At 52.4% G+C, this 57671-nt stretch carries 41 protein-coding genes (1 of these 41 running past the window's edge); 29 read left to right on the top strand and 12 right to left on the bottom strand.

Annotated features, from left to right (window positions below):
• The 7 genes from KQI79_RS20600 to KQI79_RS20570 all read left to right on the top strand — a co-directional run.
• Positions 1-2285 carry the 3' portion of an S-layer homology domain-containing protein gene (locus KQI79_RS20600; protein ID WP_216540186.1) on the top strand. Its footprint begins 1489 nt before the window's first position, so only the last 2285 of its 3774 coding nucleotides appear in the window; its start codon lies off the left edge, out of view; it ends in the stop codon at positions 2283-2285.
• A gap of 368 nt (positions 2286-2653) precedes the next feature.
• Positions 2654-3580, top strand: a complete 927-nt coding sequence (locus tag KQI79_RS20595; RefSeq protein ID WP_216540185.1) for a macrolide 2'-phosphotransferase — start codon at positions 2654-2656, stop codon at positions 3578-3580.
• 802 nt (positions 3581-4382) lie between these two features.
• On the top strand, positions 4383-5429 hold the full coding sequence (locus KQI79_RS20590; protein ID WP_216540184.1) for a LacI family DNA-binding transcriptional regulator: 1047 nt from the start codon (positions 4383-4385) through the stop codon (positions 5427-5429).
• Between the two features lie 229 nt (positions 5430-5658).
• Complete coding sequence (gene melA, locus KQI79_RS20585; RefSeq protein WP_216540183.1) at positions 5659-6963, top strand: alpha-galactosidase; 1305 nt, start codon at positions 5659-5661, stop codon at positions 6961-6963.
• A gap of 25 nt (positions 6964-6988) precedes the next feature.
• Positions 6989-7927 carry a carbohydrate kinase family protein gene (locus KQI79_RS20580; protein ID WP_216540182.1) on the top strand — a complete coding sequence of 313 codons (939 nt, stop codon included), beginning with the start codon at positions 6989-6991 and terminating at the stop codon, positions 7925-7927.
• Positions 7928-8133: 206 nt separating this feature from the next.
• Positions 8134-10014, top strand: a complete 1881-nt coding sequence (gene htpG, locus KQI79_RS20575; protein WP_216540181.1) for a molecular chaperone HtpG — start codon at positions 8134-8136, stop codon at positions 10012-10014.
• A 269-nt stretch (positions 10015-10283) separates the two neighbouring features.
• Positions 10284-11444 carry an SEC-C metal-binding domain-containing protein gene (locus KQI79_RS20570; protein ID WP_216540180.1) on the top strand — a complete coding sequence of 387 codons (1161 nt, stop codon included), beginning with the start codon at positions 10284-10286 and terminating at the stop codon, positions 11442-11444.
• 30 nt (positions 11445-11474) lie between these two features.
• Here KQI79_RS20570 and KQI79_RS20565 read toward each other — a convergent pair whose 3' ends face one another.
• Together KQI79_RS20565 and KQI79_RS20560 are read right to left on the bottom strand one after the other, a co-directional pair.
• Complete coding sequence (locus KQI79_RS20565; protein ID WP_216540179.1) at positions 11475-12596, bottom strand: serine hydrolase domain-containing protein; 1122 nt, start codon at positions 12594-12596, stop codon at positions 11475-11477.
• Positions 12593-13171 (bottom strand): TetR/AcrR family transcriptional regulator, encoded by a 579-nt coding sequence (locus tag KQI79_RS20560; protein ID WP_216540178.1) that lies wholly within the window; start codon positions 13169-13171, stop codon positions 12593-12595. The genes KQI79_RS20565 and KQI79_RS20560 overlap by 4 nt, the downstream gene beginning before the upstream one ends.
• A 618-nt stretch (positions 13172-13789) precedes the next feature.
• Here KQI79_RS20560 and KQI79_RS20555 point away from each other — a divergent pair.
• The gene (locus tag KQI79_RS20555) at positions 13790-15325 is read left to right on the top strand and encodes an ABC-F family ATP-binding cassette domain-containing protein (RefSeq protein ID WP_216540177.1); all 1536 of its coding nucleotides are present in this window, start codon (positions 13790-13792) and stop codon (positions 15323-15325) included.
• Between the two features lie 9 nt (positions 15326-15334).
• On the opposite strand, the gene KQI79_RS20550 is transcribed toward KQI79_RS20555, so the two are convergent.
• Positions 15335-15895: an SLOG family protein gene (locus KQI79_RS20550; RefSeq protein WP_216540176.1), complete on the bottom strand. Its 561-nt coding sequence runs from the start codon at positions 15893-15895 to the stop codon at positions 15335-15337.
• 152 nt (positions 15896-16047) lie between these two features.
• On the opposite strand from KQI79_RS20550, the gene KQI79_RS20545 reads away from it, so the two are divergent.
• Positions 16048-16536: a DinB family protein gene (locus KQI79_RS20545; RefSeq protein ID WP_483311403.1), complete on the top strand. Its 489-nt coding sequence runs from the start codon at positions 16048-16050 to the stop codon at positions 16534-16536.
• 120 nt (positions 16537-16656) lie between these two features.
• Here KQI79_RS20545 and KQI79_RS20540 read toward each other — a convergent pair whose 3' ends face one another.
• The 4 genes from KQI79_RS20540 to KQI79_RS20525 form a co-directional block, all read right to left on the bottom strand.
• Complete coding sequence (locus KQI79_RS20540; protein WP_216540175.1) at positions 16657-17349, bottom strand: VOC family protein; 693 nt, start codon at positions 17347-17349, stop codon at positions 16657-16659.
• A gap of 190 nt (positions 17350-17539) precedes the next feature.
• Complete coding sequence (locus KQI79_RS20535; RefSeq protein ID WP_216540174.1) at positions 17540-18379, bottom strand: 1,4-dihydroxy-6-naphtoate synthase; 840 nt, start codon at positions 18377-18379, stop codon at positions 17540-17542.
• Complete coding sequence (locus KQI79_RS20530; protein WP_216540173.1) at positions 18376-19092, bottom strand: futalosine hydrolase; 717 nt, start codon at positions 19090-19092, stop codon at positions 18376-18378. Before KQI79_RS20530 ends, KQI79_RS20535 begins: the two co-directional genes overlap by 4 nt.
• Positions 19093-19219: 127 nt before the next feature.
• On the bottom strand, positions 19220-21943 hold the full coding sequence (locus tag KQI79_RS20525; RefSeq protein ID WP_216540172.1) for an S-layer homology domain-containing protein: 2724 nt from the start codon (positions 21941-21943) through the stop codon (positions 19220-19222).
• Positions 21944-23005: 1062 nt separating this feature from the next.
• On the opposite strand from KQI79_RS20525, the gene KQI79_RS20520 reads away from it, so the two are divergent.
• Positions 23006-24001 (top strand): Gfo/Idh/MocA family protein, encoded by a 996-nt coding sequence (locus KQI79_RS20520; RefSeq protein ID WP_216540171.1) that lies wholly within the window; start codon positions 23006-23008, stop codon positions 23999-24001.
• Between the two features lie 268 nt (positions 24002-24269).
• A complete protein-coding gene (locus tag KQI79_RS20515; RefSeq protein WP_367398218.1) occupies positions 24270-29774 on the top strand; it encodes a glycerophosphodiester phosphodiesterase family protein in 5505 nt (1834 codons plus the stop codon).
• Between the two features lie 51 nt (positions 29775-29825).
• Here the strand turns inward: KQI79_RS20515 and KQI79_RS20510 are convergent, their stop codons facing one another.
• Entirely contained in the window at positions 29826-30185 is a 360-nt protein-coding gene (locus tag KQI79_RS20510; protein ID WP_216540170.1) for a GIY-YIG nuclease family protein, read from the bottom strand.
• 11 nt (positions 30186-30196) lie between these two features.
• On the bottom strand, positions 30197-30970 hold the full coding sequence (locus tag KQI79_RS20505; RefSeq protein ID WP_216540169.1) for a DUF2087 domain-containing protein: 774 nt from the start codon (positions 30968-30970) through the stop codon (positions 30197-30199).
• A gap of 214 nt (positions 30971-31184) precedes the next feature.
• Here KQI79_RS20505 and KQI79_RS20500 point away from each other — a divergent pair, with 214 nt between their 5' ends.
• The 16 genes from KQI79_RS20500 (at position 31185) to KQI79_RS20425 (ending at position 51943) form a co-directional block, all read left to right on the top strand.
• Entirely contained in the window at positions 31185-33908 is a 2724-nt protein-coding gene (locus KQI79_RS20500) for a response regulator (RefSeq protein WP_216540168.1), read from the top strand.
• A 13-nt stretch (positions 33909-33921) separates the two neighbouring features.
• The gene (locus tag KQI79_RS20495) at positions 33922-34761 is read left to right on the top strand and encodes a CheR family methyltransferase (protein WP_216540167.1); all 840 of its coding nucleotides are present in this window, start codon (positions 33922-33924) and stop codon (positions 34759-34761) included.
• Positions 34762-34782: 21 nt separating this feature from the next.
• The gene (locus KQI79_RS20490) at positions 34783-36396 is read left to right on the top strand and encodes an ATP-binding protein (protein WP_230191969.1); all 1614 of its coding nucleotides are present in this window, start codon (positions 34783-34785) and stop codon (positions 36394-36396) included.
• Between the two features lie 140 nt (positions 36397-36536).
• Positions 36537-37769: an aminopeptidase gene (locus KQI79_RS20485; protein ID WP_216540165.1), complete on the top strand. Its 1233-nt coding sequence runs from the start codon at positions 36537-36539 to the stop codon at positions 37767-37769.
• A 628-nt stretch (positions 37770-38397) separates the two neighbouring features.
• Positions 38398-39297 (top strand): ribokinase, encoded by a 900-nt coding sequence (gene rbsK, locus KQI79_RS20480; protein ID WP_216540164.1) that lies wholly within the window; start codon positions 38398-38400, stop codon positions 39295-39297.
• A 213-nt stretch (positions 39298-39510) separates the two neighbouring features.
• Entirely contained in the window at positions 39511-40824 is a 1314-nt protein-coding gene (locus tag KQI79_RS20475; RefSeq protein ID WP_216540163.1) for an MFS transporter, read from the top strand.
• Between the two features lie 58 nt (positions 40825-40882).
• A complete protein-coding gene (locus tag KQI79_RS20470) occupies positions 40883-41137 on the top strand; it encodes a hypothetical protein (protein WP_216540162.1) in 255 nt (84 codons plus the stop codon).
• Positions 41138-42387: 1250 nt separating this feature from the next.
• Positions 42388-43386, top strand: coding sequence for a LacI family DNA-binding transcriptional regulator (locus KQI79_RS20465; protein ID WP_216540161.1), 999 nt, complete (start codon positions 42388-42390; stop codon positions 43384-43386).
• A 70-nt stretch (positions 43387-43456) separates the two neighbouring features.
• Complete coding sequence (locus tag KQI79_RS20460; RefSeq protein WP_216540160.1) at positions 43457-44803, top strand: extracellular solute-binding protein; 1347 nt, start codon at positions 43457-43459, stop codon at positions 44801-44803.
• A gap of 80 nt (positions 44804-44883) precedes the next feature.
• A complete protein-coding gene (locus tag KQI79_RS20455; RefSeq protein ID WP_216540159.1) occupies positions 44884-45828 on the top strand; it encodes a carbohydrate ABC transporter permease in 945 nt (314 codons plus the stop codon).
• On the top strand, positions 45803-46630 hold the full coding sequence (locus tag KQI79_RS20450) for a carbohydrate ABC transporter permease (RefSeq protein WP_216540158.1): 828 nt from the start codon (positions 45803-45805) through the stop codon (positions 46628-46630). Before KQI79_RS20455 ends, KQI79_RS20450 begins: the two co-directional genes overlap by 26 nt.
• A gap of 19 nt (positions 46631-46649) precedes the next feature.
• Positions 46650-47939 carry an AGE family epimerase/isomerase gene (locus KQI79_RS20445; protein WP_216540157.1) on the top strand — a complete coding sequence of 430 codons (1290 nt, stop codon included), beginning with the start codon at positions 46650-46652 and terminating at the stop codon, positions 47937-47939.
• 17 nt (positions 47940-47956) lie between these two features.
• Positions 47957-49171, top strand: a complete 1215-nt coding sequence (locus KQI79_RS20440) for a neutral/alkaline non-lysosomal ceramidase N-terminal domain-containing protein (protein WP_216540156.1) — start codon at positions 47957-47959, stop codon at positions 49169-49171.
• Between the two features lie 16 nt (positions 49172-49187).
• Positions 49188-49946, top strand: a complete 759-nt coding sequence (locus KQI79_RS20435; RefSeq protein WP_216540155.1) for a sugar isomerase domain-containing protein — start codon at positions 49188-49190, stop codon at positions 49944-49946.
• Positions 49947-49992: 46 nt separating this feature from the next.
• Positions 49993-50784 (top strand): glucosamine-6-phosphate deaminase, encoded by a 792-nt coding sequence (locus KQI79_RS20430; RefSeq protein WP_216540154.1) that lies wholly within the window; start codon positions 49993-49995, stop codon positions 50782-50784.
• Positions 50771-51943 carry an N-acetylglucosamine-6-phosphate deacetylase gene (locus KQI79_RS20425; RefSeq protein WP_230191974.1) on the top strand — a complete coding sequence of 391 codons (1173 nt, stop codon included), beginning with the start codon at positions 50771-50773 and terminating at the stop codon, positions 51941-51943. The genes KQI79_RS20430 and KQI79_RS20425 overlap by 14 nt, the downstream gene beginning before the upstream one ends.
• Here KQI79_RS20425 and KQI79_RS20420 read toward each other — a convergent pair.
• Positions 51932-52786 carry a DMT family transporter gene (locus KQI79_RS20420; protein WP_216540153.1) on the bottom strand — a complete coding sequence of 285 codons (855 nt, stop codon included), beginning with the start codon at positions 52784-52786 and terminating at the stop codon, positions 51932-51934. The genes KQI79_RS20425 and KQI79_RS20420 overlap by 12 nt on opposite strands.
• A gap of 194 nt (positions 52787-52980) precedes the next feature.
• Here KQI79_RS20420 and KQI79_RS20415 point away from each other — a divergent pair, with 194 nt between their 5' ends.
• Positions 52981-54168 (top strand): MFS transporter, encoded by a 1188-nt coding sequence (locus tag KQI79_RS20415; protein WP_216540152.1) that lies wholly within the window; start codon positions 52981-52983, stop codon positions 54166-54168.
• A gap of 294 nt (positions 54169-54462) precedes the next feature.
• On the opposite strand, the gene KQI79_RS20410 is transcribed toward KQI79_RS20415, so the two are convergent.
• Together KQI79_RS20410 and KQI79_RS20405 are read right to left on the bottom strand one after the other, a co-directional pair.
• Entirely contained in the window at positions 54463-55521 is a 1059-nt protein-coding gene (locus tag KQI79_RS20410) for a DUF5050 domain-containing protein (RefSeq protein WP_216540151.1), read from the bottom strand.
• 201 nt (positions 55522-55722) lie between these two features.
• Entirely contained in the window at positions 55723-56436 is a 714-nt protein-coding gene (locus tag KQI79_RS20405; protein WP_216540150.1) for a DsbA family oxidoreductase, read from the bottom strand.
• A 121-nt stretch (positions 56437-56557) separates the two neighbouring features.
• On the opposite strand from KQI79_RS20405, the gene KQI79_RS20400 reads away from it, so the two are divergent.
• Positions 56558-57535 (top strand): aldo/keto reductase, encoded by a 978-nt coding sequence (locus KQI79_RS20400; RefSeq protein WP_216540149.1) that lies wholly within the window; start codon positions 56558-56560, stop codon positions 57533-57535.
• The last annotated feature ends 136 nt before the right edge of the window (positions 57536-57671 follow it).

Raw genomic sequence — 57671 nt, 5'->3', positions numbered from 1 at the left:
GTGATGAGAGCATTGCAAAGGTCGACGCGGGACTCGTGACTTCGTCCGGCAGCGGAACGACTCGTATCGCTGTGAAATACGGCGATTTCACAGCGAGCATTCCCGTTTCGGTCGAGGCCGGCCGGCAGCCGACGGTTACGGGATATGTGTACGCCCCGGAATCCATCGCTTTTGCCGATCTTGGCTGGCAACGCCAAATTACGTTGACGGAGCAATGGAGTGACGGAACGAGCCGGGATGTTACGGCAGATGCTTCTTGGTCGAGCGGGGACGAGAATGTAGCGACGGTGGAAGCGGGCCGGGTTGCCCCTATCGGTAACGGAGCGACTTATATTACGGTTGAATACGGCGAATTTACAGCGAGCATCCCGGTTTCGGTCGATGTGATCGAGGAGCCAACGGTAACGGGTTATGAATATATCCCGAATTCTATCGCGTTTGCCGCTCTTGGCCTGCAACTCCAGATTACGTTGACGGAGCAATGGAGCGACGGAACGAGCCGGGATGTCACAGCCGAGGCGTTCTGGTCGAGCGGAGATGAGAGTATAGCTATGGTGGGCGCCGGACTCGTAACCTCCGTTGGCGACGGCATGACCGAGATCGCGGTCACCTATGGCGATTTCAACGCAAGGATTCCGGTTACGGTTACGAGTCCGGGAGAGTACATGCTTCAGGTAAGCGTCGATAACGTTTCGCCGCAGGCGGGCGCGGCAAGTACGTTGCGCTTTGCAGTCAGAGATAAGGACGGTCAAATCGTTTCCCATCTCAACGGACGCAAAACTGTGAAGCTGTCGGGAATGTCCGCCGCTCCGGACGGCAGTTTCGGTGCTTGGAACGGCGCGCCGATCGCAAGCGCGTCTCCATCGGTGGACGTTGAATTCACGAACGGCGTTGCGGAGGCCCAACTTGCGCTGCATCATGCGATGCCGCAAATATTGTCATTTACAGTAGAAGGAGTCTCTCTGTCTGCAATGATCGTTATAACTCCAACGGTTTCCGATTTCGCACAGCTGCAAATCGCCACACAACCCAGCGGCGCGGTCCAAGGCAAGGCGTTCGATGTGCAGCCGGTAATCCGCTTAACAGACGCTTACGGCAATCTGACCAAATTCTTCCCTTTTATCGTTCAGGCTCAGGTCTCTGAAGGGAACGCTGCATTGATTGGGATGACGACAGCCATAGCGATGGAAGGTATCGCTGCTTTCGCGGATCTTGGCTTGACGGGCGGCGATGCCTCGGAGGTCGTTCTTACGTTTACTGCTGGCAATGTGAGCGTGCGCAGCAATCCCATCCCAGTCAAATCTTTCGACAGCGGAAGCGGTACGGAAACCGATCCGTATGTCATCAAGACGGCCGCGCAGCTAGATCGTGTCCGCGATCATTTGAACGCAAGTTTTGTTCTTGGAGCGGATATCGACTTTGCGGGCACGGATTATTATACCGGAACGGGATGGTCGGGGATCGGAAGCGCCGATCGTCCGTTTACCGGATCGTTCGACGGCCGTAATCATGCGATTCGCAATCTGTTCATCGATAATCCCGGAGGTATTAGTAACATTGGGCTGTTCGGGGTGACAGCCGGGCAAGCGCGCATTCAAAACCTTAGATTAGTCGGCGTCAACGTGAAGGGGGGCATAAACTCATCTTCCTTGATCAGCGTTATGGGGGGCGGCACGGTAAAGAACGTTCATGTGCAAGGCGTTGTAAAGGGAGATGTCTTTTATACCGGCGGATTGATAGGGATCATAGAATCGGGCGCCGTTGTGCAACAATCGTCGGCCGATATTCGTCTTGATTCAATGAACGTTTTGGCTGCCGGCGGGTTAGCGGGTGTGAATAGCGGAACGATTTCCCAATCGTTTGCGATTGGGAGGGCGGAAGCCAACCATAGAGAATTCGGCGGCCTTGTCGGAAGCAATTATGGCACCATTGAAAACTCTTATTCTACCGTAGAAGTGGTAGGAGGAACGGTTTCCGTTGGAGGTTTGGCGGGTAATAATGAGAGTGGAGGACGCGTCATCAACTCGTATGCCGCCGGATTGATTAGCAGCAGCGCTGTCGACAGAGGCGGGTTGATCGGCACAAATTCGGGGTCCGTGACAGACTCCTATTATGATCAAGAGGTGTCGAAACAATCAGATACGGGCAAAGGGACGCCTAAGACGACCGCAGAGATGAAGAAAGGCGGGACATTTGCCGGTTGGCTTTTCCCCGGCATATGGGGGATGAAGGAGAACCAAACCTATCCTTATTTACAATGGGAATTGACTATGAATCAGCCTTAATCATATCAATGCTTGCGAATAAAATGTCACTCATGTTATAGTACTTGTAATTTACCGAATGGAGGGTCGCGTGTGATAGATCATTCTCGATTAAGCAACTAATGCAAATCATTGCAAATTTGCTATGTCACTCTGCTTGTGCGCGGAGTAATCGAGATTGGTATGCCTATCCACGGGAACTTTTGTTAATTTATATGTGCGGGAGAAGACTTTCTCTGTCTCTGTAAACAATACGGGGAAAGTCGTCTTCTTGGTTTGCGTATGAATGAACCTTCGGTTGAGGATATTCCTTTTTTCGATTACGAACAGCACAGGCGGCGATGCGTCTGTGTTTTTTATTTTTCTGAATAAAAGGAGTGCATGTTCGAATGACAAGATTACATTCCAATCAATCGACGATAAATGAATTGCTGCTCGCCGCAGCGCAACATGGGCTAAGGTTGAAAGCCGAAGGAGTCGAAATCAACGAGTCGGGGATGGATTTCCTCGTCGCGTTCGCGGCGGATGAAGCCGGCAAGCCATGGGTGCTCCGCAAGCCGAGGCGTTCCGATGTATGGGAGCGGGCGGACAATGAGCATAAAGCGCTTAAGCTGGTAGGAGAAAGGCTTCCGGTCGATGTGCCGGATTGGCGCATTGTTACGCCGGAGCTGATTGCGTACCCATTGCTTGAAGGGCAGCCGATCGCGACGGTAGATCCGGCGGGCGGCGGATACGTTTGGCGATATGAGCAGCAGTCGCTCACCGATGTTTTCTTCGATTCGCTCGCCGAAGCTTTGGCCGCGCTGCATCATACCGATCATGATGCGGCAGCCCAGGCGGGCATTCGCGTCAAAGCGCCGCAAGAAGCCCGCAAGGCGTTCGCCGACAATATCGAGGAGATTAAGCGCAGCTTCACGATCCCAGATCAACTGCACGAACGATGGTCGGACTGGCTGGCGACGGATTCTTATTGGCCCGAACATTCCACCTTGAACCATGGCGACTTGCATCCGCCTCACATTCTCGTCGACGAGACGCAGCGCGTGACGGGATTCATTGATTGGACGGAGGCGGAAGTTGCCGATCCGGGTAAAGATTTTGTCATCTACTATGCTCTCTTCGGCGAAGAAGGGCTTCGGGATTTGCTCCGGCGGTACGAGAAGGCGGGCGGCAAGGTACGGCCGCGCATGCATAAACATATTGCCGAACAATGGGCTGCTTACCCGGCGCTGGCAGCCAAATTCGCGCTAGTCACCGGGAAAGAAGCCGATATGGAGATGGCCAGAGGCATGATTGCGAACTGGAATGCGGGTTAGTGCGTTTCATTCAGTGAAGTTCGACTCGGGGCTGCACGCACAAGTTGTAAGAATACAACATACTGAGGGATGAAAAGGCAGCATGGGCCGCTATGTTGCACATTGTGCAGCATAATCTCAAGTGAAGCGGCAAGATGGCCCGTTTTGACCCCAAAAAGTTGTATAAACTACAACATGGCCATCATGGACGTAAGAAGAAGGCGCGAAATGTTGTATTTTGTACAAGGTGGCCCCCCAGCGTTCGCACGCAGGCTTGAAACTTGCATCCGATACGTACAACTGATCTAATCTCCAAGACTGTACCAATTACGCAGATTGGGGAGGTGACATGTAACCTTTCTTTGAGCTTCCGATTCAACCGCTGGAGATGCGTCTTCAGCGGTCTTTTTTAAACTTACGGAGTTTAAGTTCCTGACAACGCCCCCGGTAATGACCTGCTTTCCGTCCGTTCATTGGAATTGATCCAACGACTCATCCTTATACATTGCATCATGCGTCGTTTCATTGGAATCTGTCCAATAAAAACTTCTCAAATCGGCTAAAAAACGAAAAAACGGCTTGAATCTGTCGGATCATTTCCAACGAAGCCCCGTTTTTTACCATGAAATTGCCAATGTCATTGGACATATTCCAATGATCGGTCTCCGAGTCTAGAAAACATTCGATCGAAATGAATAAAACCGCATTACAAACCATCTATCAAATTGACCGCCCGCCCCATTTGACAAGAAAGAAGAAAAATGGATATGATGAACATCAGTAAAACGTTTGGGCAATCGATGTGTCCGAAGGAGCTGGTATTATGGCGACATTAAAGGATATCGCGGAACGGGTAGGCGTATCCATTTCCACCGTGTCCAGAGTCATCAATAACGACAACAGCAAAGTTGTCAGCGCGGCGACCCGGGACAAAATTTGGAAAGCGGTCGAAGAGCTGGGATATAAACCGAACGTTTGGGCCAGGAAGCTCGTCAAAGGCGAGGATTTGCCTCCATCCTCCGGCAAAAAAGCAGGCGCCATCCTTTCCGTGCCGCAGGGGAACTTCTCGAATCCTTATTTTTCGCTTGTCGTCAAGGGCATTCAGCAGGGACTGGCGGAAAGAGGCTATGAATTGTCGTATCTTCATACGATCGACGAGCTGCAGAACCCTGCCGTCAAACAGAAAGTGATGAAAGACATCCGCGTCGACGGCTTGATCATCGTTGAAGGCATTGACAGCAAACTGTATGAATATTTCAAAAAGAACGTGAATGTCATCGTCGGCGTCGATCTGAACGATCCGACGATTCCAACCGTCTCTTACGACCGCATCTCCGCCGCCAAGACCGCGGTCGACCATCTCATATCGCAAGGGCATTGCAAAATCGGCTTTATCGGCGGCCTCGGCCTGTCGAAGAACATTCGTCGGGAAAAAAGATTTCGCGGTTATTATTACGCCTTAATGGAGGCCGGCCTGGAGCTGAACGAAGCATGGATTATCGACGCCCACTGGCAAATCGAGAACAGTTATGAATCGATGAAACGGCTGTTGGAACAGGGAGGGCCGATCCCGACCGCCTTTTTCGTGGCCAGCGACGTGATGGCTATCGCCGCGATGCGCGCCGCATCCGAACACGGGCTTCGCATTCCGCAGGACATGGCTTTCGTCGGCGTAGACAATATCGACTTATCGCAGTATACCTCCCCTCCCTTATCGACGATTCATGTGCCGAAGTACGAAATCGGCCTGACCGCCGCCCGCCTGCTTGCGGATTATTTGGAAGAACGAAGCAACATCCCCGTCAAAGTGCTTCTTCCCTATGAATTGAAAATAAGGCAATCTTCCACAAACTTTGATGGCAACGATTAAATCGAAACTCCGCAAGGAGTTTTTTTCTTTTACCCAAACGTTTTCCTAACAAATCAATAAACCTTGAGTTTCTAAAATGTTGAAAAACACGACCATTACGCAATTTTTCTCATTGACAGAAAAAAGGCGAAGCGATAGAATCTAAGTATAAAGTTTGGGGCAAAAATGACGCAAAACAAATCAAATTTGTGCCCAAAAAAAGAAGGGTTCAAGGATGAGGAGGATGGACATGACGAAAATTAGCATTGTAGGCGCGGGCAGCGCCTTTACGCAGTACATCGTTGTCGATATTGCGAACATTCCGGGGTTGGGGGAAGATGTGACGATCGGTTTGATCGACATCGATGCGAAACGGCTTGAAATTGCCAAGCAACTTGTCGAAAAAGTGATCTCCGTCAAGAACAACGGGTGGAAGGTCGTCGCATCTCTCGATCGCAAGGAAGTGCTGCCGGGTTCGGATTTTGTCATTAACCAAATCGAAGTGGCCGGTCTGCAGACGGTCAAGTATGAATACGAGATTCCTTTGAAATACGGCGTCAAGCAATGCATCGGCGACACGCTCGGGCCGGGCGGCCTGTTCAAAACATTGCGTACGGTTCCGGCATGGCTTGAAATCGTGAGAGATATCGAGCGTTATTGCCCGCAATCGATCATATTGAATTATACGAATCCGATGTCGGCGGTAACGCTGGCGACCGTCAAATCGACTTCCGTGCCTGTCGTCGGATTATGTCACTCGATTCAAAATACTTCTTCGCAGCTTGCGGAATATTTGGGCGTGCCGTATGAGGAGTTGAAGTGGAGAGCGGGAGGCATCAATCATATGTCGTGGTTTGTCGAACTGACTCATCAAGGGAAAGACATGTACCCCGTCTTAAAAGAAAAGATGAAGGATCCGGAATTGTTGAAAAAGGACCCGGTCCGTTTGGACGCGATGGCGCACTTGGGCATGTTCGTCTCGGAATCGAGCGGCCACTTCTCGGAATATATTCCGTATTACCGCAAGCGCCAAGATTTGATCGACCGTCATTGCGGTGTCGGTTATAATGGAGGCACAGGCTTCTATGCGAACAACTGGCCGACCTGGAGAGCGGAGAACGACCGCAACATTATGGAGAAAGTATCGGGAGAGCAGGAACTCGATTTGACGTCATCGAATGAATATGCTGCTGTCATTATCGATGCGGTAGTCAACAACACGCCGCGCGTCATTTACGGCAATGTGCCGAATACGGGGCTGATCGACAATTTGCCAAGCGACGGCATCGTCGAAGTGGCGTGCATGGTCGACCGCAACGGCGTCCATCCGACGCATTTCGGCAGGCTGCCGGAGCATTTGGCGGCATTGTGCAAGAGCAACATGTCTTACTTCGAACTCGCCGTATCCGCCGTCCTCAACAAGGATAAAGAGATGGCGATTCATGCGCTGATGATCGATCCGCTCACGGCGGCCGTATGCTCTTTGGACGAAATCAAGGCGATGTTCGAAGAAATGTACGAAGCGGAGAAAGACTATATTCCGGAATTGAAATAGAATCGTGCAAAAAAGAGGGATAGCGATGGCCAACAATATTTTCGTGCTTGGAGAATTGAACGTGGATTTGATTATGACCGGGGAGGACGTCATGCCGGAATGGAATAAGGAGAAGCTCCTTTCCGGCTTCAGCATGGTTCTCGGCTCCTCCTCCGCCATAACGGCGTGCGGCTTGGCCGGGCTCGGGCAACAGGTTTACTTCGTCAGCGTCGTCGGCGACGATCATTACGGGCGATTTTGTTTGGAAGCGTTGGAAAAGATGAAGGTGGATACGAGGTATGTCGTGGTCGATCCGAATAGGCAAACCGGCGTGACGTTGTCGCTCTCCACCGAGCAAGATCGCGCCTTGCTGACGTATATGGGGGCGATTTCCGAACTGTCGCCCGAACATCTTCCGCAGGAAATGTACGAGCAGGCGGACCACATCCATTTCGGCTCCTATTATTTGCAGCGAACGATGAGGGACCATTGGAGCGACGTCTTCCGGGAAGCCGTACAGCGCGGAATCAGCACCTCGTTCGATACCGGATGGGATATCGACGAACAATGGCACCGGGACCAAATTAACGAGCTGCTTCCGTGGACGACGTTATTCATACCGAGCGAAGTGGAATTGAACCGGATTTACGGTGCGGAGCGGCCGGAGCAAGCCTTGGAACAATTGCCCGAAGGAAACGGAGCGGCAGCGGTCAAACGAGGCGCCGCAGGAGCGCTTTATCGAGCGCCGTCAGGCGAATGTATACAGATGCCTGCCTTTAACGTCGTTCCGATCGATACGACGGGAGCGGGCGATTCGTTCAATGCCGGTTTCATCTATAGTTATCTAAACGGGGACTCGCCCGAGCGATGTCTGCAGTTTGCTTCCGCCTGCGGGGCGCTCGCGACGCAACGAATCGGCGGAGCAAGCAGCGTGCCCAGCGTAGCGGATGTGGAGCAATTCATTCAACGCCAGCAATCATTGTAATATGCGAAGGCCGTACCCAGGAGGAGAAGCCAAGGGTGCGGCTTTTGTTATGGAATACAAGCGGACAAACGGTCCGGAAAAAGGAAAGTGCCAAAGTTAAATTCCCCGCCTCGTCTTGCATTGCCCATCAATATATGTTATATAAAAAGAAGAATTAGCACTCTGGATGTGGGAGTGCTAAATGTATGGAAAGGAGACTTGCACACATGGCCAAAAAGCAATTCAAAGCGGAATCGAAACGATTGCTGGAAATGATGATCAATTCGATTTATACGCAGAAGGAAATCTTTTTAAGAGAGCTCATTTCGAATGCGAGCGACGCGATCGATAAAATCTATTACAAAGCGTTGACCGATGAGAATCTGGAGTTTAATCAGGAGAATTATTATATTAAGGTAGCTGCCGACAAGGCGAGCAGAACGTTGACCATTACCGACACAGGGATCGGGATGACGAAAGAAGAACTGGAGAACAACTTGGGGGTCATCGCAAAGAGCGGCTCCTTGGCGTTCAAGAACGAGAACGAAGCCAAAGACGGCCATAATATTATTGGCCAATTCGGCGTCGGCTTCTACTCCGCGTTCATGGTTGCGGACAAAGTGACGGTAGTCAGCAAAGCTATAGGCAGCGAAGAAGCGTTCAAATGGGAATCCGAGGGCGCAGACGGTTATACGATCGTGCCAAGCGAGAAGGATTCGGTCGGAACGGAAATCGTGCTGCATATTAAAGAAAATACGGAAGACGACCAGTACGACGAATATTTGGAAGAATACCGTTTGAGATCAATCATCAAAAAATATTCGGACTTTATCCGTTATCCGATCAAGATGGATGTGAAAGGGCAGCGCCCGAAAGAAGGCAGCGAGAACGAATTCGAGGAATACGAAGAAGAACAAACGATCAACAGCATGGTGCCGATCTGGCGCAAAAACAAGAACGAGCTGAAGCAAGAGGATTACGAAAACTTTTACCATGAAAAACGCTACGGCTTCGACAATCCGCTTACGCATGTTCACATAAAAGCGGACGGAGCGGTCGTATATAACGCGATTTTGTTTATTCCCGAGCATACGCCTTTCGATTATTACACGAAAGAGTATGAGAAAGGGCTGGAGCTCTATTCCAACGGCGTATTGATCATGAACAAATGCGCGGACTTGCTCCCCGATTATTATAGCTTCGTCAAAGGGATGGTCGATTCCGAAGATTTGTCGCTCAACATTTCTCGGGAAATGTTGCAGCATGACCGCCAATTGACGCTAATCGCCAAAAATATTAAGAGCAAAATCAAAAGCCAATTGCTCAGCTTGTTGAAAGACGACCGTGAGAAATACGAGAAGTTCTACAATGCTTTCGGCAGACAACTGAAATTCGGCGTATACAGCGATTACGGAACGCATAAGGAAGAATTGCAAGATTTGCTGCTGTTCTATTCTTCCAAAGAGAAGAAGCTCGTTACGCTGGACGAATACGTATCGAGAATGCCGGAAGACCAGAAGTTCATCTACTACGCTTCCGGAGAATCGATCGAACGGATCGAGAAGCTTCCGCAAACCGAGCTCGTGTCCGATAAAGGCTATGAAATCTTGTATTTCACGGACGATATCGACGAGTTTGCCGTCAAGATGATTATGACCTACAAAGAGAAAGAGTTTAAGTCGGTTTCGAGCGGCGATCTCGGCATCGAGACGGAGGCGGACGACAAGCAGGCCGGTGCGGAAGAAGAAAGCAATAAGGATCTCTTCGAATCGATGAAGAGCATCCTGTCGGAGCAAGTGAAGAACGTAAAAGCGTCCAAACGTCTCAAATCCCATCCCGTATGCCTTTCTACGGAAGGCGAGTTATCGATCGAGATGGAAAAAGTGCTGAAGGCGATGCCGAACGGGCAAGACGTCAAAGCGGACAAAGTGCTTGAGATCAACATTAATCATGAGGTGTTCCAATCGTTAAAAGACGCCTATGAGAAAGATAAAGAGAAGTTCGCTTTGTACACGAATCTGCTGTACAATCAAGCGCTCTTGATTGAAGGATTGCCGATCAACGATCCGCTTGAATTTACGAACAATATTTGCAAAGTTATGGTGTAACCATGGAGGGATCGATTTTCCGATCCCTTTTTATATTGGAGGCGCCGCGTCGTTGTCGTGGGTTTGGCGGACCGTAGAGCCTTTAGTTTCGGGAAAAAGGGCGAAAAGATGAGTCGAGCGGACCTACGATCCCTTATTTGCCTTCGGAAGAGTGAAAACCCGGCCTTCTCAAGCAAACGTCTCCGTTTCCAAACACAGCACAGCGGGTTATTTTCATGTATAATGTAGACAAGGTAGTGTTAACGGATTTAAAAGTAGAGAGGTGCCAAATGATAGATTACAATAGTTTATATGAACAAAAAAACATTCAACATGCCATTATTGGCGATATAATGACCCGTTTGCCGGAAGCTCTTCGCAGCCTGACGAAGGCGAGACTTGCCGCGCTTGCATCCGAATACGGCGCAGCCGGACGTTCCAAGATGAACAAAGAAGATCTGGTCGATGCGCTCGTGCAATATATTACCGCCCCTGATCTTTTAGAATCTTTTTTATATATTGCGAGTCCCCAAGAGTGGAAGCTGTTTGAATCTCTGGTGAATGGTCCGATCCAAAACAATACCATCCCGTACGGAGATTATTGTCATTTTTTAGACAGGGGCCTGGTGTTCAGCTATTTTACCGATCATAAGTTTTACTTGGTTATGCCTGACGAAGTGAAAGCCGCGTACGCCGCGCTAAATACCGAGACATTCGCGAAATCGCGCGCGAGACGTCAACTCGTGTATCAATATATACTAGCGGCCAGCCATCTATATGGCGCTATTCAACCGAAGAAGTTGGTCGACATTTTCAATGAGCAAAATAGCGAACAACTGACCGAGCAAGAACTGGATCGTTATCTTGACGAGTTTCTCGCCAGAGAGCAGGTCTTCTACTATGAGAACGGGCATATTGTGGAAATGAGCGTCGAAGAGAAAGGGGATCTTGAAACGTTTCTGCACAACAGAGAAGGGAAGCCTTTCTACATTCCGCCCAAGAGCGAGTTTCTTAAATATGCGGACGACCAATATTTCGAAATGACCCCGCAACTAACGGCTTTGAAAAAATATGTTTCCGAACATTTGTGCAAAGATCAACAGATGGTGGAATATTTAATTGACGATGTCCAACTCGCTTGCTCGATGGAAGCCCCGTTGCAGGACATTATTTACGAGTTTGAGAGAAGAGATATTATATTCGATACGATGAAGCAAGCGGAGAAAGTCGTCTCTCTGATCACGGATATCCATAATCATACGAGATTGTGGAGGAACGCCGGACATACTGCGATGGAATTGGGGGAGATATCCGTACCCTCCGGTCAACGGCCAACGAAGGCACCTTTTCAGGTGTTGGTCAATGGGCAGATTGCCTCGAAGAAGATCGGCCGCAACGAGCCTTGTCCTTGCGGCAGCGGATTGAAGTATAAGAAGTGCTGCGGGAAATAAACGATCGGCCAAAAAGCCTGTTCCTTCCGTTCATAGAGGAGCAGGCTTATTTGCTTGCGAATGACGCCCGTTCATTTTCAATAGCGTATCGATCGCTTTGCCCATCAAGCGAATTCCTTTGCGCGTATAGCGAAACTGGTTTAAACTGCCGATGAAATAGCTGTCAAGCGCCGGGTGATAGAAACTGAACGATCCGGAGTAGCCGAAATTTCCCCATACATTATATCTTTGGGGCATAAGAACGGGAACGGTTCGAAACGCCGCCAATCCGTATCCGTAATCGATGCCGAGCATAAACTTCGACCAATCCTTCATTTTCTCGAAGCTGTCTTTCCGGATGATCTCATGCTTCGCCAACGATTTCATAAATTTCAGCAAATCTTCGGATGTAGAAACGATGGCCCCTCCCGCATATTCGATGCTGGCGCTTGGGTAGTGCGCCACATTTACCGTACCCGAATAGACGCCGGCGGTCGGGTATTCGTTTCTCCCGATCGGTTCGGAATGGTGCGACATATAAGAATGGACCATTCCAAGCGGCTGAAAAATATAGTGTCGATATGCTTCATGCAAAGGCATCGCCGTAACTGTCTCAATCATAAATCCTAGCAAATGATATCCGGTATCCGAATAATGGAATCCTTTCCCCGGCGGAAAACGGGTCTGTAAATGCTCTTTGGCCCATAAAACAACTTCTTGCGGAGACCAAAAGCGCGAAGGTTCGTCGACGAGGAGATCGAGCATCGCTCTCCCCGATTTGGGCTTATCCAGGAAAAAATCATGCAGCCCGGAAGTATGATTTAATAAATGTTTGATTTTGATCTCATGCGTATACTCTTTACCCTTATATACATGCAGCCGATGCAATAGTTCCGGCTCTATATAGCGGTCGATCGGATCCTCGTAGGAGACTCTGCCTTCCTCTTCCAACATCGCGACGAGAACGGACGTAAACAATTTGGTGACGCTTGCGATATAGTAAGGCTGCTGCGCGTTCGCCGGCAAGTTGCCGGTAGCGCCTTCCGCCATATTCCAATGAACGCCGTGCTTATCCGAATGGACCAGGAAATAGGCGTTAACAATGTTAGGGTCTTTCCGCACCATGTTTCTAAAATGATTCTCAATCCGCGCCTGAGCCAGATCCAGATTCATTCCCTCGCTCCTTTCTTGCGCAAACGGGCGGCAGTCAGCACATCCGCCGCGGCGCTGTCCAACATGCCGATTTCCCATGCTTCATCCGTATGTTCCGGCAGAAGCCCGTTTGCGGCCATGACCGACAGCCCCAGTTGAAAAATTCTCATTTTCAGCAAAATCGTTCTCAATTCCTCGCCGGTAAATCCGTCCAGTTGAGGATCTCGCTTCATTTGTTCGAGCAAAATGCCCATTTCGTTGTCGTAATCTTGCATATGCGGATTAGGCTTCATGACCAAATCCCGGAACAGCGCCGGATACTCCTTCGCAAAGCGCAGGCTGGCCAAGCCGATATCGCGGAACGGATCTCCCGTAGCATGCCGCATTAACATGTCCCGGCTCATGTCGGCAATTTTATGGATCACTTCCCGGACCAATTCGTCGACATCCTCGAAATTGACATAGATCGGAGCGATGGAACTGCCCAACTTCTCGGCGACTTTGCGGATCGTAATGCTGCCGATGCCTTCGGTTTTGGCGATTTCGAAAGCGGCGTCGACAATTTGTTCTCTAGCGAACTTTTTTTTCGGCGGCATGGACGGACCTCCTTGGATCATTAATATATACCAATTGATATATATCATATGATATTTATTGAAAATTGTATAGGGTGAAGTTTCCAAACAATCCGTGGTTGCATATACTCTATTTCATTCCCTTTTGTCGATATCCCTTTTGTTCAGAAAGTCCGTTTGCTTTCGTCGATAAGCGATCACTCGCTTCCCAAGAAGAGGATTTTTTGACGTGAAAAGGGTAGCTTCCCCATCTTTCCTTAACGAGCGGGATACCGACAAAAAGGGGAGATACGAGGAATTCTTGACACGCCCCCCGAATCTGGGTATACTTCTAGCAAGTATCGCAAAATTTTTCAATGAGGTGGAAAGGGAATGTTCTTTTTAACGACTGTTCTAACACGGGATTTGGCTTAAGACGGGAGAAGTCTGCCCATTTACAGGGATAAGCCAACCGAAGAACAGTAGATAAAGAACGCGATTCCTTCCATGCAATGAACCGTTATATTCAATGGGTAGGGCGTCTGTTCGCACTGCCCATTTTTTGTTGTATATACAATCTTTACGCGAATTGAATATGGATCTCTTTATTCGGCTGTTCTCTCGTTTGGCTTGAATGCAAAGCGAAAAGGAGAGAACGATATGAGTATGTTAACTGTAGACAATGTGACCCATATGTTCGGGGACAAAACGATATTTCGAAATATTAGCTTTCGGCTGCTGCGCGGAGAGCATGCCGGTCTCGTCGGGAGCAACGGCGCCGGCAAATCGACTTTGCTGCGCATTTTGGCCGGAGAAACGTTGCCCGATGCCGGCAACGTCGAATGGCACCCTCATTCGAAGGTCGGCTATTTGCAACAGCATATCGAGCTGCGAGCCGGTACGACGATGAGGCAATATTTACAGAGCGCCTTTGCGCATCTGTATGAGATCGAACAAAGCATGCTGCTGGCGGCGGAGAAGATGGCGGCGGGCGAGCATGCGGAGCGATGGATCGCGCAATTCGGAGAACTGCAGAGCATGCTGGAACAAGCGGATTTTTACCGGTTGGATGCGAAAATGGAAGAGGTTGCGGCCGGACTCGGCATGATCGAGATCGGCTTGGACCGCGATGTGGCTGAATTGAGCGGCGGCCAGAGAACGAAGCTGCTGCTGGGGAAGCTCTTGTTGGAAGAACCGCATGTGTTGCTGCTTGACGAGCCGACGAACTATTTGGACGACAAGCATATCGAATGGCTGACAACGTATTTGAAGAGCTATGAACATGCCTATATGGTCGTGTCGCATGACGAAAGATTTTTGAATGAAATTACAACGGCGATCTATCACTTGGAGCATCAATCCTTGAAGCGTTATACGGGGAATTACAAGTCCTTTCTCCGTAACTACGAGCAGAGTAGACAGCAATTGCAGGAAGCGTATGAACGGCAGCAGAAAGAAATCGTACGCTTGGAAAGTTTTATTCAAAAAAACAAGGTGCGCAAAGCGAAACAAGCGAAAAGCCGGGAGAAAGCGCTGGAAAGAATCGAACGCATCGATCGCCCGACATCTGCGCCGCAGCCGCGGTTTGCGTTCCGCGTTCACGCCGCCCCCGTCAGCCGGATCGTCGAAGCGCGAAATATACGAATCGGCTATACCGAGCCGCTGTTCGGGCCGATTGACGTTCAAGTGAATCGCGGCGACAAAATTGCCGTCGTCGGCTATAACGGGATCGGGAAATCGACAATGCTCAAAACATTGCTTGGATTAATGGAGCCTTTGAGCGGGACGGTACAATTGGGAGAACGGGTAAAGCCGGCTTATTTTGCCCAGGAGGATATGGCATCCTCGGCGACGGCGCTTGAACAGGTCTGGTCCTTGCGGCCCGATTTGACGCAGCGGCAAATCCGGCAAAATCTGGCCATGTCGGGGCTGACCGACAAGCATATTCGGCAACCGCTGCATTCGCTGAGCGGCGGCGAACAGGCGAAGGTTCGCTTATGCGAGCTGATGCTGACGGATAGCAACGTCCTGGTGCTGGATGAGCCGACGAATCATTTGGATGTCCGCGCCAAAGCCGCGCTCCGGCAAGCGCTCATCGATTATGAGGGTACGATACTGCTCGTCTCCCACGAGCCGGAGTTCTATGCGGATTGGGTGACCCAAGTTTGGAAAATAGAAGATTGGCGCAAGGAATAAAGCTTCGAATTATTCGCCGAATTCCCGGCTTTGCTCTTCGTCCGCGATCGTCTGGATTTCTTCCGAACCGATGCTGAGATAAATATAACCGTCCTGCGCCTGTTTCTTCAGCGCGCGTTCCTTGACGAATTTGGGGCTGGCTTCGCCGGCCTCCTCGTCATATACGAGCAGGATGCCGTCCGTCTTGCGAAACAGCAATTCATCGCGGGCGGCAAACTGCCATTTGCCGCTGTATGGCCCGTTGCTTACCGATCCGTAATAATCGACCTGTTGGACGATTTGCTCGAAATAAGACTTTTTCTCTTCGTTCCATCGTTCTTCCGGCTGGTTGTAGGCCGTAATGATCGAGCATTTCAATTGCCGATATTGCTTCTTAAGCGCAATCGCCGCCTCGCATGCCCATAAATCCACCCCATATTGGCCCGGAGTAATGACCCATTCCAATCCTTCTTCCAGAAGCGGGATCAGTCTGGCCGCAATGGCTTGGCGAATATAAGATATCCCTTTATGTTTAAAACCGTAAATGCCGAGCTCATGAGCGCGGTATCCGGTGACGAGTAGATTTTTCAACTTAAAGCTCCTTTATATTCAATGTCGTAGTCGTTATTATATCGAATTTGCGGGTGGAACGTCCATTGACAGACTGTGTCGCCGTCTTACGTTCGCCGGTTTATGGAGCGGATTGACGCTTCACAAAATGCGTGACTTGACGTTATGATGGAATAAAAAACGGAGGGATCGTTATTCTATTATTTTTTCGGTATAATTGGCAAGTTCGGGAAGAATGGTACCGGTGGTGCGAGGACGTCCCGGAGGAAGAACTGCTTCGCGTCCGCACAGGCGGGGTAGGGGGGATTTTGCATACCCTCTTCCATATCGTCGATGTGGAGTGGAGTTGGATTCGCGTTTTGCAAGGGAAAGACGATTTTCAGGAAAATTTCGACGAATATCGGAGCCTGGAACGGGTCCGCCAATTGGAGACGGCATTCCGGCCGGAAGTGGAGCAATTCCTGGCCTCTTGGGACGAGAGCATGGAGCAAAGGCTATTTCACGATCGGAGAGCGGACGGAAGCGAGGCAACCTACCGTTGGGGGGAAGTCATGCGCCATATCATCGCCCATGAAATCCACCATATCGGGCAATTGTCGGTATGGTCGCGGGAAATCGGGAAGAAGCCGGTTTCGGCAAACTTTATTGAGAAAGGGTTGTAGCTGCAATAATGCGGTAAGGTGCTTTCCTATACATATTTTGCATCGTTAAGGCCCCTTTACAGGCGTGTAATTCGCTTGCAGAGGGGCCTTCTGGGATTCTTCGACGGGGCGGTGTACGCTCTACGATTCGTTGATCAGTTCGTAGCGGCCTTCCTGAAGTTGAAGCGAACCGGACTTGCCGCTTTGCACGGCGATTTTGGCGGCTGCAACGACCGGCATCTTTCCTTCCGGAAACCAGGGCCTTTGTTTATCGACGACGATGAATAGTCCTTCGGCATCGCCGATCGCGGCGAATTGTTTCCCGTCGCCCTTCCAAAGCTCGAGGGCGAATGTATCGGTTATCGTACCGAGCGCCTCGGAGACTTGGTCGACGGGCAGGCCGATTTCACTAATTCGAAGCAGATGTTTCGCTTCGAAAGGTTCGTTCGCGGCATTATGAAACGTATGATGAGCAATGAATTCGATGATGTTGCCGTTCGGATCGTCGAAATAAACGGAGGTCGCATTCCAAGAATGGAAATGAAATTCGTCATGGCCTTGATCGTCTTTCAGCAAATCGATTCCCCGCTCTCTGAGCCATTGCTTCGCCTCCGCAAGCTTATTGGTCGGAACGGTAAAAGCAAGATGATAATAAGGGTTCTCCGCACCGGCATCGGCATCCGCATGCTCCTGAAACGTCAGAACCGATTCTCCAATCCGGATCGTAAAGGAAGTTTGGCGATCTGCATTGGCAGGCAGCCCTAGGCGCTCGCAGTAAAAGGTTTTCATCGCATCCAGGCAAAACGTTTGAATCGTAATTTCCTTTAATTTCATGCTCATTCCTCCATTCTTGAATTGGCGAACCGACTTGCGAATTCGTCACTTCGTTATTTTACATACATTATATACATAAATGTTTAAAAACTCAAACGATTAACCAACCGAATGGCGGAATAAACAAAGGCCCGTGGATTACCACGAGCCTAATGCTCTAGTGTTGCATGTGATGCGCCGGTATCGGACGTTATCGCAATAACGCCAAATCGACTTCGGGCACAAGCCCTTCTTGCGCGGCTCTGCCGAGCAAGGCGGCGACCGCGGCATAGCCGTCATCGCCCAAATCGGCCGTAAATTCGTTCACATACAGGCCGATATGAGCTTGCGCCACCTCATGGGACATCTCCTGAGCGTGGCTTAACACGTATTCGCGCGACGCTTCCGGATGCGCCCATGCGTATTCGACCGAAGCGCGGGTCCAGCCGGCGATCGCTTGCAAATCGAGCGAGCGGCGGGCAACGATCGCGCCGAGGGGAATCGGCAATCCGGTGTCGCTTTCCCACCAATTGCCCAAGTCGGTCAGCATGGAAAGCCCGTATGTCGGATAGGTGAAGCGCGCTTCATGGATGACCAGTCCGGCGTCGATCGCGCCGTCGCGAACCGCCGGCATAATTTCGTGGAACGGCATGACGACAATGTTGCCGACTCCGCCGGGCACGTTCTGCGCCGCCCATAGGCGGAACAGCAAGTAAGCGGTCGACCGTTCGCTCGGAACGGCGACGCTGCGGCCGGACAATACGGAGGGGTCCTGGGAGTCTGCGGCGCTGTTCTTGGTCAGCACCAGCGGCCCGCAGCCCCGCCCCAAAGCTCCGCCGCACGGCAGCAGCGCGTACTCGGACAGCACCCACGGCAAAGCCGCATAGGAGATCTTCAGCACTTCCGGCCCGTTGCCGCTTGCGGCCAGGCCGTTCGTAATATCGATATCGGCGTAAGTAACGTCAAGATTGGGCGCGCCGGGGAGGAGCCCGTGCACCCATGCGTGAAATACGAATGTATCGTTCGGACAAGGGGAAAAAGCAATATTCATGATGATAACACCTCCGGTAAAATAGAGCTTGCCGCTTCGAGCGCATTTAGCGCTTCTTTGATGCGCCAGGCCGAACGGTCGCGAGGTCCGACCGCATTGGAGACGGCGCGTAGCTCCAATATGGGGAGACCGAATTCGAGGGCCGCGGCGGCTACGCCATATCCCTCCATCGCTTCGGCTGTCGCGCCGGGGACGCGCGCCGCAAGTTCCGCGGCCGTTGCCGCGGTGCCCGTCGTTGTCGAGACCGTAAGAATCGGTCCGCTTCTTACGGGAAGCCCGGCTTGCTGCAACGAGGCGACGATGCGGCCCGCCAGGCCGTCATCGACGGGAAGGCGCGCCGAGCCGAATCCAAGCTCGTCCACGCTTAAGAATCTTTCCGGCGACTCCGCGCCCAAATCGGCGGCAATGATGAGGCTGGCCAACACGATGTCGCCGATCTTCGCTTGGCCGGCATAGCCGCCCGCGATTCCGGCGTTGACGACCAAGCCGTAACCGGGCTTTCCGTCCGCGCCGGCGGATGCGCCGAGCGCCTTCGCCGTTCTTGCCGCGGCGACGGCCGCCCCTACGCCGGATAATAGGACGTCGAACCTGCCGTCGCCTTGGAGTCCGCGCATTACCGCTGCTCTCTCGGCTTCGACCGAGGTCATTATAAGGATGCGCCCTTCCTTTTCACGCTGCGCGAACGATGTTGATATATTTGGACTAGAACTCATGAGTGAAAACTCCTTTATCGTTTTGAAGCTCGGTGTTCACCCAAAATAATACCATAAATTCAAGGGCCCCCGAAAGAGAAGAAGACTCCCCGGCGGAGGAGCCTTTCGTCAGACGATACACGGATTGCTAGTTCTCATGCTTTCTCAACATCGCTAGAATCAATGATACGGCTTCCGCTCTGGTGGTGTCCGCTTGTGGCGCGAAAAGGCCGTTTTCTCTGCCATGGATCAGACCTGCTTCGTGAGCCGCCGCCGCATACGGACCGGCCCACGCCGGAATCAGATCGGCATCGGCATAGGGCAGCGCTGTTTTCGATTCGGCCTTGAGGCCTAACGAACGCACGATCATGACGGCCGCTTCCATGCGGGCAATCTTGCGGGCCGGACGGAAGGTGTTGTCCTCATACCCGATAATGATGCCCGCTTCTACCGCTTGCCGTACGAAAGGCAACGCCCATGCGGGAATTCGGTCGCGGTCGGCGAACGTTAAGCCGCTGTCTTCTACCTTCCATTGCAGCGCGCGTGCCAACATCGCCGTAAATTCGCTGCGCGTCACCAGACCGTTCGGCCGGAACGTGCCGTCTTCATATCCGTTGACAATTCCGAGGTTTACGGCTTCCCGGATCGACGCTTGCGCCCAATGCCCGGCAATATCCGTCAGTTCTATGTCGGATGAGCCGCTTTGTTGTCCGGCCGTACTGCCATGATCCCGGGGATTGCCGCCTTGATTTGCATGATTGTCCGGATTTTCCCCGTTATCTCCGCCTGACTTGCCGTCATCCGCTTTGCCGCCTCCGGACGAACCTCCGCTAGACGAACCCCCGCCGGATGACCCGCCGCCGGAGTTCCCGATACCTTCTTTGAGGGACGCCAAGACGTTCTCCGCAGCAACGAGCTTCTGAAGATTGGTTACCTGCGCCTTTTGTTCCGCAGTAAGTGCCGAGTAGGCGGCTCGAATGCCGGCCGCTTTGCCTTTATCCTTGATTTGCAGGTTGCCGGTATCCAGATGAGCGATGCGGATGTCGATCGCTTTTGGCTCGAGATTGATAAGATTTGCAAGATAGCTTTCATTCAATAATGCGCGCTGTGCCTCGGTAAGGGAGTTCACTACTTCGCGCAGACGCGCTACATACATGGCATCCGTCAGGGTCGCCCCATTGGCGGCAAAACGTTTGCCCACCATATTGCTGCCCGTGCTTCTCAGGTATCCCACCAAGGTGTTGACCGCGTCGGCGGCTTCTTGGTCCGACTTGAACAATGCCGGGAAGGTCAGCGGATCTTTGACGGTAAAGTCTACCCAAGTAATGCCGGCTTTTTGCCGGGTTGCTTCGGCCAATCGCTCGCTCAGACTTTTGATAACCGGTTTGTCCAGCGGATAGTACCACATAGCGTCCTTACGGTAACCGATCTGGTACAACACATCATTGGGGTAGAAAAAATCGGCAAACACCTTAAATTCGGGAATGAATCCCATCGTATCGTCATACATCCCCGGCACTTCTCCGTCGATGCTGCCGATGCTCTGGCTGTCGTTGACGAACAGAATATCGCTGCGGTATGTCGGCGGCAGCCAGCGTATGTTGTAATGTTTCAAAAACATACGATAGGTAGGATGAATCGACTTCAAATGTTCGTCCCAATCCTTCGCTAACGCGTCGGTAATCGGCAATCCTGCATCCTCGGAGACGCCGTAATACCACTCGACGTCAACGCCAAAACCAATGACGCTCTCGTGATGCCCATATTTGGCGAAAATCAAGTCCATCAACGTTTTCATGTCCGCAAAGCCGGATTCGACTTGCAGGAACACCTTGATGCCGTGTTCGTCGAAGTAATTCAAATACTCTTCGTGAGACAGATGGCCTTCCTTGGCAGGCGGAGCGAAGCTTATATTAAGGGCGGAGTAATCGACGCCGTCATTGGGCTGTTCAAACTCGAGTTTCGTGCCGCCGATCCCCGCATCTTCGTCCAATCTGCCGATAATCCAGATATAAGTCGGCTGCGCGCCGGGGAAGTAACCGGCCATCTGATCGGTAATATGCTGCCAGTCGGCGGTTCCCAGCCACCGGCCGCTCACGCCGTAATCGGAGGAGCGCGTGCCGGCATAGACGATATTGTCCGGCGCTTTATGCGGCAGCGGTTTGCCTTCCCAGGCGGCAATCTTGTTCTCCGCTTCCTTCAACAGGCCGTAATTGGTGACGACCGCTTTCTGGTCGTCGGTCAGCGCGTCGTAGGCCGCTCTGGCTTTGATCGCCGCAGGCTTGTCGGATAGCTTTAATACTTGCATCCGCTCGATAACCGCTTGCGCCTGCTTCGCTTTTTTATAGTTATCTTCTTTGACGACCCTTAACTCATCAAGCTTCGTTTGAAGCTGGTCAAGTTTGTACACGTTGGCAACAACGCTTTTTTGCTTGTCGTTCAATCCGTCGTATGTATCGGTAAGCACGCCTAGCAGGCCCTCGTCGACAGGGGAGGCGATCTCTGCGCTATCGATCCACAATTTCAAAATCTGGGCCTCTGCTTTTTCCAGCAAGTGCAAATTCGTTACTAGCTCTTTTTGCGGCGTGTTCAGTTTATTGTAGTATTGTCTCGCCAATACAACCGATTCGCGATCGGCGAGAGTCGTTACGTTCAGCGCGTCGATCATGTTCATGACTTTCTGATCGGGCCTAAGAGCCTCTTGGGATAATTCTATCTCCGCAGATTGATTCTCGGTGCTTTCCGGTTGATCTTCCGCCTGTAGCGAGGTATTGGCAACAACCGCCTGATCGCCTTGTTCGGCAAAGCCCGTTCCTGCGTAACATGTCGTTAGAAAAACAATCATTGCCATGGCAACAGCAAATCTTCGCATGATAGATCCTCGTATTAATCTGAAATCGTTCATACTGCGTTCAACTCCTTAACAATCGGAAATGTGAAAGCGTTGATCAGCCACAATAACAACATGATGCCGATCAAATAAAGCGGGAAAGAAACGGAACATTCCAGATGGTGAGTATCGTAAAGACGATTAGCGGATTCGAATGGTGAGTACCGTAAAGACGATTAGCAGATTCGAGATGTTGAGGATGAATTCTCGCAGGCTTGACAGGGATGAGGGCAATAAAAATGAGGTCAATATGTATGCAGTGCGGTTCAAATTTTAGCCCATTGACTATAGCCGCAGATCTCCTCCTTTCCGGCGAATTGGATTAAAGTTAAACCGCTTATACTTTTGGATTATACCACATTTGCCTTGCTTCATCAATTGGGGATAGGCAATAGGCGTGAGGACGACCAAGAACGGACAATGCCGTTCCGCCGAAAACCGGGGAACTGACGTTACGAATCGTTGAGATATGTCGAAACGCGTATTATTCCGGCCGGAACGTTCTGGAACGGAACGACCGCTCGCGAAGTCATTATGATGCGCCATTGGAAAATGTACAACGAGAGTGGCAGATTTGGAGCTCATACCGGGGTTCTATTGGAAAACATCCAATAGATTCGCCCATTTTTCGCCGTTTCACGCGTTTTCGCCTGATTCTATTGGATGAAATCCAATGAACGGCCGCATATTCCACCTCCAATAGAAAAAACATTGGATAATATCCAATGGACCTGACCGCCGGAACTGTCCAAAGCGGTCAGACCGCTGCCATGTGATGCCATAGAGCGTGCTGAAGTTACGTATGATGCGAAACGCGAATGAAACGGAGTTACAATATCATCGCCCGCCAACCGACCGCCCCATAACAATAGCTCATCAATCATCCGCCCGCCAACCGATCGCCCGCCAACCGCTTGGCGGCATCGGCGCCAATCCGCCGCCAACAACCTCCCTATCATTCCGCTACTCCCAGTTCTCTTACTTGCGAAACTTGCCATATCAATTAATATAGTAGGTAGGCACATGAACAAAGGGGAGATCACTATGATACGATTTGGCATTATCGGAACGAACTGGATCACGGAAAATTTCATTCAGGCGGCGCGTCAGTCGGAGGACTTTGCTTTGACGGCGGTCTACTCCCGGACGGAAGAGAAAGCGAAGGAATTCGCGGCGAAATTCGACATCCCGCATCGGTTTACCGATTTGGAGAGCATGGCGGCAAGCTCCGAACTGGATGCCGTTTATATCGCCAGCCCGAATTCTTTGCATGCGGAGCAGGCGATTCTTTGCATGAGTCATGGCAAGCATGTTTTATGCGAGAAGCCGGCTGCATCAAATAGACATGAGTTGCAAAAAATGGTAGACGCCGCCAGAAATCATGGTGTATTATTAATGGAAGCTTTGAAATCGACGCTGCTTCCGAATTTTCAAAGCATCCGCGAACACTTGCCCAAGATCGGGCCGGTTCGCCGCTATTTTGCAAGCTATTGCCAATATTCTTCGCGCTACGACGCTTATAAGCAAGGCACGATTCTGAATGCCTTTAATCCCGCCTTCTCGAACGGCTCCTTAATGGATCTCGGCGTGTACTGCATCTATCCGCTGGTCGTGCTGTTCGGGAGTCCGAACCGGATTCAAGCGGAAGGGACGATGCTCGATTCGGGCGTGGACGGGCAAGGTAGCCTTCTCCTGGCATACGAGGGAATGGAAGCGGCCATCATGCATTCGAAAATATCCAACTCCTATCTTCCAACCGAAATTCAAGGGGAAAACGGAACGATGGTCGTCGATCGCATCAACCAATCCCGGAAAGTCGAAATTCGTTACCGCGACGGAAGCGTTGAGGATGTTACGAAACCCCAAACGAAAGAAAGCATGTATTACGAACTGCAAGAGTTTATCGATGTGCTGAAAAGCGGGCGTCTGGAATCGGCAACGAACAGTTACGCCAACTCCTTAGCGACGATGGACATTATGGACGAGGCCAGACGGCAAATCGGTCTTGTCTTCCCTGCGGATCGCGCAATTTACAAATAATTTACGCATGTTTGATGTACCCTTAACATACGATTGATAGAGTAGAATGGCAGGACCTGGCATGGACAGCCGAATATCGACGGGTGTGAGTCAAGGAGAAAGCCCTTTATGCAATGGATGCGGAGCGTGCGAGCGCTGCCCTCATCCGGCGGATGAAGGGTTTTTTATTTTCCCTGAAAATAGCCTGCAGCTTCATCGGGTTAAAGAAAGGAGGCAGTAGCAATCTGCGGTTGTCAAACTCTATGAATAGGGAAGGGATTGAGGACAAGTGAAAAGCCGTTCCAAGTATTTGGCTGTTTGGATCGTCGTATCTTTGTTGTGGGGAACGTTGGAGTCAATCTGGTTGGGTTCGCAAGCGGAGGCTGATGCCGCGGAGACGGACCGAAAAACGATGGAGGTGCGCCAAACGGCAACCCCTCCTGTCATTGACGGAAGCTTGGACGAATCGCTCTGGACGATGGACCAGCCGCTGAACGCGAGATTGGGCGAGGGAAATTTCCAGGACGCCCGATTCGGGCTGCTATGGGATTACAAATACCTTTATATCGGGGTGGAAGTGAAGGACGATACGCTCATCCATAACGGCTCGGGGTACTGGTTCGATCAAGACAACATCAACCTGTTCTTCGATCCGACGCTGCACCAGTCCGCTCCGTTCGCCGAAGACGACATGCAGTTGGGGTTCGTCTATCAACCGGGAACGACCACGCCGGAATTTCATTTCGGCGCGGCGCTGAACAATCATACCGGCAAGGACGAGAAGAAGATTTTGCGTGCGATTCGCACCACCGGCGACGGATGGTCGTTGGAGGCGGCCGTGCCTTGGGATATGCTTCGGTTCGATCCCGCAACGGACAAGCGGTTCGGTATGGAGATCGGCGCGACGGACCGGTACGGAACGGCCTCCGCCGAGCAAAGGTCGAGCTATTGGAGCGCTTATAACGAGACTAGTTTCTGGAACAACACGGCGGGCTATGGAATGATCCATTTAATCGACGGGAATCCGGTATCGGGTCAAGTCGACCCTATCTTGCTGGAAGACAACTTCGACGGGATTCAACCGGGGGAAATCCCTTACGGCTGGTTGTCGGATACCGCTGCCGGCAGCCCTCCCTTCTCCGTCGTGCAGGATACGTACGGCAACGGCATGATGACGTTCGACGGAAATGCGGCGGGCAAGCAGAGCAGAATATTCGCGCCCGTGCAATGGGACGATTATACGATTGAAGCGGATGTGAGGTTCGAGAAGGTGCTCAACGGCGCAAGATGGGCATCGCTTATCTTCAGAGCCGCTTCGAACGGCAAGCCTCCTTACAATCAGATGGCCGTACGCCAGAACGGGGCCTACGAGATCGCGTACCGCAAACCGGACGGCGCTTGGTCGGTGCCTGTCAGCGGAACGTGGTCGCAGCCGCTTGCCTTGGGCTCGGACTACACGATGAAAGTAAGGGTCGTCGGCAACAATGTGAAGGAATATATTAAAAAACGGGACGATGAAGAATTTACGCTGTTGGTGGATCGAAGCTTAAACGCCGATTTGCTGGAAAGAGGGAAAATCGGATTTCAGGCGGATCAAAGCACCGTATCGTTCGACAATTTGAAAGTGACGAGAATTACAGCCGAGCGGCTCGATCTCGCGATGCCTGATTCGGTCGAGGCTTTGACCGGTCCGATCAGCGTCACGGGAAGCGTCTATTATTCGGACGGGCTTACCGAACCGGCGGATGCCGGCCGGATCAAGCTGTATTCTTCGGACGAGAGCGTCTTCAAAATCGTCGATGGCCGCATCTATCCGCTGAAACCGGGAACGGCGACCGTAACGGCCGTCTATTCCAATGCGTCGTCGTCGCGCCAAATCGCCGTCACTCCTTCCGCGTCCGGAGCGAAAGTGATCGCGATCAAGCATGAAGAAGGGTATGTATTGGCCCAATCCGGGGAAGCGATCGATCTGAATGCCGTCTCGTTCGAGGTGGAGAAGAGCGATTTTACGTCCGGCGTCATGCTGGGAGGCGATTTCGAATGGGCTTCGGACAGTGCCGACGTGCGGGTGGAGAACGGCGAACTCCTCGTTATGCGCAAAGGCGTGTATCCGGTTCAAGCGCGTAAGGACGATGCTTCCGTCCATCTGCTGATCGTTGCGAAAGATCCGGAAGATGCCGAGTATGTGCTCTACGAAGAGAACTTCGATCAAGTGCAGGAAGGCACGCTGCCGGAAGGCTGGACCAGAATTCAGGGCAGTACGGCCGGAGCCGCCGGCGTGAAATCCGGCGCATTCGAGATGAACGCGGCCGCCGCTCCCGACAACCCGTCAAGAGTACTGCTGCCGGCTTATTTAGGGCAATTCGGCAATTATCAAATCGAAGCGGATGTAACGCATCTGGCGGCGAACGACGCGTCCAGATGGCATTCGATCATGTATAGGGTCCAGAACGATAATTATCCCTATTACCAAATGGCCGTCCGCCAAAACGCCACCGCGGCCAACGGCGTGGAATTTGCGGAACGCACCCCTTCCAACCAATGGAACGTAATGGATCGAGGCTCGCACACCGAGCGGATCGATGCCGGCAAAATGTACCGCTATACGGTCATTGCCTACGAAAACCGGGTGCAGGAGTTTATCGACGGCCGCTTGATTGTCGATACGGATATGGCGAGCGCCTACGCGAAGGGAAGAATCGGTTTGCAGGCCGACGGCAGCAAAATGAAGGTGGATAACATTCGCGTCTCGCTGCGGCAAGATCCTTTGCCGCCGATGAAAGCCGACCGGTTCGTGCAAGTGACGGAGCCGGAAACGAAAATTTCGATGGCGCCCACGGTTGTGAAGGAGATAGGCAGCTTGAAGGAATTGTCGGACTTGAACGGCACGGTTCTGCCGGCAACCGTCGTTCTGCATGTGAACGAAGCTTTGAACGTGACCGATCCGGCCGGACGGAAGGAAATCGGCAGCCTCGAAGAGGCGCTGGACATTATTGCCGCGCGGATGATTCCGGCTTTCTACGTGAAAGACGAGCAAACCGTCGACCGGTTGACGGCCTTTCTCGACGATAACGGCTTGGAAGATGCGTTTGTGATGTCTGCGGACGTCGATCTCGTCCATCGGGCGAGAACCGCTTACCCGATCATTCGCGGCATCGTAGATTTCACCGGTTCCATCCGGGGCGAACTGAGCCGGAACGACTTGCTTGATATTCGCAGAAAGACGAATGCCAGCCTGTCGAAAATCGCGCTCTTGCCGCAAAGCGCCGCCTCCGCCGATCAGGTTGCCCATCTTCAGCAGCGCCTGATTGCCGTATGGGTGAAAGAAGACGCGAGTCAGGCGAACAGCGAGCTGTCCAAACACCGCCTCATTACGGCCGGCGCGAACGGCATCGTCACCGGCTCCCCCGACACGGCCTTCGCGGCATTGCGGGTATACGCGAATCAGACGACGCTCGTTCGCAAGCCATACATTATCGGCCATCGGGGAATGCCGTCCGTAGCGCCCGAGAATACGATCGTCAGCAACAGGCTCGGGTTGGAAGCGGGGGCCGATTTTATCGAGAACGATATGTTTCTCTCCAAAGACGGCCATTTGGTCATCGTCCACGATGCGACGTTGGACGGCACGACCAACGGTACGGGGAGAGTGGAGGATTATACGCTCGCGGAACTGAAGAAGCTGAACGCCAATAAGCCGTTTCCGGAAGGATACCCGTTCGAGCCGATTCCGACCTTGGACGAACAGATCGATCTCGCTTTGGAAAAAGGAAAAATGGTGTTCGCGGAAATTAAAACGAACACGCCCGAGGCGGTCGACGCTTTTGTGAAAGTCATTCGCGAGAAAGGCGCGGAGGATGCGATCAATGCGATGTCCTTTGACGCAAACCAACTGAGACGGCTGGCCGAATTGATGCCGGAAATGCCGTCAGGCATATTGGCCGGCGGATACGCCAACGAATCCAATGTGAACAAATCGTTGCGGGAAACGTTGAAGCTGATTCAGCCGCTCAATGCGACGTTTAATACAAGCTACGGCGGGCTGGGCAAAAACTTCATGGAAGCGGCAAAACATCGCGGAATTTTGATCTCGCCTTGGACGTTCAATAATAAAGCCGATTTCATCCGTTTCTTCGAGTTGGGCGCTTGGGGCATTACGACCGATTATGCGTATTGGGCGTCGGACTGGGCGATTGCGATCAGGCCGGAGCAAGAGAAAGTGGAACTGAAAGTCAACGATAAGGTCGCCTTGTCTGCTGTCGTCGAATCCTATAAAGGAGATCGAACGACGGTCGTACCGGAAATCGTTGTCGTGGACGGCCACAATGCGATTGACACGAAGGGCGGCGAAGTGATCGCCAAGAAACCGGGAACGGCATACGCGCTGCTAAGATATACGGCTTATATCGATGGCGACCATCCGTACGACATTTATACCCAGCCGATTGCGATTCAAGTGAAAGGCCAAGGAAGCGACGGAGGCAATAACGGGGGAGGAAACGGCGGTAATAACGGCGGAAACAACGGCAATTCGGGCGGAACGGGCTCCCATCCCCAATCCGGGAACGATAAAGCTCCCGATTCCGGCACGAACGGCGGTTCCGGCGATACCGGAGCTCAACCGGCGGGAGCGATCGCAGCCAAAGACGGCAAGGTGGATGCTTCAGAGCTAAAAGAATCGCTGCAAGCCTCCCCCAACGTCGAAGTGACGTTCTCCGGAGAACGGCTGGAACTGCCTGCGGCGGGATTGCTGGAAGGAAGCCGCAAGGACGGACGCACGCTCGTCATGAAAGGCGACAACGGTTCGTATGTATTGCCGCTCTCCGTTCTGAAATGGGAAGACTTGGAGCGCCGCTTGAATGAAGAGGCGGAGCAACTAACAATCCGCCTTACGTTCGGCGTGTTGACGGGAAGCGAAGACGCCGCCGCCCGGGCCGCGGCGGAGAAAGCGGGCGGAACGCGCATCGGGGATGCGTACAAGCTGCAAGTAGAAGCGGTCAACCAAGCCGGGAAGGCGGTGCCGGTCGCTTTCGGTTCCACTTACGTATCCCGCACGATCGTCATCGACGGCATCGTAGATCCGGGCAAGGCGACGGGAGTGCTCTACGATCCGGCAACGCAGCAAATCCGATTCGTGCCGACCGTATTCGCCGTGAGCAACGGCCAAACAATAGCAACGCTGAAACATCAAGGAAACGGCATTTATATGATCGTGGAACATGACAAGAGCTTCGCGGACATGGCGCGGCATTGGGCGCGCCAAGATGTGGAAATGCTGGCCAATAAGCTTGTCGCGGAAGGCAGGGGCGGCAGCCGCTTCGACGCGGACCGCAGCATTACCCGTGCCGAATTTGCGGCGCTGCTGGTTCGCGCGCTAAGCCTGGAGCCGGACGGCTCCGCCGCAACGGACTTCCGGGACGTGGCCGCGGCCGCCTGGTACGCCGAAGTCGTGAGCGCGGCCGCCGCCGCGGGCCTCGTCAACGGCTATGCGGACGGAACTTTCCGGCCCGATCAAACGATTACGCGCGAAGAATTGGCCGCAATGACGGTCCGCGCGCTATCCTACATCGGCGTCGCTGCGGAAATACCCGCGGCGCAGCAGGCCGATCTATTGGGCCGGTATAAGGACGCTGGCCGAATCGGATGGGCGAAAGCCGAGATCGCCGGAGCGATCGAAGCCGGGCTCATCCAAGGCATGGCGAATTCGGAGCTCGGCCCGGACAAGAGCGCCACGCGCGCGCAATCGGCCGTTATGCTGAAGCGTCTCTTGAGCAAAGCCGGTTTTATCAACTAAACGCGTGAACGCGAAACGCCCCCCTTGCTCTCACGACAAGGGGGGCGAATTCTACCGTTCGGCTTTCGGCTTGTTATACCCCCGTTCACCGTACGGCTGCAATTGATCCAACCATTTCTGCTCCAATTTCTCCAACTCGTATTTCAAATCGAAATAGCCGTCTTCCTTCTTCTTCAACGTTTCCAATATTTCTATGACAAAAGACTCCTCTCCGAATTGTTTCCAGTCTTCCTGCAACGCTTTGTTCGGAAATCCGCCTGTTTTCAGCATAAATAATTTTCCGTTCAGCGTTCTCAAGTTCGGCGTGCTTTCGACCCATATTTTTTGGTTTGCCGTATTTCGAATTTGGTATACGCCGGCTTCCGTTTTCATTTCCTTATACTGCCTCTGCAGTTCTTTTTTGCGATCCATTGTTCATGCTCCTATCTTGCAGATTCCGCTTTCAGCCAGTACTCGCTGCCGTCCGGCTTGCGGTCCATAAATCCGTATTCAATCAAATATCTGCGCAAAATCGCGTAATCGTCGTAAATTTCCTGCAATATGCCGTTCACTTCCTTCTCGGTATAGATGTGTCCGCCGGGAAAACGCGCGGCGATGTGCCGGACGACCGCCAATCTCTGTTTTTCCTTGAGCGGGAATTTCTTCAAAGGGCCGTCTTTGCCGTCCGGAAAATATTGATTCAATATTTTCTCGTTCTCGGCCCGGGTCAAATTATAACGGTCGTCGACCCATTTGGCGGTAACGTGAACGTTGACGAAAGACGGCGCATGGCTGTCCTTCTCCTTCAACAGCTCCATGACGGTGAGCAGCACTTTGGCCTGGCGTTCCTTCTCCTTTAACGCGAAGCGGTGGTTGCGGATCGTCGAAGCGCTGCCGATGCCGAGCTCGCGCTGGATCTCTGCGTCGTTCTTTCCTTGGTAGAATAGTTGAAGCAGACGGTTTTGATGCTCCGTCAGCCCGGTCATTTTTTTATCCAGTCCGATCAAGTGTTCGAATACCGAACCGTGCACCCGTTCTATGTGAACGCGCGCGAATTTTTCCGCTTCGTATAAAATGCCGCTCTCTCCATCCGGATATATGATTCCCTTCTCGAACGATTGGCCGCATAGCAGGCAAATATAGTACTCCCCTTCTTGAACGTAGCCTCGTTTCAATTGTTCGACAGAGGCGTTCCAAAAACGTTCAGAATTATCCAAGACAAACACATCCTTGAAACGTTTATTATATCATAGATATTATTTAATATTGTCTATTGATTGTCAAGTTCCATTTGCGACGAGAGCGTTTTGTTGCCTCAAATTGCAGGGAAATGCTGGGCGTTTGTCGAAAACTAATTTGGAAACCAGCCCACAGGCACGCCTTCGATCCGGTGACCGGCAGATAATCATGTGAAGTTTGGAGGGTAATCGTATGAAATTCAAAACGAAGCTCTATGTAGGATACGGAGCCGTGCTGGCGCTTATTCTCGTCATGTCTTACATAGGACTTCAAGGGTTGGAGCGGCTTCAATCCGGCATACAGCAAATTGTCACCGAGAATTATGCGGGCGTGAAACGAGCGACTTCGATCCGCGGTGAAATCAACAACATCGGTCGCGTCATGAACGCTTTATTATTGGAGCAGGACGAAGAAAGATATAAAGAACATTTGCAAGCGATCGCGAGCAGCCGGGAGAAAATCTCGGAAGATTGGAGCGCGCTGCAGACTTTGAAACCTTCGCAAGAACGAACCGATTTCCAAGCCCGATTCGATACGCTTTATACCGACTATCTTAAAAGTTTGGACAAGCTTGTTGATTTGATGGAAAAAGGGAAACGCGAGGCCGCGTTGGACTTATTCTATATGGAAACGGAAACGAAAAGAGCGGAGCTGTTCGATGTCATTCGAGGATTTAACGGAATGTACGAAAGGGATATGGGAGACGTGCTCGCTTCCTCGCACAAGGAATATGAACTGTTGCGGAACGCATTCATCGGGTTGATCGTCTTTATTTTCCTCGTTGCCGTATTGATTGCGGGCTGGGTGCTGCGGAGCGTAACGAAGAGCTTAAGGAAGATCAGTACCGGAATGAATCTGGTATCGTTCAACGATACAAGCCGTTTGCCGCGGATTGAAGTGACCTCCGACGATGAAATCGGCAGCATCGCCGCCGCATTTAATCAAATGGCCAGCTCTTTGGAACTGCATACGGCGAATGTGAGGCAATATCAGAAGACGCTGGAAGAGCAGCATTGGCATCAATCCATGGTAGGGGAATTCTCCGCTCTGTTTCAAGGCGTGCAGGATGTGCAGAGACTGGCGGAACTGTTCGTCAACAAGGTTGCCGCGATGATGGATGCCGGATACGGCGTAGTATATGTGCACGAAGGCCCGCTGGACGGACCGAAGAAGCTGTGGAAGGCGGCGTCCTATGCGGTGGACGGGGATCCTCCGGGAGAGAAGCAATTCGCCCCGGGGCAAAGTCTTGTCGGCCAATGCGCCAAGGAGAACAAACCGATTGTATTGAACGAGGTGCCGCAGCACTTCATTCCGATCCGCTCCGGTCTCGGAACGGCCGCGCCTTCCCATGTGATTCTCCTCCCGATTCCGTTCGAGGACAAGGCGGTCGGCGTTTTGGAGATGGCTTCGTTCCGACCGTTTGACGAGGCGAAATTGAGAGCGCTCGAAGAAGTGATGATGGTTTTGGGCATGGCAATGAACGGCGCTTTCTCCTATATGCAAATTCAAAAATTGCTGGGCGAATCGCAAACGTTTACGGAAGAGCTGCAGGCGCAATCGGAAGAGTTGCAGCTGCAGCAGGAAGAGTTGAGGACGTTGAACGAGCAGTTGGAGGAACAGTATAAGGATACCGACCGCAAGAACAAAGAATTGGAAGGGATCAAGCATGAATTGGAGGAGAAGAATCGGCAAGTTCTGCTCGGGTCCCGCTATAAGTCCGAATTTCTGGCGAATGTCTCCCATGAACTGAGGACGCCGTTAAACAGTTTGCTGCTGCTGACGCAATTGTTGAAGGACAATAAGGAAGGGAATCTGTTTCCGAAGCAGTTGGAATATTTGCGGACCATTCACGCTTCGGGTACCGATTTGCTGAATTTAATCAGCGAAATTCTAGACCTGTCGAAGATCGAATCGGGCAAAATGGAGCTCGTTCCGGAAATTGTCTCGTTGCAGGAAATCGGCGATATCGCGCGCAGCCAGTTTATGCCTGCCGCGATGCAAAAAGGGCTGGAGTTTCGAGTCGAACTGCATGACAATACCGGTTCTCTGTCCATATACACGGACAGGCAAAAGCTGCAGCAAATCGTTACGAATTTGCTCGCCAACGCCTTCAAATTTACGGAAGCGGGGAGCGTCGTTCTCTCCTTCCGGCTTGCCCCACCGGAAAGCGCGCCGCAGGACGCCGAACCGGAGAGATCCGGAAGCCATTTGGCGGTTTCGGTGTCCGATACGGGCATCGGCATAGCCAAAGAGCAGCAGGAAATGGTATTCGAAGCGTTCCGCCAGGCGGACGGTACGACGAGCCGCAAATACGGGGGCACCGGATTAGGGCTGTCCATTTGCAAGGAGATTGCCAATCTGCTGGGGGGAAGAATCGATTTGGACAGCGAGGAAGGACAAGGAAGCACGTTCACCCTGATTATGCCGATCAAGACGATCGGCGGCGCGCAATTTCCGGAACAAGCGTATGCGGAAAGCGCGGTGTCGACAGACTGGTTTCCGCGGATGGAAGAAGATGCTTACGAGTATGCGGAAGAGCTTCAAGGACGAACCGTTCTCGTGGTGGATGACGATATGCGGAACATATTCGCATTAACCGGCGCCTTGGAAAATTTGGGCGTGCGGGTTCTCTTCGCGGAGAACGGGCAAGAAGGGCTGGAGCAGTTGGAACGTTATCCCGAGATCGACCTGGTCCTGATGGATATTATGATGCCGAAGATGGACGGGTACGAGGCCATGAAGGCGATTCGCGGATCCGACGCCCCGTACCGCGATTTGCCGATTATCGCCTTGACGGCCAAAGCGATGAAGAACGATCGGGAAAAATGCATAGAAGCGGGGGCCAACGATTATATCAGCAAGCCGGTTCAATACGAGCAGCTGCTATCCTTGCTAAGAGTCTGGCTTCATCGTTAGGAGTTGACATCAGATGCTGCATCAATACGAAGAAGAGAAAGGTTTATTGGAGGAAATCGAAATCTGTTTGCTGCTTGAAGGAATTTATCGCCATTACGGACATGATTTTCGCAATTATTCGTATTCCTCGATTCGCCGCCGAATTTGGCATAGAATTAGGGCGGAGAGGCTGCGAAGCATCTCCGCCTTGCAAGAGGCGGTTTTGCATGATCCGGGGACGATGGAGCGATTGTTTTCCGATTTTTCCATCAATGTAACGGAGATGTTCCGCGATCCTTCCTTCTTCTTGGCGATACGCCGGAAGGTGGTCCCGTTGCTGCAAAACTTGCCGGCGATACGCATATGGCATGCCGGCTGCTCAACAGGGGAAGAAGTGTACTCGATGGCGATTTTGCTGTACGAGGAAGGGCTTTACGACCGGTGCACCATTTATGGAACGGATATGAATCATAGAGTGCTGGAACAGGCGGAAAGCGGCTCGTTTCCGCTGCAGAAGATGCAGTTGTACACGAAAAACTATTTGCAATCCGGGGGAGAGGAGGCGTTTTCCGAATATTATAAGGTGAAGGGAAATCAGGTGGCGTTTCACCCTTTTTTATCCGAAAATATCGTATTCTCGCAACATAATTTGGCGACAGACCATTCGTTTAACGAATTTCACATCATTATATGCCGGAATGTGTTGATCTATTTTAATGAAATTATGCATCAAAGAGTTATTCAGCTGTTTAAAGACAGTCTTGTCGCTTCCGGCTTCCTCGGACTGGGACGCAAGGAAGGCATTCATCGCAACTTGCAGCGCGAAGCCTTCGAAGTGATCGACCCGCAGGAGAAAATTTATCGAAAAATGTAACGCCGGATGGAGGGATTGAACATGAATCGTAAAGTGAAAATTTTGGCGGTTGACGACCGTGCGGAAAATTTATTGGCGCTGGAGGGCATACTAGCGTCTCCGGAGCGCGAAGTGATTACGAAGCGCTCCGGGGAGGACGCGCTCCGGTATTTGCTCTCGGAAGACATCTCCGATCTCGCCGTCATTTTGATGGACGTTCAAATGCCTGGATTAAACGGATTCGAAACGGTGGAACTCATTAAGCAGAGGGAGCGCAGCCGGGAAGTTCCCGTTATTTTCTTGACGGCGATCAGCACTTCGCTGGATCACGTCTTGAAAGGATATTACGTGGGCTCGATCGACTATCTGTTCAAGCCGATCGATTCGGAATTGCTGAAATATAAGGTTGAGGCGTTCGTTAAGCTTCACCGATACCATAACAAAATCAACAGCCAACGGAAAATGCTGCAGAAACGCGCTTTAGAATTGGAGGAGACAAATCATAAGCTGGCCGCGGCGGAAGCGATGCTGAAAAATCAAAACGAAAGACTGGAGTGGATGGTTAACGAACGGACGCGCGAGCTGCTTGAGGCGAACGATAAATTGCAAAAATCGCAGCAGCGTTTTCAAAAGATGTTCCTTTCCAGCCCTTGCTTGACGTCGATTTGCAAAATGTCGGATTTTACATATATCGACGCGAATGATAGTTGGAAGAAATATACGGGTTATGGGGACGAAGCGATGAAAGGCTCGGTGCATCAATTGCAGTTCGCCCCGGAGCCGCTGGAAGCAACCCTGCGTTGGGAGCGGCCGTTGCGGAATGTTAGGGTCAAATATGTCACGAAATCGCAGGAAACGCGCAACGGGCTTTTATCGACGGAAATTATCGAGATCGACGACGAAATATGCTTGCTGTTGGTCATGATCGATATTACGGAAAATGTGCTATACGAGAACGAGATGACGAGATTGGCGGAACTGAACCTGATCGGCGAAATGGCGGCGGGAATCGCGCATGAGATTCGGAATCCGATGACGACGATCCGCGGGTTTCTGCAATTGTCCCAAGCTGTGGAAGGCAGAATGGATAAACAGTACTTGGGCATTATGCTGGGGGAACTGGATCGGGCGAACGGGATTATTACCGAGTTTTTATCATTGGCCAAAAACAAGAAGACGGATCCCGCGCCGCGGCAGCTGCATCGCATTGTCGAATCGCTGTATCCGCTCATTCAGGCGGAAGCGATGATGTCGGGCAAGCATGTGTTCCTTCGCTGCGATTCGTGCGGAGACTTGCTGCTGGATGAGAATGAAATACGCCAATTGATATTGAACTTGTCGATCAACGGTTTGGAAGCGATGTCACCCGGGGGGACGCTGACGATCGCCACTTATGTCGAGAACGGGGAGGCGGTGTTGAAGGTCGCCGATCAAGGCTGCGGCATGAGCGAAGAAGTGCTGGAGAAACTGGGAAGGCCGTTTTTCACGACGAAGGAAGGAGGGACCGGTTTAGGGTTGGCCGTGTGCTACAGCATCGTGGCAAGGCACCAAGCCAAGCTGGAGGTGCAGAGCAGCGACAAGGGAACGACGTTTACGATACGTTTCGGCATCGCGGATATCGGGAGCGAAGCGGTAAGCCAAAGCGTTTGTTTGTAGCGGGCATTTTCTATGCAGGGCGAAATAGGTTACAATAGAAAAAACATCAAATAAGAAGGCGAAGCGCTTGATTCCGCCGCGGTTGTTACGGGCCGCATGACCGGAAGCCGCGCTTCGTTACATGTTCAGGAGGAACGATAGTGGAAGCATTGGAACAACAGTTGGAGAAATATGCCGAACTCATCGTTAAGGTCGGCGTGAACGTGCAGCAAGGACAGCAAGTGTTGATTACCGGGATGATCGAATCGGCCCCGCTTATCCGGCTCGTGGCAAGCAAGGCGTACGACGCGGGCGCGAGCGAAGTGTTCGTGGATTGGGTCGACGAGGCGCTCTCGCGATTGAAATATGAGAAAGCGCCGGATGACGCATTCACCCGGTATCCGGAGTGGGAAGCCGCGAAGAAGATTACGCTGGCGGAGCAAGGAGCGGCTTTCATCTCGATCAAGTCGCCGAATCCCGATCTGCTCAAAGGGATCGATCCGAAGCGCATCGGCAATGCGATGCAAGCGTCCGGCAAAGCGCTCGATCCGTTCCGGCGCTATGTGCAAGCGAATAAAATGAGTTGGACGGTCGTCGCGGCCGCAACGCAGGATTGGGCGGCGAAAGTATTTCCGCAAGCGAGCCCGGAGGAAGCGGTCGACCGGTTGTGGGCGGCGATATTCGAAGCGGTGCGGCTGAACGTTCCCGATCCGGTTCAAGCGTGGCAGGAACATGACGAGACGCTGCGCCGCAAAGTGGATATCTTGAACGCCAAGCATTTCCATAAGCTGCGCTATACGGCGCCGGGCACCGATCTGACGATCGAGCTGCCGGAGAAGCATGTATGGGTGGGCGCAGGCAGCAAGGACGAGCGGGGCGTTCCCTTCATGGCCAATATGCCGACCGAGGAAGTGTTTACCGTACCTCTGAAGCAAGGCGTCAATGGCTATGTGTCGAGCACGAAGCCGTTGAACTACGGCGGCAATGTCATCAACAACTTCAAGTTGACGTTCGAGAACGGCCGGATCGTGAAGGTGGAGGCGGAAGAAGGCGGGGAAATATTGCAGCAGCTCGTAGATACGGACGAGGGATCGCACTATTTGGGCGAAGTGGCGCTTGTGCCGCATGAATCGCCGATCTCCCAGTCGGACATTCTGTTCTACAATACGTTGTTTGACGAGAATGCGTCCAACCATTTGGCGATCGGCAGCGGTTACGCCTTCAACGTGGAAGGCGGCGAGACGATGTCGCCCGAGGCATTGGAACAAAGCGGCGTCAACAGCAGCATCGCGCATGTCGATTTTATGATCGGCTCCGCGGTGATGGACATCGACGGCATCCATCGCGACGGCTCCGTCGAGCCCGTATTCCGCCAAGGCGGCTGGGCGATTTAACGCAAGGAGGCGTTATCTGCGGCCCGGCGCTCTCATGCTGCGTCAGATGGCCGGGCGGCTGTCGTGCAGCGCCTGTCATGCAGCATCAGTCATGCAGCGCCTGGCGATGCGCGCGCGGGTCGAGGCCTATGTTGTACGTTGTACAACATAGAAGGCCCCGTTATCGCCGTCTGCTTGCTTATGTTGTACTTTGTGCAACATTTTCGGGGACAATCCGGCGATTTCGGCTCATTTCTAGCGAATATGTTGTATTCTGTACAACAATTCGCTAGGGTGGCGGCATTTCTTGCCCGCTATGTTGTATTTTCTGCAACATAAGGTGGGCCCAGGTCCCATTACATTCCGTAAAGAAGCGGCGGCAATGCCGCTTTTTTGTAACCACATTAGGGGGCAAGCGACTTTCACTATAAAATATCGAACGAATGTGCCTTATGAGTGCTCCGAATTTCGCAAAGAGTGGCGGGGAATCGCTCTCCTCCGATATCCGCTGTTGCGTCCGGGCTCGGCAAGACGGGAAAGCAATCGCGGGCAATGCCCGTTCCGCAACCGTTAATTGACAGCCCTGAAGCAGGTGCAGTATACTTTGATTTTGAACTTTTAGCGATATGAAAATATGGGTGAGGAATCTATGAACGTCATTGTTATCGGAAGCGCGAATATGGATATGGTGACGCGGACCGGCCGCATTCCCGAAATCGGGGAAACGATTCAAGGGGAAGGATTTTTCCTGTCGCCCGGAGGGAAAGGCGCCAATCAGGCGGTCGCTTGCGCCAAAATGGGGGCGCAGACTTGGCTGATGGGCAAAGTCGGGGACGATATATTCGGGCAATCCCTGCTCGACCGGCTCGCAGGCTATGGCGTCCGCACCGATTATATCGCGCGGGAGCCAAACGTAACGACCGGCGTGGCCGCCATTACCGTGTATCGAGGGAATAATTCCATTATTCTCGACGGCGGCGCCAATAGCCGTGTAACGCCCGATTATGTGCTGAGCTTCAAACGGGAGCTGCTTGCCGCGGACGCGGTCATGCTGCAATTGGAAATTCCTATGGAAACGGTATACGAAACGGTGCGGCTGCTCAAAGGGAAAGTGCCCGTCTTCCTGAATCCGGCGCCGGCCGCTCCGATCGACGACGATATTTTGCGGGGAGTGGATTATTTCACGCCGAACGAAATCGAGTGCCGCCTGTATGCCGATATGGACATTCGCGGCGCGGATGACGCGTTTGCCGCCTTGGACAGGTTGCGCGTCAAAGGGATACGCTATCCGCTTATTACGCTCGGCGAGAAGGGCGTCGCGTATTACAACGGAACCGAGAATGTGTACAAACCGGCTCGCAAGGTGAAGCCCGTCGACACGACGGCGGCCGGCGACACATTCTCCGGCACCCTCGCGGCCATGATTGTCGCGGGCAAAAGCATGGACGAAGCCGTGACGACCGCGCAGCTTGCCTCTTCCATCGCTGTAACCCGCATGGGAGCGCAGGAAGCGATTCCCGCGTTGGCGGAATTAACGGACGCGCAATAGCACAGACGTAAGGCGTTGACAAGGAAAAACCGTACCCCACGCAGACCGAGGTTTGCCGGGGACGGTTTTTTTACGGGGAACGAAATAAAACCTTTTACAACGAACCGTTCCAAGCATACAATAAGTGTATTACGCATTGTGTTTTATAGAAGCGCTTACATCACGAGAAGCATCGGCATAAAGCGAAAAATCGGAACGGAAGAAGGGAAAAGAATGAAAAGGCTTACGAATTCCCCTTTTACTTTTGCGCTGGGCATGCTCGCGATGATGATTCCGGTACAGGCGTTCAGTGCGTTTTACAGTTACTATTATGTCGAAAAGCTTGGCCTCGGCGTCGGATTGGCGACGCTTGCCCGCACGATCTATTTAATCTGGGATGCGGTGGACCAGCCGCTGTTCGGTTATTTCTCCGACCGTACGAGAACGCGGTGGGGCAGACGCAAGCCGTGGATCGTCGGCGCGATGCCGTTTTTTGTTTTAACGTTTGTGATGGTGTTTGCCGCGCCGGAAGGATGGCAAGGCTTCGACCTGTTCCTCTGGTTTCTCGTTGCGCTCATCCTGTTCGAGACTGCGTCCACGATCCTTTGGGTCAACTATGGCGCCCTATTTCCCGAGTTGTTCCGGGGAGACCGGCTGCGCGCCAAAGCTTCGGCCATTCAACAAGGATTTCAAATTGTGGCTTTATTGATCGGATCGGCCGTCACGCCGATCATCTTCCACGCGTACGGTTTTACGAATATGGCGCTGCTGTTTGCGCTTGCTTTCGCGGTTTTCATGGCGCTATGCGTCATGACCGTCAAGGAAGACGAGCGGGCGCGCAAGGAGACGCCGCTTAAGCTCAAAGAAGCGTTCCGCGAAACGCTGAAAAACAAAGAATTTTGGATTTTCAATATCGCCAATTCTTTCGCACAAACCGTTAACGGCCTTCTTAGTTCCATCATACCTTTTTACGCCAAATATGTGTTGAAAGTTCCCGAGCCTCAAGTATCGATTCTGCTTGCATCCGTGTTCGTCTCGGTTATCCCGCTGGTGGCGGTATGGTATGTCGTCGTCAAGAAGATGGGCGGGGTGAGAAGCTGGAGATTGTCCATGGCGGTATACGCCCTGTCGGTCATTCCTTTATGGTTCGCCCAAGGTCTCGGCGGAGGAATTATCGCCGGCGTCATCGCCGGTTTCGGCTTGGCGGGATTCCTCGTCACGCCGCCGGTGCTGAGCGGGCAAATTATCGACCGCGACGCCGAAGCGACCGGGCGGAGGAGGGAAGGGATCTATACGGCCGTGTCCGGGTTCATTACCCGATCCAGCGGACTAATCTCCGCATTGGCATTCTGGATTGTCGGCATGATCTTCGGCTATGTGAGCGGGGAGAATCCCGGCCCCAATCCGGAAGCGACGTTTAAATATTTAATTAGCGTCATCCCGTTCTGCTTGCTTGTTCTCTCCTTTGGCATCACGTTCTTCGTCAAAAACCGGCCGGCCCCGGCTTCCGCCAATTCGCCGCACTCCGGCGACGGGAAGCCGATATAAGCCGCCGATGCGCGATTCGACCGCCGGAACTCTGTTTCCGGCGGCATGGATGCTAGGGATGATGCGCATAAAGAACACTTCGCCTAACCATTACCATAACCATATTTCCTCCCCTTTTGTCGAAATCCCCTTCGTTCAGAAAGCCGGTTTCTTTTCCAATGCCGGGGAAGAAGCGGCTTTTTTGCATGACCCGGCCGCGCGTACCGCATCTAATGAAGGGGATTGGCAGATGGTAAGCCGAGATCGTCGATCAACGAATGCGGGCGGTTCGAAATTCGCCGTCAACGTGGCCTTATCGCGTCAACCCGATTGATGTGCCCCTGAATGTACTCCTGAATGTGCTCCTAAATCTGCTTTTGAATGCGCCCTTCCGAACGCTGTGCCATCTGGCCCCGTGATGTAACTGCAATTTTCCATTTACATCTCCCGATTTGGCGAAATTTTGCCCTATTAACTGCATTTTTCCAGTTGCTCCCGTCCGAATGGCCGCAAAAGGAGAAAACCGAGCTTCAATAGATGGATATTTGCAGTTAATTCGCTCCAAAAGGCGGTTTTGCCACGAAATAGATGGATTTCTGCAGTTAGTCAACCAATAAAGGTGCATTTTCACACTAGTGTTGCATCGAGAAGTTGATAGCTTCGAAAACCCGCAATGGAGTCTGCTTCATCATTCGCCACCGTTAATGTAACTGGCTTTATTGCGCATATAGAAGGGGGGATCTCCCTACATTTCGAAGGCGTTCGCGCGGACCTACGCTCCTTGTTTGGCGCTAACGAAACTGGCAATTCTTATTAGGCTCAAAATGAAGACGTCCCCATTCTAGCGAAAGTACGCATCGTTATTCATTGGAAATCGGCGATTGTACCGCCTTTTTCCCCTCATTAGCGTGTTTGAGTTTCGTTAGACATTGCAAAATGATGATTTACAGGCTTTTAGCGTGTATCAGTTTCGTTAGCCCGCTCGGGCGGATCGTCAGCCGCCAAGGTATGATGAAGTGAACTCTGATCGCAGGCTTTACCTTTTTACCCCACGGGAATCGCTTGCCAGCACGCTATACAGCTTCGATAACCTCTGCGGCAAATGATCGTTCAGGACTGCATGCAGCAATCCAATCCCGCCCCGTATGTAATAAACCCTGGCTTTCTAGCATCTGAACGAGGGGGATTTTCACAGAAGAGGGCCGACAAAACGCTTCCTCGGGCTTGAAGAGCAGCGATACGCTCGATGCAACGCCAGTGCAATAAAGGTGCATCTTCACCCTCGCAAGCTGCCCATCGCAAGCCGCCGACCGCAATCCGCTCCTCGCAATCCGCCGACCTCAAGCTGCCCACCACAAGCCGCCTACCGGATTCCAAGCCCCGCTTTTCGATCCCACCGCAATATTCCGTTAGGCTGCGATAAAAAAAGATTGACAACAGAAATGAAAACGCTTTATAATCGAAAAAAAGTTATTTGAAACGGTTCAAATTGAAAATATCAATTAAAAATATCACTCTATTCTGCTTAAATAATGAAATATATACCAAATTTGAACCGGTACAAAACATGAAGGGGCGGTGGTTATGAATATTACAATTGCCGATTTGGCCAGAATTACAGGCTTAGCCAAAAGTACCGTGTCGGGCGTTCTCAACAATAAAGCCGGATTTTCCGAGAAGACGAGAGCGAAGGTGCTGGAAGCGGCGGAAAAGCACGGATACGTTCCCAATGAAATTGCAAGGGGTCTAACTTCCAAATTTACAAAGACAATCGGCCTTGTCATTAAAGACATTACCAATCCTTTTTACAACCGAATTACGAAAGGGGTGCAGGATGTAGCCAACGAACATGGATATACCGTCTTCTTGTGCAGCAGCGGCGAGAACCATATGGTCGAAGTCGCGCAAATGAATGCGATGGTCGGCAAGCGGGTGGACGGCCTGATCATCGCCCCGTTGCTGGAAGGGGTTACTTTCGATCATATTTACGAATTGAAAAGAAAGGAAATCCCGTTCGCGACGTTAGGGGAAATTCCGGGGTTGACCTGCGATTACGTCGAGTTTGACGATTATCAGGGCAGCGTTCAGGTGACGAACCACCTGATCGAATACGGGCATGCAAAAATCGGATTCGTGACGGGTCAACGCACGTCGAGAGCGTCCAAACAGCGGTTTCAAGGATTTAAAGATACTTTGTTCGAGCGGGGCTTGACCTTGTCCGAAAGACATGTATTTCATGAAGCCAAGCATTTGGCGGACGGAGTGGATGTTGGGAACCGGCTGATCGCCATGGAGGATCGCCCCACCGCCTTGATCTGTTTCGACGACGTGATCGCGATGGGCGTCATCAAAGCGTTTGAAGCGGCAGGCTTGAGCATTCCCGGCGATTTGTCCTTAATCGGCTTCGACGATATCGAGCTAATGACCTTCCCGCTTACTTCCGTATCCATTCCGACCTACGAGGCCGGGAAACTGCTGGCGAAAATATTATTCGAACGCATTTTTGAAGAAAACGTTTCCGAATACAAACAGATTACGCTGTCCGAGCAATTGGTCGTCCGTTCTTCCGTCAAGCGGATGTAACGGCGCTCCGTTGCCCCAAGCACAAATTGAAAGCGCTTCATTAACAAAATCCGTTTAGGGAGGAACGAAAGTGAAAAGTAAAAAGAGCGTACTTACGGTAATTTCACTAGTTGTAATGTTGTCGCTGGCCTTGGCCGGTTGCTCGGGCGGGAGCAACGTGAAGGACTCGTCCGATTCTCCGAACTCGAATAATCAGCAATCCCCCACGGATAGCAAGCCGGTAGAGCTGACGATTTGGGGCGGTTATCCGGAATTGGACCCGTGGTATAAAAAAATGGCGGAAGAGTATAAGAAAGAGCATCCGAACGTCACGATCAACATTGCGTCTTTTCCGCTCCGGGATTTCGAGAAGAAAGCAGCCGCAGGCCTTCCGTCCGGCAGCGCGGCCGATATCGTGTCGCTTAATCCGGTGATCGCTCTGCGCTATGTGCAAGGCAATATGCTGAAGCAGGCTCCGGACGATTTGGCGCAGATGGTGACGAGCGGCATTTATCCGGATATTGTGAGCGACCGGGCTCAAGTGAACAATACCGTTTACGGCATTCCGCATCAGCTTGGCAAAGGAGTCATTTATTACAATACGAAAATGTTCGCGGAAGCGGGTTTGACCGAACCGCCGACCAGTATCGACCAATTTCTCGAATACGCGCAAAAGCTGGCCAAGAAGGACGGATCGGGCAATCTGGAGCGGGCGGGAATGAGCTTGCGCCTTACGGGGGGCGGCAGCGGTTTGGGCGAGAAGTTCTGGACGTTGTTGGCCCAGCATGGCGGCAGCATCGTGAAGGAAGTATCACCCGGCAAATATAAAGCGAACTACGATAACGAAGCCGGCCTCAAAACGCTGCAAATGTACATCGACATGGTTCATAAGTATAAAACCGACGATCCGACGATTAAGCATGACGCGGAAGCGTTCGAGATGGAATTGGCCGCCTTCTTCGTCCGCGAATCATGGGTCATAGGCGATATTAAAGAGAAAGCGCCGAATCTCGAATATGCCACCGCGCCGCTGCCGAAAGCGAACGTGATCGGGATGTCCGATTTCTATGTAACGAATGCGGCGAAAGAGAAAGAAGAGACGGCTTGGGATTTCATCCGCTTCTTGATGAAACCGGAAAACCACAAGCAAATGGTCGCGATGACCGGATGGCTCCCTGCGCGCGAAGATTTGGATATGGAAGACTTCTTCCAGGAAAATCCGCAGTTCAAAGCCTTCTTTACCAAGCAAGAATTGCACGCGTACCCGACGATTCCGGAATTCGACGAAATATTGACGAAGTTCGCGGACCGTTTGTCCGAGAAAGGTTTTACCGACGCTTCGTTCGTGGATAATCCGGCCAAGATGGAAGCGTTCCTGGCGGATTTGGCCAAAGAAACCAACGCGATTCTGAAAAAGGCGGGGCATTTGGCGGAGTAAGCTGCGTAAGGAACCCGGCCCAAGCGCGGGAAGGGTTCCTTACGTTACTGCGGCGGATAACGCGGAAAGGGGAATGAACCATGGCAACTTTGGCTAGAAGAAAGTTCCGGCTCAAACCGCACCACTGGTTTGTACTCATTGGGCTGGCTCCGATTATGGCGATTTACGCGTATCTTCGATTCATTCCTATTGTGAAAACCTTCTATATCAGTTTATTTCAATGGGATATGGTGTCTGTCGAGAAACCTTTCGTCGGCATGGAAAATTTCGTGACATTGTTCCAAAGCGAAGCATTTATGACATCGCTCAAAAATACGACCGTCATCGCTTTTGGCATCTTGATCTTCAGCGTACCGAGCGCGCTCGTTATCGCCTACCTGTTGTCGAAGGCGATCCGTTTCAAGTCGTGGTTCGAGGCTTTTTATTTCCTGCCTTACATTACGCCGATGGTGCCCGTGGCCGTCACGTGGAAATGGATTCTCGATTCTCAATACGGGTTGTTTAATTATTTCCTGTCTTTTTTCGGCGTGAGCCCGAAGCCGTGGCTGCTGGATCCCGCGCTGGCGATCGTCTCGGTCATTATTCTTACCGTCTGGAAAACGATCGGCTACAATATGATCATTTTCACGGTAGGCTTGACGGGCATCTCCAAAGAATATTACGAAGCGGCCTCGATTGACGGAGCGACCGGAATCAAAGCTTTTCGATATATTACGATTCCTTTGTTAAAGCCGATTACCGTGTTCGTCTCGGTCATTACCCTGATTCACGGGTATAACGTTTTCAGCCAAATTTACATTTTGGCTTCGGATATTCAGGGCTCTCCGGGTTATGTCGTGCGCGTGCTCGTATACGACATGATCGAGAACGCGTTCCGCTTTTTCAATATGGGGTATGCGTCCGCTTCGGCCGTCGTCTTGTTCCTGATCGTCTTGATTTTGACGGGCATTCAAATGGGATTGGCCAGAGAGAAGAATACTTCGAAGAGGGGGTTAAAGCGTGATCGCGCAAAAACGGATTCATAGCGTTATTCGTACGATTGTTTTAGCCATCGGAGCCATCGTCATGGTGATCCCTTTTCTCTGGATGGTGTCCACCGCCTTCAAAACGCCGGTCGAGCTGAATGTGTGGCCGCCCTCGTTTATCCCGGAATCGTTCAAGCTGACCAATTTCCAGGCCGTATTCGAGGCTGCGCCGTTCCATCTGTATTTCTGGAACAGTTTGCGGATGGCCGTCACTTCCTCTCTGGCGATCGTTTTTACGTCGCTCCTGGCAGGATATATTTTCGCAAAATTTCGTTTCGTCGGGGCGACGGCGCTGTTTACGATTTTGCTCGCGACAGCCATCGTGCCTTTTGAAATCTATATGATCCCTTTATATTTGCAGATGCAAAAGCTCGATATGCTGAACAGCTTTCGCGGTCTCGTCGCGCCGTATTTGGTGATGAGCTTCGGCATTTTCTTTATGCGGCAAAATATCATCCAGCAAATTCCCGACGAAATGCTGGAAGCGGCCAGAGTGGAAGGGGCGTCGGAATGGCGCATCTTCCTCCGCATCGTGGCGCCGCTATGCAAAGCGCCGATCAGCGCGCTCGGCATATTCGCTTTTATTGAAGCGTGGAACGCATTTATATGGCCGCTCCTCGTTGTCGGGGATACGAAGCTGTATACGATGGAGCTCGGTTTGGCGATGTTCCAATCGGCGTTCTCCATCGATATGACGGTCATGTCGGCCGGTTCGGTCATGTCGGTCCTGCCGATTCTCATCGTGTTTGTGTTATTGAGGCGCCACATTATTGAAAGCATTAGTATGACGGGAAGCAAATAAGGACAAGCGGGGTGAAACGATGAATAACTTGCTTTCGTTTTATCGGGATCAGTTGCAGCGCAATTTATTGCCCTTCTGGCTGCGGGCGCTCGACCGGACCCGCGGCGGGGTGTACACCTGTTATAACAATGAAGGAACGGAATTGCTGAGCACGGACAAATTTACATGGTCGCAAGGGAGATTCGTTTGGATTTTGTCGCGGCTGGCCGATTTATGCGAACGAGGCGTACTGGACGAGCGGTCGCCAGGCGGACAGGCGGCGATGTATTTGGAGCATGCCGGGAAAACGGTGCGTTTCTTGATGGAGCATGTTTTCCTGAAGAACGGAAATTGCGCGTATGTGTTGACGGAAACGGGAGAGAAGAAGGAGCTCATTCCCGGGCAAGGGTATGACCTTAGCTTTTATGCGGATTGCTTCGTCGTATTGGGATTGACAGAATTTGCCCGGGTTGCGGGGGACCGGGACGTGCTGGAACGGGCGCTGCAATTATACGGGAGCATCGAGCGCAGGCTGCAAGCGGGCAAGATTCGGAGCGAGCCTTATCCGGTGCCTGACGGTTATGTTTCGCAATCGTTCGCGATGATTATGCTCAACGTATCGCAAGAATTGGCGGAGGCTCTCGAACGCGCGGGACATCCGAATGGCGCTGGCATCCGCAGCAGAAGTCTCTATTATATGAACGAGATTATGGACAAATTCGTAGACGGCGACGACCTGCTCGCCGAGCTGCTCCCTCTTGACGGCAGGGACGGCGATACGCTATTGGCAAGGCAGATTGCGCCCGGCCATTCGATCGAATGCATGTGGTTCGTCATGAAGGAAGCTCGGAAGCTCGGTCTTTCCGAAACGGCCGGGAAGGCCGCCCGGGTGGCGAAGAAGGCGTTCGATATCGGCTGGGACCCGATCTATGGAGGGTTATACCGCTATGTCGACCGCGGCGGCGGCGAACCGCAAGGCCGGATGATCGGCGACAGGTATGAGGCGTTAATCTGCGATACATGGGATATGAAAATATGGTGGCCGCATTCGGAAGCGTTGTATACGTTTTTGCTGTCTTACGACTTGACGCAAGATTCGCAGTTCCTGGACTTGTACAGCCGGATGCATGACTATGCGTTCCGTACCTTCCCGCACCCGGATCCGGCGATCGGCGAATGGATCCAAATCCGCGACCGGCAGGGCGTTCCGATACAGAAAACGGTCGCTTTGCCTGTGAAAGATCCTTATCACATTATGCGCAACGTGCTGCTGACGATCGAACTGCTTGATGAGAAAGCGTCGGCAACGTCGACGAACGCATCGGATTAGGGGAGGGGAATGAGGACATGTCGTTTACGCTGAAGCTAGGCACCGCCGTAAGAAATATTACTCCGCCATATCCCGTTCCATTAGCTGGGTTCGGCCACCGGCAGGGCGTTTCGGAAGGAGTGTCGCATCCGCTCTGCGTCAAGGCGATGGTTTTGCAATCGCAGCCGGTTTCGGGCCCGGCCCCGCTCGCGCTCATCGTCTCGGCCGATATCATCTGGTGGGGGCCTGAGCGGATGGAGCGTTTATACGAAGCGTTCCAGGAACGTTGGGGCATTAAACGTTCGGCGGTGATCTTGAATGCGACGCATACGCACTCGGGGCCGCAGACGAGCGACCGGTTTGCAAGCGAGATCGGGGAAGCGGACCGGGCGTACGTGGACGGGTTGGAAGCTGCGCTGCTTGACGGCATTGAGGAGGCGCTGCGCAATCTTGAGCCGGTCGCGATCGAGCGGGGGAGCGGCGAATGCCGGATCGGCGTCAACCGCCGCAAACTCGAAAACGGCCATATCGTCATGGCTCCTAACGAAGACGGCCCCGCCGATTCCGAGGTGAGCGTCATACGGTTTCGAACGGAAGACGGCCTGGAGAAGGCGATCATCGTTCATCTGGCTTGCCATCCGACAACGACCGACCTCAACATGATTTCTTCGGAGTTTCCGGGCGTAGCGATGGAGTTGTTGGAGGCGAAGCTTGGGAGCGGCTGTACGGCGTTTTTCATGCAAGGATGCTGCGGGGATGTCAGGCCGCGCTTGGTACGGGAAGGAAGGTTTTACCGCGGAGACGGGGCCGATGTCGTCCGGTTCGGGAGCGAATTGGCGGAAGCGGCGTTCCGCGTGCTGGAACGTCCGATGCGTGCGTTGCGCCCAAGACCGGTTTCCGGCAGAAGCGCGGCACTCGATCTGCCGCTGGAAGCCGGGACCGAATCCGGCACCGAGCCTCACACGGTCCCGTTTCAGATGAATTTGGTTCGCATTGCCGAAGGCTTGTCTTTGTTGGCGATGAACGGGGAAGTTGTGACGGAGTACGGATTTTACGCGAAACGGCTATGCACAGACGTGCTGCCGGTCGCGTACAGCAACGGGATGATCGGGTATGTTCCCACGGCCGCGCAAATTGCGGAAGGCGGGTATGAGGCGGACGAGTCGCATCGTTACTTTCGTTTGCCTTCCAGGTTTTCTCCATCGGTGGAGGAGACCGTAAAAAACGGGATTCGCGCATTGATTCAAGGATAGACGGGAGGAAGAAGCAATGACCGGAAAACTTATGACGCAATATTTGGAGAAAGTGACCGAACATATCCGGCTGCTCCACGACGAAGAGCAGGAAGCGATCGGCAAGGCTGCCCGGATGGTGGCGGACCGGATCAAACAGGATAAAATTGTGTATGCGTTCGGCCCCGGCGGACATTCCAACCTCGCTTCGCAGGAGATTTTCTTCCGCGCGGGAGGGCTGATGCATATTAGCGCCATTCTCGACGAGGGCACCTTGCTTAGCAACGGGGCATTGCGTTCGATGGCGACAGAGCGCCTGCCGGGACACGGCAGCATCGTGATCGAGGATTACGGGCTTCGGGAAGGAGACTTGCTGATCATTATTAACGCTTACGGCATCAATTCCGCTACGATCGACGCGGCGCTCGAAGCGAAGAAAAGAGGCGTCCGCACGATCGGCGTCACCTCGGTGCGCCACGCGACGGAAACGCCGGAGGATCATGTCGCCCGCCATCCGTCCAAGCATAATTTGCATGACCTCGTGGATGTCGTGCTGGACAGTAAAGTGCCTGTGGGAGACGCTATTCTCCAAGTCGGGGATTTGGAGCAGCGGGTTGCGGCGATATCGACCTTTGCCAACGCTTATCTGCTTAATTCCCTCGTAGCGGAAACGATCGGCTTGCTGGCCGCCGAAGGCATGCATCCGCCGATCTGGATGAGCGGCAATGCGACGGGCGGAGACGAATCGAACGCAAGGTTTATAAGCAAATTCAAAGATCGGATCAAAAAATTATAACCCGATTGATAGGACTGAATAGCAACGAACTCGGAGGGAGAACGAAATGACAAAAGAGACGATGCCGCTGTATGAGGAAAAGGCGGGCCAACTGGAGATTCAGGTGTACCGGACGAGACAAGAGATGGGAGCGTCGGCGGCGGAGAAAGTCGCGCAAACGATGAAGGAATTGATTGCGCGGCAGGGCCGGGTACGGATCATTTTCGCCTCCGCGCCGTCGCAAAACGAGTTTATCGATGAGCTCGCGCAGGCCGAAGGCATCGATTGGTCGCTTGTGACCGTCTTTCATATGGATGAATATATCGGGCTGCCTGCCGATGCGCCGCAAAAGTTCAGCACGTATCTATACGACCGGCTATTCCGACGCGTGAAGCCGGGCGGCATGCATCTCATCGACGGATCCGGCCCGAGCGAAGAAGAATGCCGGCGTTATGCCGCCCTGCTCCGGGAAGAGCCGATCGATATCGTTTGTTTGGGGATCGGGGAGAACGGTCATCTCGCCTTCAACGATCCTCCGATCGCCGATTTTAACGACCCGGTCTGGATGAAGCCGGTGGAACTCGATGAAGTGTGCCGCCAGCAGCAGGTGAATGACGGATGCTTTGCCCATCTCGCCGAGGTTCCGGCGCGCGCGCTTACGTTGACGATTCCGGCGTTATTTGCAGGCAAGCGTTTATTTTGCATCGTGCCGGGGCGAACCAAACGCCAGGCGGTGGAACGAGCTTTGCGCGGACCGATCAGCACGGATTGCCCCGCGTCGATATTGAGGACGCATCCCGAATGCACTTTGTTCGTCGATAGGGAAGCGTATGGAGCGGAATCGAATGATGGAACATAGTCGTATTAGAGCGATCCACTATCGAACCGGCAGGCCGGTCAGCATCCTGATTCAGAGCGGGAAGATCGGGAGAATGGAGTATGTGGACGAATCGGACGATCGGTTGCCGTGGATTGCGCCGGGACTCGTCGATTTGCAAGTGAACGGATATCGCGGGATGGATTTCAACACGCTGCCGATTGAGGACGGGATGCCCCGGCGTATTACGCACGCGTTATGGGAAGAGGGAGTCACTTCGTATCTGCCTACCGTCATAACGAATCGGGGCGAGGCGATCGAAGAAGCGGTGAGCGCGATTGCCCGGGCTTGCCGCGCGGACGATGATACGAATCGCGCCGTTGCCGGCATTCATCTGGAGGGCCCGTTCATCTCGCCCGAAGACGGTCCGCGCGGCGCGCATAACAGGGAATTCGTGCGCCCGCCCGACTGGAATCTGTTCCAGCGCTGGCAGGAGGCGGCCGACGGCAAAATCAAGATCGTCACAATGTCGCCGGAGTGGCCGAATGCGACCGAGTTTATCCGGAAATGCGCGGATAGCGGAGTCATCGTCTCGATCGGACATACCGCCGCATCGGACGAGCAAATCCGGGCAGCCGTCGGCGCCGGCGCGCGGATGTCGACCCATCTGGGCAACGGCGCGCATCTGACGCTTCCCCGGCATCCGAATTATATATGGGAGCAGTTGGCCCAAGACCGTCTATGGGCCTGCATGATCGGGGACGGCTTTCACCTTCCCGATTCGGTCATGAAAGTTATCATGAGAGTGAAGGGCGATCAAGCGATTCTGGTGAGCGATGCCGTTCAATTGGCCGGCATGCCTGCCGGACCCTATCGTTTGCATATCGGCGGGGATGTCGTGCTGACGCCCGCGGGCAGGCTGCATTTGGCAGACCGTCCCGAACTGCTGGCGGGATCGGCGCAGATGCTGCTCAAGGGCGTCGAGCATGTGGCCGGGATGGAGGTCATCCCTTTCCCGGATGTATGGGATATGGCGTCCGTTCGCCCCAAGACGTTGCTGCATGCCGCCGACAGCGAGGGTCTTGTCCAAGGGGCGGAGGCGGACTTCGTTCTGTTTGAGCGGGAAGGCGGTTCGATTCGACTCCGGGAAACGTTCGTTAGAGGGATTAAGGTATATCAAGCTGCGGAATCAAGCGAATAGCCGCAGCAACATGATGCCGATGAAAGCGCAGGCAATGCCGGCGATTTCCATCGGCTTGAATTTTTCCTTCAGGAAAATCCGCGCGTAAAAAATAATAATGAGCACATTCGTCGCGCTGGCCGCCGATACTAACCCGGTGACTCCCGAGGCGAAGGCGTACAGCAGCAGCACCATCCCTGAAATATTGGTGATCCCGACGAGCATGCCCCAGCCGACCGTTTTTCGGATCGACCACCGCTCCCCAAGGAATATGCCGGCCCGGCGTTCCCGCAGCCATGTAAGCAGAAACAACAGGGAGCCTACAATGAACATGTAAAATAAAGTCGGGAACACTTCTCCCTGCAAATAAACGGCTAATTTGCTGAATAGATCGTTGAAGCCGAACATGACGGTGGCCATAAGCGCCCACTGCACGCCCTGCAAATTTTTCAAAGACAAGTCGTTCGAGTAGCGGATCATGACGATCCCGGCCAATATGACGAAAAACGCGGCGCTTTGCGGAAGCGACAATTTCTCCGCAAACATAAAATAAGCGCCGGACACGACGATCAAAGGCGATAAAGCGGTAAGAATGGCAACAAGCGACGCCTTGCCCTCGGCATAGCCTTTGTACATCGACGCGTTGGCGATATAAGAAAGAACGCCCATCGCGATGCCGATGAGGTTAGCGTAAGACCATTCCGGACGGACGATCATAATCGCGGCGACGGAAACGACGACTCCCGTTACATATACGCCGAATAACATTAAATTGCGATCCAAAGGTTTCTTCGAGGTCCTTTGATACATAATGCCTCGCAGCCCGAAAGCGACCGCGGATAAAAAAGCCAGCAACAACCACAATTCTGTCTGATGTCTCCTTTTCCCGATGTTAGCCCTATTATAGATGGGAAACCCGATTCCGGCAATGAAATTCGGGATTTGAGCGGAAGATAAGCAAGTTTAATAGACGGGATTGCCGTTTGCGCAAGAGATGGTAAAATAATACACATGACGTTCCTCGCAAGGTACTTCCATCCGGGAAAGGAGCCTCGATCATGCGCATATGGCAAGATTTGAAGGCGTTTTTACAAATTAAAGGGGCTTGGGTTCTCGTCCTGATCCTGCTATGTTACGGGGTGGGAACCGGAATTCTCGCGCCGATGAACGCGATTTATTTGCAAGATTCGGTAGGCCTCGACAAAGTGGAGATCGCCTCCATTTTCGCCATATCGTTGTTTCTGAATATGGTTCTGACGATTACGGTAGGGGCGGTAAGCGACCGGATGAAGCGGAAAAAGACGATCCCGCTCGTTGCGGCCGTGCTGTGCATGATCGGAATCGTCGTCTATATGGGCGCCTCCGGCTACATGCCTGCGTTAATCGGAATGTGTCTTGCAACGGCGCCGTCCGGCATGATTATGGGACAGTTGTTCGCGATGGCGCGCAACCACTTTACGAAATACGCTCCGGATGTCGTCGAAATTTCGCAAATTTGGCTTCGCGCCACGTACAGCGTCGGCTTTTTCACCGGATTGCTGCTGGGTGCGAACCTGTTCCTGATCGCCACGTTTCAGGGCGTGTTGTGGGGCAATTTGGCCGGGTATGCGGCATTGTTCGCGCTATTGTTGTTTTACCGGGAAATTACGGTCGATTCCTCGGCCGGACGGACGGCGGGCGGCGAGCCCTTTTCGCTGATCATGCTGTTTGCGATTCTATTACTGTCCTGCGCCGATGCGATTCGCGGTTTATATTTGCCGCTTGTCGTCAACGTGCGGTTCGGCAATCCCGAATTGATGTCTTATATTTGGAGCACCCAGGCGGTGTTTGAGCTATTCTTTATGACGATGGCCGGCTACTGGGCGGCGAAATACGGCAGCAAGCCCGTCATTTTGCTCGGCAGCCTGTTCGCCTTGGCCACCTATATTGCTTATACGGCTAGCGATTCGCTCGCGGTTTTTTTCATCGTACAGCCGATGTATTCCTTTTTCGTATCGGTGCTGTACGGCGTCGGGATGGGCTATGTGCAGCGCATGTTCATCCATCGGACGGGTTTCGGCGCGAGCCTGTATGTGTTCATATCGCAGACCGCTTCGCTGATCGGGTATTTCCTGCCTTTGCTGATCGAAGGAATTACGCCGCAAATTTTCTGGATTCCGGCACTGCTGCTCGTACTTTCGATCGCGCTGATGGGGAAGGCGATCTATGGCGAGCGCATGAAGCGGGGCAGGTCGGTGGCAGGATGAGACGCCAGGTCATGCACGGAGCTTGCTCATGTTGTATGAAATACAACATCCACAAGGATGGATGGGCAGAACGGGCCATCATGTTGTACGAAATGCAGCATAATCGCAAATAAACGGCTATATTCCCTTGATCTGCCCCCAGTATGTTGTATTTATTGCAGCATAGGCTTAGCAAGTGTATGGAAAGGGGCTGGAATGTTGTATTTTGTACAACTTTCCACGTTCCCTGAACAAGCCAAAGCGCCTCTCTTCGCATGACATTGCGATAAGAGGCGCTTGCCGTTTGGAAAGAGGTCAACCGTGATGTGCGATGGAATACATTTTAACCGGCTTGGCCCCTTTTTCCATACTTAGACGATAAATTTCCGATTTGTTAGGTTCGTCATATTTGACATTATAGTACATGACATTGCCTAGAAAGTAGATCTCATAGGCGGCCGATCCTTTCGGCAAGGCAAGAAAATCTTCGCGTGCCGTTCCGTCGGTTTTGACCCGTACGATTTTATTGGTGTGTCTCAGACCGTAATAGATATAACCGTTTTTGATATGAAAGGCTGTCACGAGCGGGGCCCATCCGTATTCGTCTTTCGGAATGTCAATAAACTCTTTTTCATAGCTGCCGTCTTCCAAGGAAAGTTTGCCGAAGCCTCTTCCATAATGGTTGATATACACGATGTTGTTATAAGCGATGAAGTCGCTCCCTTGAAAATCGATCTTTTGCCAATCTTTCGTTTGTTCGGAAACGTAGTACATCGTTCGATGGCTGTCATAGACGATGGTGTCTCCCCATTTATTCACATTGGCGGTGTAAAGGTCGTTAACCCCTTCCGCTATTTTCGTCAATCCGGTTCCGTCCAACTTCATCTTGTACAAACCTTTTTTGCCGAAATATTCGAAATAGATCCATCCGTCGTCGATGAGCATATGGGTTGTCAACAGTTGGATATTCGTAACCCGGGCGTTCTTTGTTCCGTCCGTTTTCACTTTGTACAGAGAGAACGCCACGCCGTGGTTTTCGTCCCTATAGTCGAGTCCCGCATCGCCCAAGTAATAAATCCAGTCGCCGACCGCCTCAATATTCCACATTTTCTTAGTAGTGAAAATTTTCTTGTTTTCTTTCGTTTTAGGGTCATACCTATAGAGATGATCTTTGGTATAGTCGGCGTTATTGGCCACGTAGAATTCGTATTTGTCATTGGCCGTTACATGTCCGAATTGGGACATGTTCCCGTTCTTTTCTGCAAGTCTTGCGTTTTGTTTTGCCGTTTCTTCCGGCGTCTGAGCAAAGGCCTGGGGAATTGCCAGCACCATGCTCGCAATGATTGCGAGAATGACTACCTTAAACTTCCTCATTTTTTACCTCCAAATAATTTTTTTTCCTCTGTTTCCAGACACGGTTGTTATTGTTAGGATAGTTCAAATTGATAGGATTGTAAACGATAATTGACAAGTCAGGGGATGGAATGCGGCCAAATGAGAACAGGCTGCCGATTTGGCAGCCTGCATCTTTTCACTATTTCGTTCGGTTCGGATCGGATCGGGAGAGGGTTCAACTCACTTCTTCTGTTCGGGGGTGCACACGCCGTCCGTACATCCGGCCTGATCCGCTGATTCGTTAACGACGGTGAATGGTCTGCTCTCGTCCCACGCTTTCTGCAGCGCTTCGAGGAATACTTCGCTCGGTTGCGCGCCGGAGACCGCATATTTGCGGTTGATGACGAAGAACGGCACACCGCGGATGCCCAAGGCGCTCGCCTCCTGTTCGTCGGCCCGCACTTCCTGCGAATAGTCGCTTCCCGCCAGCATATTCGCCGCTTCCATGCGATCCAGGCCGACTTCCTCCGCCAAAGCGGCCAACGTTTCATGATCGCCGAGATGTTTGGACTCGGTGAAGTAAGCGTGGAACAGCCGCTCCGCCATTTCATTCATTTTGCCGTACTTCGCGGCGAACTGGGTCAACCGGTGCGCATCGAACATATTCGTCAGAACCATCGTATCGAAATGGTACGTTAAGCCGACCGCCTGCGCCTGTTGCGTCAGGTTGTCGTTCATCTCCTTCGCTTTGTCGCGGGTCATGCCGTATTTCGACGCGAGCATGTCGTGCACATCGAAATCGACGTCCCGCTTTGCATTCGGATCAAGCTCGAAGCTGCGTTGGATGACTTCGATTTCATCCTTGTTGGCGAATTTGTCCAGCGCGGCCTCGAACCGGCGCTTGCCGATATAGCAGAACGGACACATATAGTCCGACCAAATCTCCACTTTCATTGCGCATTGCACCTCCATTGGAATTTCATGCGATATTAATATAAGATTATAGAAAAACGACTTATTTCACAACCCATGCGTGTCAAAATCGACAATATGAATGGAAGGGATGAGCTGCGATATGGAATATCGGCGTTTAGGAAACAGCGGATTGAAAGTATCCGCATTAGGGCTCGGCACGAATGCATTCGGATCGCGGGCCGACGAAGAAACATCGATTCGCATTGTGCGGCAAGCATTGGATCACGGCATGAATTTCATCGATACCGCCAACATTTATTCCGGATCGGAATCGGAACGCATTATTGGCCTCGCTTTGGAGGGGCGGCGCCATGACGTTGTATTGGCTACGAAAGCGGGATTGGTGCGCGGCAGCGGCCCGAACGAAAGAGGATCGTCGCGCTACCATTTGCAGCAGGAGCTCGACAACAGCTTGAAACGTCTCAAAACGGATTATGTCGACCTGTACCAAATACATACGTTGGATCCGCACACGCCGTTCGAGGAAACGCTAAGAGCGTTGGACGATATGGTTCGCGCCGGCAAAGTGCGCTATATCGGGGCGTCCAATTATTTTGCCTGGGAATTGATGAAGGCGCTCGGCATCAGCGAATTGAAGGGGCTCAATCGATACGTATCGATCCAGGTCAGCTATTCGCTCGCCGACCGTACGCCGGAACCGGAGCTCGTGCCTTTATGTCTCGACCAAGGCGTCGGAATTATTCCTTATTTTCCGTTGGCAGGTGGCATTCTAACCGGCAAATATACGTCGCGGGACGATATTCCTGCCGGTTCGCGGGCGGATAAAAATCCGGATTTCGGCCGCTTTCTCGACGATGAAAGGCTCAGGCTGGGTAAGGAAGTCGTTCGTATGGCGGAAGCAAAGGGCGTCTCGCCCGGCGCGCTCTCGTTAAGCTGGCTGATGCATAAACCTGCCGTCTCGACGGTGATTGTCGGAGCTACGCGCTGGGAGCAGCTCGAAGCCAACCTCGAAAGCGTGTCCGTTCGGCTCGAACCGGAAGAGATGGAGGAATTGGACCGTCTCAGCCAACCGTTCGTATACAGAGAACCTTTCGCAATATATCGGCTGCCGCAATAATCGGCCGCAACACGAAACGGGGCTGTCCATAAAGTCAGTGAAAACTGCTGGACGCCCCGTTTTTGTTGAATGTTAAAAATGTACACAAAAAAAACGTCTTTTCCTGTAAAATGAAAGTTACCACACCACCATTTTA

Source organism: Paenibacillus sp. MSJ-34 (assembly GCF_018918005.1).
Lineage (GTDB): Bacteria > Bacillota > Bacilli > Paenibacillales > Paenibacillaceae > MSJ-34.
This window is presented reverse-complemented; position numbering and strand designations above follow the sequence as displayed.

Coding starts and splice junctions, on each gene's coding strand:
- KQI79_RS20440 (WP_216540156.1), top strand. CDS start 47,957: ATGTCGTTTACGCTGAAGCTAGGCACCGCCGTAAGAAATATTACTCCG.
- KQI79_RS20525 (WP_216540172.1), bottom strand. CDS start 21,943: ATGCGAAGATTTGCTGTTGCCATGGCAATGATTGTTTTTCTAACGACA.
- melA (WP_216540183.1), top strand. CDS start 5,659: ATGACGAAAATTAGCATTGTAGGCGCGGGCAGCGCCTTTACGCAGTAC.
- KQI79_RS20530 (WP_216540173.1), bottom strand. CDS start 19,092: ATGAGTTCTAGTCCAAATATATCAACATCGTTCGCGCAGCGTGAAAAG.
- KQI79_RS20435 (WP_216540155.1), top strand. CDS start 49,188: ATGACCGGAAAACTTATGACGCAATATTTGGAGAAAGTGACCGAACAT.
- htpG (WP_216540181.1), top strand. CDS start 8,134: ATGGCCAAAAAGCAATTCAAAGCGGAATCGAAACGATTGCTGGAAATG.
- KQI79_RS20565 (WP_216540179.1), bottom strand. CDS start 12,596: ATGAATCTGGATCTGGCTCAGGCGCGGATTGAGAATCATTTTAGAAAC.
- KQI79_RS20475 (WP_216540163.1), top strand. CDS start 39,511: ATGAAAAGGCTTACGAATTCCCCTTTTACTTTTGCGCTGGGCATGCTC.
- KQI79_RS20595 (WP_216540185.1), top strand. CDS start 2,654: ATGACAAGATTACATTCCAATCAATCGACGATAAATGAATTGCTGCTC.
- KQI79_RS20535 (WP_216540174.1), bottom strand. CDS start 18,379: ATGAATATTGCTTTTTCCCCTTGTCCGAACGATACATTCGTATTTCAC.
- KQI79_RS20570 (WP_216540180.1), top strand. CDS start 10,284: ATGATAGATTACAATAGTTTATATGAACAAAAAAACATTCAACATGCC.
- KQI79_RS20590 (WP_216540184.1), top strand. CDS start 4,383: ATGGCGACATTAAAGGATATCGCGGAACGGGTAGGCGTATCCATTTCC.
- KQI79_RS20555 (WP_216540177.1), top strand. CDS start 13,790: ATGAGTATGTTAACTGTAGACAATGTGACCCATATGTTCGGGGACAAA.
- KQI79_RS20465 (WP_216540161.1), top strand. CDS start 42,388: ATGAATATTACAATTGCCGATTTGGCCAGAATTACAGGCTTAGCCAAA.
- KQI79_RS20560 (WP_216540178.1), bottom strand. CDS start 13,171: ATGCCGCCGAAAAAAAAGTTCGCTAGAGAACAAATTGTCGACGCCGCT.
- KQI79_RS20455 (WP_216540159.1), top strand. CDS start 44,884: ATGGCAACTTTGGCTAGAAGAAAGTTCCGGCTCAAACCGCACCACTGG.
- KQI79_RS20520 (WP_216540171.1), top strand. CDS start 23,006: ATGATACGATTTGGCATTATCGGAACGAACTGGATCACGGAAAATTTC.
- rbsK (WP_216540164.1), top strand. CDS start 38,398: ATGAACGTCATTGTTATCGGAAGCGCGAATATGGATATGGTGACGCGG.
- KQI79_RS20580 (WP_216540182.1), top strand. CDS start 6,989: ATGGCCAACAATATTTTCGTGCTTGGAGAATTGAACGTGGATTTGATT.
- KQI79_RS20425 (WP_230191974.1), top strand. CDS start 50,771: ATGATGGAACATAGTCGTATTAGAGCGATCCACTATCGAACCGGCAGG.
- KQI79_RS20495 (WP_216540167.1), top strand. CDS start 33,922: ATGCTGCATCAATACGAAGAAGAGAAAGGTTTATTGGAGGAAATCGAA.
- KQI79_RS20410 (WP_216540151.1), bottom strand. CDS start 55,521: ATGAGGAAGTTTAAGGTAGTCATTCTCGCAATCATTGCGAGCATGGTG.
- KQI79_RS20540 (WP_216540175.1), bottom strand. CDS start 17,349: ATGAAATTAAAGGAAATTACGATTCAAACGTTTTGCCTGGATGCGATG.
- KQI79_RS20470 (WP_216540162.1), top strand. CDS start 40,883: ATGATGCGCATAAAGAACACTTCGCCTAACCATTACCATAACCATATT.
- KQI79_RS20415 (WP_216540152.1), top strand. CDS start 52,981: ATGCGCATATGGCAAGATTTGAAGGCGTTTTTACAAATTAAAGGGGCT.
- KQI79_RS20500 (WP_216540168.1), top strand. CDS start 31,185: ATGAAATTCAAAACGAAGCTCTATGTAGGATACGGAGCCGTGCTGGCG.
- KQI79_RS20490 (WP_230191969.1), top strand. CDS start 34,783: ATGAATCGTAAAGTGAAAATTTTGGCGGTTGACGACCGTGCGGAAAAT.
- KQI79_RS20405 (WP_216540150.1), bottom strand. CDS start 56,436: ATGAAAGTGGAGATTTGGTCGGACTATATGTGTCCGTTCTGCTATATC.
- KQI79_RS20445 (WP_216540157.1), top strand. CDS start 46,650: ATGAATAACTTGCTTTCGTTTTATCGGGATCAGTTGCAGCGCAATTTA.
- KQI79_RS20400 (WP_216540149.1), top strand. CDS start 56,558: ATGGAATATCGGCGTTTAGGAAACAGCGGATTGAAAGTATCCGCATTA.
- KQI79_RS20430 (WP_216540154.1), top strand. CDS start 49,993: ATGACAAAAGAGACGATGCCGCTGTATGAGGAAAAGGCGGGCCAACTG.
- KQI79_RS20510 (WP_216540170.1), bottom strand. CDS start 30,185: ATGGATCGCAAAAAAGAACTGCAGAGGCAGTATAAGGAAATGAAAACG.